45 protein-coding genes and 2 riboswitches are annotated in these 53,483 nt (G+C 38.8%); of the genes, 24 read left to right on the top strand and 21 right to left on the bottom strand.

Annotated elements, in window-relative coordinates; all coding sequences use genetic code 11:
• Positions 1-376 precede the first annotated feature (376 nt).
• Positions 377-592 (top strand): chlorophyll a/b-binding protein, encoded by a 216-nt coding sequence (locus FNW02_RS29905; protein WP_191761081.1) that lies wholly within the window; start codon positions 377-379, stop codon positions 590-592.
• Between the two features lie 263 nt (positions 593-855).
• Here the strand turns inward: FNW02_RS29905 and FNW02_RS29900 are convergent, their stop codons facing one another.
• The 8 genes from FNW02_RS29900 to FNW02_RS29865 all read right to left on the bottom strand — a co-directional run bounded on the left by FNW02_RS29900 (position 856) and on the right by FNW02_RS29865 (position 6,260).
• A complete protein-coding gene (locus FNW02_RS29900; RefSeq protein ID WP_191761080.1) occupies positions 856-1,434 on the bottom strand; it encodes a formylmethanofuran dehydrogenase subunit E family protein in 579 nt (192 codons plus the stop codon).
• A gap of 122 nt (positions 1,435-1,556) precedes the next feature.
• Entirely contained in the window at positions 1,557-1,865 is a 309-nt protein-coding gene (locus FNW02_RS29895; RefSeq protein WP_191761079.1) for a metal-sensing transcriptional repressor, read from the bottom strand.
• 125 nt (positions 1,866-1,990) lie between these two features.
• A complete protein-coding gene (locus FNW02_RS29890) occupies positions 1,991-2,755 on the bottom strand; it encodes an ATP-binding cassette domain-containing protein (RefSeq protein ID WP_191761086.1) in 765 nt (254 codons plus the stop codon).
• Entirely contained in the window at positions 2,742-2,822 is an 81-nt protein-coding gene (locus FNW02_RS29885; RefSeq protein ID WP_431356827.1) for an energy-coupling factor ABC transporter permease, read from the bottom strand. Before FNW02_RS29885 ends, FNW02_RS29890 begins: the two co-directional genes overlap by 14 nt.
• A 175-nt stretch (positions 2,823-2,997) precedes the next feature.
• Positions 2,998-4,011 carry a cytochrome d ubiquinol oxidase subunit II gene (gene cydB, locus FNW02_RS29880; protein ID WP_191761078.1) on the bottom strand — a complete coding sequence of 338 codons (1,014 nt, stop codon included), beginning with the start codon at positions 4,009-4,011 and terminating at the stop codon, positions 2,998-3,000.
• Positions 4,012-4,145: 134 nt separating this feature from the next.
• Positions 4,146-5,588: a cytochrome ubiquinol oxidase subunit I gene (locus FNW02_RS29875; protein ID WP_191761077.1), complete on the bottom strand. Its 1,443-nt coding sequence runs from the start codon at positions 5,586-5,588 to the stop codon at positions 4,146-4,148.
• 28 nt (positions 5,589-5,616) lie between these two features.
• A complete protein-coding gene (locus FNW02_RS29870) occupies positions 5,617-5,763 on the bottom strand; it encodes a hypothetical protein (protein ID WP_191761087.1) in 147 nt (48 codons plus the stop codon).
• Positions 5,760-6,260: a DUF2231 domain-containing protein gene (locus FNW02_RS29865; RefSeq protein WP_191761076.1), complete on the bottom strand. Its 501-nt coding sequence runs from the start codon at positions 6,258-6,260 to the stop codon at positions 5,760-5,762. Before FNW02_RS29865 ends, FNW02_RS29870 begins: the two co-directional genes overlap by 4 nt.
• Positions 6,261-6,797: 537 nt before the next feature.
• Here FNW02_RS29865 and FNW02_RS29860 point away from each other — a divergent pair.
• A complete protein-coding gene (locus FNW02_RS29860) occupies positions 6,798-7,217 on the top strand; it encodes a BlaI/MecI/CopY family transcriptional regulator (protein WP_191761075.1) in 420 nt (139 codons plus the stop codon).
• Complete coding sequence (locus FNW02_RS29855; RefSeq protein WP_191761074.1) at positions 7,217-8,062, top strand: M56 family metallopeptidase; 846 nt, start codon at positions 7,217-7,219, stop codon at positions 8,060-8,062. The genes FNW02_RS29860 and FNW02_RS29855 overlap by 1 nt, the downstream gene beginning before the upstream one ends.
• 48 nt (positions 8,063-8,110) lie before the next feature.
• On the opposite strand, the gene FNW02_RS29850 is transcribed toward FNW02_RS29855, so the two are convergent.
• From FNW02_RS29850 to FNW02_RS29810, 9 genes are all read right to left on the bottom strand, one after another.
• Entirely contained in the window at positions 8,111-9,079 is a 969-nt protein-coding gene (locus FNW02_RS29850) for a tetratricopeptide repeat protein (protein WP_191761073.1), read from the bottom strand.
• Between the two features lie 105 nt (positions 9,080-9,184).
• The gene (gene petJ, locus FNW02_RS29845) at positions 9,185-9,520 is read right to left on the bottom strand and encodes a cytochrome c6 PetJ (protein ID WP_191761085.1); all 336 of its coding nucleotides are present in this window, start codon (positions 9,518-9,520) and stop codon (positions 9,185-9,187) included.
• A 136-nt stretch (positions 9,521-9,656) separates the two neighbouring features.
• Complete coding sequence (locus FNW02_RS29840) at positions 9,657-13,814, bottom strand: non-ribosomal peptide synthetase (RefSeq protein WP_191761072.1); 4,158 nt, start codon at positions 13,812-13,814, stop codon at positions 9,657-9,659.
• A gap of 358 nt (positions 13,815-14,172) precedes the next feature.
• Positions 14,173-21,501, bottom strand: coding sequence for a non-ribosomal peptide synthetase (locus FNW02_RS29835; RefSeq protein ID WP_191761071.1), 7,329 nt, complete (start codon positions 21,499-21,501; stop codon positions 14,173-14,175).
• The gene (locus FNW02_RS29830) at positions 21,498-21,791 is read right to left on the bottom strand and encodes an acyl carrier protein (protein ID WP_191761070.1); all 294 of its coding nucleotides are present in this window, start codon (positions 21,789-21,791) and stop codon (positions 21,498-21,500) included. The genes FNW02_RS29835 and FNW02_RS29830 overlap by 4 nt, the downstream gene beginning before the upstream one ends.
• A gap of 90 nt (positions 21,792-21,881) precedes the next feature.
• On the bottom strand, positions 21,882-22,442 hold the full coding sequence (locus FNW02_RS29825; protein WP_225226001.1) for an FcoT family thioesterase: 561 nt from the start codon (positions 22,440-22,442) through the stop codon (positions 21,882-21,884).
• Positions 22,443-22,742: 300 nt separating this feature from the next.
• The gene (gene scoE, locus FNW02_RS29820) at positions 22,743-23,621 is read right to left on the bottom strand and encodes a (3R)-3-[(carboxymethyl)amino]fatty acid oxygenase/decarboxylase (RefSeq protein ID WP_191761069.1); all 879 of its coding nucleotides are present in this window, start codon (positions 23,619-23,621) and stop codon (positions 22,743-22,745) included.
• 199 nt (positions 23,622-23,820) lie between these two features.
• Positions 23,821-25,077: an MFS transporter gene (locus FNW02_RS29815; RefSeq protein ID WP_191761068.1), complete on the bottom strand. Its 1,257-nt coding sequence runs from the start codon at positions 25,075-25,077 to the stop codon at positions 23,821-23,823.
• A 99-nt stretch (positions 25,078-25,176) separates the two neighbouring features.
• Entirely contained in the window at positions 25,177-26,754 is a 1,578-nt protein-coding gene (locus tag FNW02_RS29810) for a long-chain-fatty-acid--CoA ligase (protein ID WP_191761067.1), read from the bottom strand.
• A 953-nt stretch (positions 26,755-27,707) separates the two neighbouring features.
• Here FNW02_RS29810 and FNW02_RS29805 point away from each other — a divergent pair.
• The 17 genes from FNW02_RS29805 (at position 27,708) to FNW02_RS29720 (ending at position 46,693) form a co-directional block, all read left to right on the top strand.
• Positions 27,708-30,224 (top strand): TonB-dependent receptor domain-containing protein, encoded by a 2,517-nt coding sequence (locus FNW02_RS29805; protein WP_191761066.1) that lies wholly within the window; start codon positions 27,708-27,710, stop codon positions 30,222-30,224.
• A gap of 74 nt (positions 30,225-30,298) precedes the next feature.
• Positions 30,299-31,480 carry an MFS transporter gene (locus FNW02_RS29800; protein WP_191761065.1) on the top strand — a complete coding sequence of 394 codons (1,182 nt, stop codon included), beginning with the start codon at positions 30,299-30,301 and terminating at the stop codon, positions 31,478-31,480.
• 282 nt (positions 31,481-31,762) lie between these two features.
• Positions 31,763-31,975 carry a chlorophyll a/b-binding protein gene (locus tag FNW02_RS29795; RefSeq protein WP_191761064.1) on the top strand — a complete coding sequence of 71 codons (213 nt, stop codon included), beginning with the start codon at positions 31,763-31,765 and terminating at the stop codon, positions 31,973-31,975.
• A 62-nt stretch (positions 31,976-32,037) separates the two neighbouring features.
• Complete coding sequence (locus FNW02_RS29790) at positions 32,038-32,277, top strand: hypothetical protein (protein WP_191761063.1); 240 nt, start codon at positions 32,038-32,040, stop codon at positions 32,275-32,277.
• 355 nt (positions 32,278-32,632) lie between these two features.
• A riboswitch (cobalamin riboswitch) is annotated at positions 32,633-32,775 on the top strand.
• 366 nt (positions 32,776-33,141) lie between these two features.
• Complete coding sequence (locus FNW02_RS29780; RefSeq protein WP_191761061.1) at positions 33,142-33,396, top strand: hypothetical protein; 255 nt, start codon at positions 33,142-33,144, stop codon at positions 33,394-33,396.
• Positions 33,397-33,418: 22 nt separating this feature from the next.
• Positions 33,419-34,420 carry a methyltransferase domain-containing protein gene (locus tag FNW02_RS29775; RefSeq protein WP_191761060.1) on the top strand — a complete coding sequence of 334 codons (1,002 nt, stop codon included), beginning with the start codon at positions 33,419-33,421 and terminating at the stop codon, positions 34,418-34,420.
• A gap of 114 nt (positions 34,421-34,534) precedes the next feature.
• Positions 34,535-35,590 carry a cobalamin biosynthesis protein CobW gene (cobW, locus tag FNW02_RS29770; RefSeq protein WP_191761059.1) on the top strand — a complete coding sequence of 352 codons (1,056 nt, stop codon included), beginning with the start codon at positions 34,535-34,537 and terminating at the stop codon, positions 35,588-35,590.
• On the top strand, positions 35,577-36,041 hold the full coding sequence (locus FNW02_RS29765; protein ID WP_191761058.1) for a hypothetical protein: 465 nt from the start codon (positions 35,577-35,579) through the stop codon (positions 36,039-36,041). Before cobW ends, FNW02_RS29765 begins: the two co-directional genes overlap by 14 nt.
• 339 nt (positions 36,042-36,380) lie before the next feature.
• On the top strand, positions 36,381-36,770 hold the full coding sequence (locus FNW02_RS29760; RefSeq protein WP_181927357.1) for a hypothetical protein: 390 nt from the start codon (positions 36,381-36,383) through the stop codon (positions 36,768-36,770).
• Between the two features lie 376 nt (positions 36,771-37,146).
• Positions 37,147-37,572: a QcrA and Rieske domain-containing protein gene (locus FNW02_RS29755; RefSeq protein WP_191761057.1), complete on the top strand. Its 426-nt coding sequence runs from the start codon at positions 37,147-37,149 to the stop codon at positions 37,570-37,572.
• Between the two features lie 231 nt (positions 37,573-37,803).
• Positions 37,804-38,664, top strand: a complete 861-nt coding sequence (locus FNW02_RS29750) for a class I SAM-dependent DNA methyltransferase (RefSeq protein ID WP_191761056.1) — start codon at positions 37,804-37,806, stop codon at positions 38,662-38,664.
• Positions 38,665-38,669: 5 nt separating this feature from the next.
• Positions 38,670-39,125 (top strand): hypothetical protein, encoded by a 456-nt coding sequence (locus FNW02_RS29745; protein ID WP_191761055.1) that lies wholly within the window; start codon positions 38,670-38,672, stop codon positions 39,123-39,125.
• A gap of 561 nt (positions 39,126-39,686) precedes the next feature.
• A riboswitch (cobalamin riboswitch) is annotated at positions 39,687-39,836 on the top strand.
• Between the two features lie 309 nt (positions 39,837-40,145).
• The gene (locus tag FNW02_RS29740; RefSeq protein WP_225226000.1) at positions 40,146-42,260 is read left to right on the top strand and encodes a TonB-dependent receptor plug domain-containing protein; all 2,115 of its coding nucleotides are present in this window, start codon (positions 40,146-40,148) and stop codon (positions 42,258-42,260) included.
• A gap of 35 nt (positions 42,261-42,295) precedes the next feature.
• Positions 42,296-43,168 (top strand): (2Fe-2S) ferredoxin domain-containing protein, encoded by an 873-nt coding sequence (locus tag FNW02_RS29735; RefSeq protein ID WP_191761054.1) that lies wholly within the window; start codon positions 42,296-42,298, stop codon positions 43,166-43,168.
• A gap of 206 nt (positions 43,169-43,374) precedes the next feature.
• Positions 43,375-44,592 (top strand): ABC transporter substrate-binding protein, encoded by a 1,218-nt coding sequence (locus FNW02_RS29730; protein WP_191761053.1) that lies wholly within the window; start codon positions 43,375-43,377, stop codon positions 44,590-44,592.
• A gap of 2 nt (positions 44,593-44,594) precedes the next feature.
• Positions 44,595-45,683, top strand: coding sequence for a FecCD family ABC transporter permease (locus tag FNW02_RS29725; protein ID WP_191761052.1), 1,089 nt, complete (start codon positions 44,595-44,597; stop codon positions 45,681-45,683).
• The gene (locus tag FNW02_RS29720; RefSeq protein WP_191761051.1) at positions 45,680-46,693 is read left to right on the top strand and encodes an ABC transporter ATP-binding protein; all 1,014 of its coding nucleotides are present in this window, start codon (positions 45,680-45,682) and stop codon (positions 46,691-46,693) included. The genes FNW02_RS29725 and FNW02_RS29720 overlap by 4 nt, the downstream gene beginning before the upstream one ends.
• A 381-nt stretch (positions 46,694-47,074) precedes the next feature.
• Here the strand turns inward: FNW02_RS29720 and FNW02_RS29715 are convergent, their stop codons facing one another.
• Entirely contained in the window at positions 47,075-48,538 is a 1,464-nt protein-coding gene (locus tag FNW02_RS29715) for an ISLre2 family transposase (protein ID WP_191761082.1), read from the bottom strand.
• Between the two features lie 623 nt (positions 48,539-49,161).
• On the opposite strand from FNW02_RS29715, the gene FNW02_RS29710 reads away from it, so the two are divergent.
• Both FNW02_RS29710 and FNW02_RS29705 read left to right on the top strand, forming a co-directional pair.
• Positions 49,162-49,311 carry a hypothetical protein gene (locus FNW02_RS29710; RefSeq protein ID WP_191761050.1) on the top strand — a complete coding sequence of 50 codons (150 nt, stop codon included), beginning with the start codon at positions 49,162-49,164 and terminating at the stop codon, positions 49,309-49,311.
• A 438-nt stretch (positions 49,312-49,749) separates the two neighbouring features.
• Complete coding sequence (locus tag FNW02_RS29705) at positions 49,750-51,165, top strand: DUF4062 domain-containing protein (protein WP_191761049.1); 1,416 nt, start codon at positions 49,750-49,752, stop codon at positions 51,163-51,165.
• 23 nt (positions 51,166-51,188) lie between these two features.
• On the opposite strand, the gene FNW02_RS29700 is transcribed toward FNW02_RS29705, so the two are convergent.
• Positions 51,189-51,815: a macro domain-containing protein gene (locus FNW02_RS29700; RefSeq protein ID WP_191761048.1), complete on the bottom strand. Its 627-nt coding sequence runs from the start codon at positions 51,813-51,815 to the stop codon at positions 51,189-51,191.
• A 117-nt stretch (positions 51,816-51,932) separates the two neighbouring features.
• On the opposite strand from FNW02_RS29700, the gene FNW02_RS29695 reads away from it, so the two are divergent.
• Entirely contained in the window at positions 51,933-52,130 is a 198-nt protein-coding gene (locus tag FNW02_RS29695) for a hypothetical protein (RefSeq protein ID WP_191761047.1), read from the top strand.
• Positions 52,131-52,212: 82 nt separating this feature from the next.
• Positions 52,213-52,581 (top strand): hypothetical protein, encoded by a 369-nt coding sequence (locus tag FNW02_RS29690; protein ID WP_191761046.1) that lies wholly within the window; start codon positions 52,213-52,215, stop codon positions 52,579-52,581.
• Between the two features lie 67 nt (positions 52,582-52,648).
• Here the strand turns inward: FNW02_RS29690 and FNW02_RS29685 are convergent, their stop codons facing one another.
• Together FNW02_RS29685 and FNW02_RS29680 are read right to left on the bottom strand one after the other, a co-directional pair.
• Complete coding sequence (locus FNW02_RS29685) at positions 52,649-52,963, bottom strand: hypothetical protein (RefSeq protein ID WP_191761045.1); 315 nt, start codon at positions 52,961-52,963, stop codon at positions 52,649-52,651.
• A gap of 98 nt (positions 52,964-53,061) precedes the next feature.
• On the bottom strand, positions 53,062-53,483 hold a 422-nt coding region (locus tag FNW02_RS29680), incomplete at its 5' end, for a Tn3 family transposase (RefSeq protein WP_191761044.1).

Genomic DNA, 53,483 nt, shown 5'->3' with positions numbered 1-53,483 from the left:
CGATCGCCAACCACATCATTTAGCTGAGTTATTTACTAAACCTCAACCCAAGGTAGTAACTGCGTAGAAATTTTCAGGGGGATAAATTTACTCCCCTGTCACAGACAAACAATAATCTCAAAATATTACCTATAGCGTGCTTTACTCTCCTTCATTTTGCTGCCAAGATGAAGGAGAGTATTTATCTCTTGTGTTATCTAACACAACTAAGTGTTCAACTTTTGACAGAAATTGTTTGTTTTTTTGGCGTAAATTCTTTGGTTTTTTTTGTGTAATTTTTTGTATCGTTGGGAAGACGAGGATTCTGTAAAGTTTTTTTAAGATGGGAGACAAGATAGATAAAGTACAAATACTCTTCTCAAAAAGGCAAGGAATCATGCAAGAAATAAAAGAAGCGAAAGGAAGTCAGGATTTACTCCCAGAAATTAAAGAGCCTTACTATTACGCCGGTACACGTTGGAGATGGGGCTTTCAACCAAGTGCAGAGATTTGGAACGGACGCTTGGCTATGATTGGCTTCTTTGCAACTGCACTGTTTGAAATCTTTAATAGAGATGGGCTTCTTGGAGGACTTTTCTGGGGATTTTTCTAATAAAGAAGTAATGTTGTTCTTTAGTATAGTATTGCAGAGCAACAAAAATCTCCATCTTGTGAGAATTGGGTTTAGACAGGTATGCAGCATAATGCGCTCCATTCATGATATTAACTATCTTGAATGGAGCGTAATATTTTTGGTCATGTGTCCTCATCTGGATATTCCTGCACACTGTTTTGACACTAGATTGTAAGTTTATCAAATGGATTGTCCAGATTGAAAATTTGAACTCACTTTAGGGATATACCTGTGAACTATTCCTAACCCTTTCTGATTGGCATCAAAAAAATATATAATTTTGGCAAATCTTTGGGTGCTTTATAACTTTTTTTATTGTTACTAAAAACACGAAATAAAGAATCACTAGACGTATTCATTACTGCATCGTAGCGCTGGCGTTCGTTTAGATCCTGATTCCACTTATCAAGTAGAGAACGAGCTGCGGCCGGTATTACATAACGCAGTAATTCTCCTGTTTTCTTATTTTTAATTACAACAACCCCAAAGTTATTTGAGTCGCTTTTAGAGGATATAACTCGCAGAGAATTTTGCCCTGGCGTGGCAACTGTGGCAATCATAATGCCATCTGCAACGCAAGGACATGGCGCATTAGCACCATCAAAGTAAGTAACATCCAATTCGCGTGGTTTGGCATCAAGACGCTTCATTGCATCTAATCCTATACGGATTCCTAGAGCAATGTAACTACCAAAACCTCCATGTATGCGCTTTCCTAGAGTGACCCATTCTTCTGGAGTTTCCGCTTTGAGTGGTACAGACGGAACTAAAGAACACAAACAAATTAATAAGCATATAAGTCGCTCAAGTTTGTTAGACATCACTATATTTTGCCAAGATAGCTATTATAAAATCGGAATTAAGTTGAAGAAACAATGTCTAAAGTATTAATCAATTTGATAGCAGGAACTAACGAGTAATACACTGCGTAGCAAAGCTAAATCTAAGTTAAAAAGCGATCTAACACCGTCTTTAATGCTTCAATCTCAGTTTTAATATCTCCCTGTTGGGTAGTTCGAGCAACGGATTCTCTAAGATATTCATGTAAAATAATTCGACCAACTTGCTGAACTGCTCCTCGGACAGCAGCTATTTGAACTAATACATCTGGACAAGGACGACTTGTTTCAACCATATTCTTTACACCTCGAATATGTCCTTCAATACGGGATAATCGCTTCACCAAATCCTGTAGAGATGCTTCACTGTAATTATGCTGAAGATTGGATGAGTTTTCTTGATGAGAATCCATATAACTATTTTTGGTATTTGATGGGTTTGGTATTGATAAGTGACAATTTACTACTAGCTTGAAATCTAAATTACTGCTAAAAAATCTTGTTAGGTAGCAATTTCATGTGACTGATTCAAACAAATTCACACTTTCCAAGATGAAATGACAGGTGCATGTTCCAGCTGACAGTAAGGGCGGCTATAGCATAATGGTGACTCTAAAGCGTGTCCAAATAAAAACTCTGGATTGCTCATTACCTGCTCAGTTTCGCCATCATATACAACTTGACCTTGACTGAGAACAACTGTGCGATCGCACAAATCCAAAGCTAAATCTAAATCGTGAGTTGCAATCAGTTGTGTCAGAGGTAAACTGTGCAGCAGTTCGATTAATTGACGGCGAGAACGGGGATCTAACTGAGCTGAGGGTTCATCAAATACTAAGATCTGTGGATTCATGGCTAAGACACCAGCGATCGCAATCCGTTTCTTTTCACCTCCAGATAAATTACCGGTATAGCGTTGCTCATACCATTGGGGATCAATATCAACTGCTGCCATCGCTTGCAGAACTCGTTGTGTTAATTCCTCACCTTGTACACCCAAATTCATCGGGCCAAAAGCAACATCTTCCCAAACTGTTGGCATGAATAACTGATTATCTGGATTTTGGAACACCAACCCCACAAAATTCCGAATATTTCGCAAATTTTCAACAGTTAAAGTCCACTCTCCAATCGTCACTTGTCCCGACTGAGGCATAAGAATTCCATTGAGATGTAATAGCAACGTGGATTTTCCCGAACCATTGGCTCCAATTAACGCCACTCGCTCAGTTGCTTTGATAGACAAATTAATTTCCCTCAAAGCTTGAGTTCCATCAGGGTAGGTATAGTTAAGATTTTGAATACGTACCGATCAATCCCATGTTAAAGATGTTGGCCTTTAATACTGTCAGTCCACCATCCTGAAACATAACACCCTGTACAATGAACACAGTTACCATATCCCCCGTAGGGTATGACGAACGCCAACTCGCAAAACATTGGCAATAATAGTTAAAGCCGGACTTACCCCAGAATTAGATGGGAAGAAACTACCATCTTGGACTTTGGACAAAGATCAACAATCATTTCTCAAATTGGTATTACCTATTCTCCATAATGTGTACCTGCCACTTTCCCTCGAAACACAATGTAATTGTAGATGTTGTAGAACAACATAATGGGAATCAGAAATCCAATGAAGATAATCATGAACACTAATGCACTAGGTGCTGCGGCTGCCTGATAAATGGTGATGCCTGGGGGGATGATATAGGGGAAAACAACTAATCCTAATCCCACAAAAGTAAGTAGGAAAAGCAGCACTGTCCAAACGAGGGGAGTAGTTTCTGCTTTGCGGTTCAGGCTTTGAATCAACAACCAAATCAGCAGCACACCTAGCACGGGAATCACTGAAAATAGATACACTTCTGGCTGGTGAAATAACTTTGCCCTAGCATTTTCATACACAACAGGGGTGGCGATTGTGATTAAGATTGCACCTAACAGCGTTGTCCAAGCAGCGAGTTTTGCTGTGCGGTAATGGGATGTTTGCAGTTCTCCCTCAGTTTTTAAGATGAGATAGGTGGAACCAATCAATACATAACCCTGAATCAATGTCAAGGAAACTAAGAGCGATCGCCAATCAAGCCAATCCCACATGCTGCCGATAAAGTGACCCGCTTCATCCACCTTAATGCCTTCCAAAATGCTGCCCAAGGCAAATCCTTGAAACAGCGCCGCCATGAAACTACCGACTCCAAACGCCACATTCCAAAAGACTTTGTTTGTAGAATGTTCTCGAAACTCAAAGGCCACAGCCCGAAAAATCAAGCCAAAGATCATGCCAAAAATGGGAATGTAGAGAGCATTCAGAATGGTGCCATAAGCGAGAGGAAATGCCCCAAACAACGCACCCCCCATCAACACCAACCAGGTTTCATTAGCATCCCAAATATTACCCAAACTCGTCATTAAGATGTCGCGTCGGTCGTCATTAGAACTGGTTAGCGATAGGATGCCTACGCCTAGATCAAACCCGTCTAACATTACGTAGAGAAATAAAAACAGAGCCAAAATTACAAACCAGACCTGCGCTAAAAAGTGTTCTAGATTCTCCATACAGTTACCTATTGATAGTGCTGAGTGCTGAGTCCTGAGTGTTCGCGTAGCGTCCCGTAGGGAAGAAAAAGTACTGGCTAAAGCCCCGCTACCGCTCTAAGCGCAGCCATGCCCGCAGGGCTTTACAGCACTCCTCATTGCTCTGCTTCGACAGGACGTTGATCTGGAACAAATTCAGCCGGAGTAGTTTCTACGGCAGGTTGGGTGTCAATGCCTGGAACCGGAAGCTTTAGGTTGGGGCCTTGACGAATGATCCGACTACCAAAGAATAAGGCACAAATAAATAGGGCTGTATAAATTACAGCAAAAATTAGCAGAGATGTTAAGACCTCACTAGCAGGTAGGTGTGAAACTCCATCTGCGGTGCGAATTTGCCCGTAAACCACCCAGGGTTGCCGCCCAACACAACGCACAATCCAGCCTGATTCGACGGCGATGTAGCCCAGTGGAGCCGCCAAAATCCAGATTCGCAGTAGCCATTTCTGCCCGGCGATCGCTTCTGGTGAAAGTTTGCCCCGCAACCACTGAATCACACTGATGCTTATCAATCCAGCCAAGAAGAAGCCAATGCCGCTCATAATACGGAAAGCATAATAAATCAAACCCACCATGCGAGGGCGATCTTCAGGTTTCCAATGTTTCAGTCCAAGAACAGGTTTAGAAAGGTTCTGTTTGAATTCCAAAATGTAGCCTAAGCCGTTGGGAATTGAGAGTTCCCAGTCATTTTGCTCGGTCTGGTTATTGGGTAATGCCACCACACTCCAGGGAGCCGGTTGACCGGCAGGAGAGGTTTCCCACTTGGCTTCCATTGCAGCTAGCTTGGTAGGCTGATAATCAGCTACTTGCTCGGCGCTGAGGTGTCCGATATAGATTTGTAATGGGGTGACAGCGATCGCTGTTGCTAAGACAATTTTGAGCGATCGCGCAAAGAAAGCCTGATGACGGTTGTTGAGAATATACCAAGCGCTAATTCCCCCAATCACAAACAAAGAGGTTTCCAGCGTCGCCAAAAACATGTGCGAGACGCTGTTGAGCATGAAGGGATTTAAGATTGCCTGAAAGTAATCATCGACAACAAACTTTCCGTTCACCATTTCTCCGCCTGCCGGGGTCTGCAACCAAGAGTTTGCCGCTAAAATCCAGAAGGTAGATAGGTTTGCGCCAAAGGCAACCATAATCGTGGCAAAATAGTGAATCACTGGGTTTACCCGTTCCCAGCCAAACAGCATAATCCCCAAAAATCCGGCTTCTAACATGAATGCCATCGAAGCCTCAAAGCCTAAAATGCTGCCAAAAAAGTCGCCTACCGCTTCGGAGAAGGGTGCCCAGTTCGTGCCAAATTGAAACTCCATCGGTAAGCCGGATGCTACACCAATGCCGAAATTCAACACATATAGCTTTGCCCAGAAACGAGCATGGTGGTAGTAATCAGGATTGCGTGTTTTTAGCCACATTCCTTCAACGATAACTAGATAAATCCCCATCCCAGTGGTGAGAACAGGCCATAGCATATGAAAAATCGCCGTCAGTGCAAACTGCATCCGCGAGAGGGCAACAGTGTCCGATAGAAAATCCATGAACTAACCTCTGAATTTGTTTAAATCTTTACTTGCACAGCATCTTGGGGTCATATGGTTCTGTTGGGTCATCGCCTGATTTACCGTGGACTTGGTAGAGTTTCTCGGCTTCAGTGTAATAGGGTTCAAAATCTTGGTATTTCACTTGTAATTGTTCAATTAGTTGGGCATTCATCGCAAAATACCTGCCTTCACAGCTTCTACAACTGGTACTGTGTGCAGTCCATACACCCACACTAATTCATCTCCCAAATACACTTGGAAGAACACTAAACAAGTTAAAAGTAGTCCCACTCCCAGATAGGGAACTGGTACTTTTTCTGGGTCACGTAATCGAATGACGTAGCGCCAACCTGTAATCGCAGCGATGATTCCTGAAAGCGACCAGCCAATCAGGGTATGTAAATTTAGGACTGGTTCAACTGCGTTGTAAGGTTCGGCTAAACCCGCTTCAATATGACCAAAGATGATAGCAATAAAAATTGCGATCGTGGCGAAAAACATATTCCACCAACTCACTTCAAAAAGACGGGCGTTATGGCTAAAATAACCAACTACATCACAGAAGAAGGCAAACAATACCATCGCAATTACGAAGTGGACAACAATCGGATGGATTGTATCTGGATAAGGTAAGTTGTGGTCGTTCAAAGGTGGAAGATATTCAAACATGGTCTGCTCCCGTGCAAATATCCTGCACTTAGCTAAACTTAACAAATATATTCTTCCAATAATGTCTTCAATAATGATTTATCTGGATATTATTTAACTTTTTTCTAGATTTTTTAGTTTGACAAAATGTCAGAGAAAAGAATGACAGTCTGTCTTTTGACATTTGTAAAAATCTCATCATAAAATAGATAGACTGCTTGATAATGCTTCTAAGTAATCTGGGTTAAAGATAACTGCTTGCTCAGAAGAGATTGAATATTTGGTAAATTTTATTGATTGAGTTGAAATACGCATATTCCTTAATTAATGAACAATTGGAGGTTTAATCAAGATTGTAATGAGCTTCAAGTCCTGGAAAAAATTAAGCCAACTGAAGCTAAAAATCCCCTCCGACCTTAATTCAGTCGGTGTGAAATGTCAAAAGACAAGTTGTCAGATTTAAGTGTGACAATTTGTCAAAGTTAGTTATGAAGTTTTCAAGCGAATTTATCATAAATAAATTCTGGTTAATCTAGTTAAAAGACACTAAAAATCAAGATGAGTTCTCTGCCAAATTACCGCCCCAACAAACTGAAATTAGGCCCATTAGAAGCAGAGATTTTAAACATTATTTACTCTCTGGATTCTGCCACAGTCAAAGAGATACATGAACGCATCATTGCTGATCCAGAACGCGAGTTAACTTATTCCTCAGTAGCAACAATACTGGATCGTCTTAGCAATAAGGGTTGGCTAGAATGTGTTAAACAGCACCGCCACTATATCTGGCGACCTTTGATTTCCTATTCTGAAGCACAAGCGTTAGAGGCTTATGAACAGTTACAGAAATTTCTCGAATTGGGCAAGCCGGAGATTGTAGCTGCTTTTGCGGACAGTCTTGATGAAGCTAGTGTGGCACAGTTTGAGGCGATCGCCCAAAAAATCCAAGCAGTTCGTGAACTCAGGGAGAAGAAGTAATGCATCTGTTGATGGTAGTGATGGCGTTAATGCTAGCTTGGTACTTGAGAAGTCAGTGGTCATTTCCTATAGGAAGTTGGACGGAACGTTTTCCCCGCGCCTTGTTGTTATTTCTCCTACCGCCATTACTTCTGTTAACCACAACATTTGCAGTGTTTTGCATGGGGCCTCATGGACATATTATGGTTTGGGGGTGGGAAGGTTGGGTTAGCTACGGACTTGCTATTAGTTTCTTAGGATTTGCAGGTGTCTTATGGCTAAAGTTGGCATGGGAGGGAAACCGGATGCTAGAACAAATTCGCACCTATCCCATAGTTTATGTCTACGGTACACCAGCACGCTTACTAAATGCGCCTCTTGTTTATTGTGCTTTGGTTGGTTTTTGGGAACCTGAGTTAATTATCAGTCAGGGATTATTAGATACCTTAGATGTCCCCCATCTCAAAGCTGTACTAGCCCATGAAGATGGACATCGCCACTACCGCGATACCTGTTGGTTTTTCTTTTTGGGGTGGCTACGTCAGTTAACCTCTTGGCTACCGCACACAGAATCTTTATGGCAAGAGTTGTTACTTTTAAGAGAAATACGTGCCGATCATTGGGCAGCTAAACAAGTTGATAGTCTGTTATTGGCAGAGGCTTTACTCTTGGTTGTCAATACTCCAATTTTACTAGAGGTAAATTTTTGTGCAGCTTTTGCCCAGCATATTCCAACTAATCATGTCACACAGAGAATAGATGCCCTTTTGCAGCAACCAGATTCTATGGGACAGCCAAAACTATGGCCTTGGGTGTGGTTAATTTTGGTGCTTGTGCCATTACTGGTGATTCCATTTCATCATTAGAGGAATTAGGTGAGTATTTGAGTTATTATTGACAATAATTAGACAGTTTCAAGAACTAACTCCATATTCCTTAGTCTTTGCGGTTCTGGGTATTAGAGCAATTTCTGATAATGATGAGAGTTGTTGTTGTAAATTTTTCAGTAATAAGAAAGCTTTTTCATAGGTTATAGTTTCACCCTGTTGGGCAAAGTATTCAACCGCTTTTTGTAAGTCTGCAATCGCTGCTGGTTCGTGACCAAGTTGATGGTAGGCTATACCCCGATTCAGATAAACCTGAGCATTGGTTGAGTTCAGTTTGAGTGATTCAGTAAAATCCCTAATGGCACAAGAGTTATTGCCACTTATACCACAAGCACAACCCCGATTATAGTAAGCTCTGTAGTCATTTGGATTGAGTTGAATTGCTTCTGAGAAGTCGAGCATAGCTGTTTTTAAGTCCAACAACTCAAAACGAGCTAGTCCTCGGTCATTGTAAATATCCCCTTTTAGTAAACTGGATGTTTGGGGAATATTAGTGAGTGCTAAATTGTAATCTGATATTGCTTGTGGGTAATTATCCAAGGCGGCATGAGCTAGCCCTCGGTTGTAGTAAGCTCTGAAATCATTAGGTTTGAGTGCGATAACTTGATTATCGTCAGCGATCGCTGCTTGATAGTCCCCTTGTCTGTAGTATGCTAGTCCTCGGTTGAGGTGTGCTTCCACATTGTTGGGTGTAAACTTTAGAGCCTGATTGCAATCGGCGATCGCATTCTGATAATCTTCTAATTGCAGATAAGCAAGACAACGATTGCTATAAGCTACAGCAAAATCCTTTTTGAGCTTAATCGCCTTTGTAAAATCTTGAATAGCTTCAGGGTAACTGCCGTGCCGCATTTTTTCGATCCCTAGCTTGAATAAGTCGCCTTCTGGGATTTTCGCGTCCGATGTAGATAATGAATATGCGGGTGAAGTGAGAAAAAGACAGACGAGTACAACGGCAATACCAAAATTGAGGATGAATCGGTAAAAGCGAGTCATAATAATATCTCACTTTATTAGCGGAGTAAAATGAGTAGATAAGGCACATACCCTACCTACTATTTTTTAACTAGAGAACAACAGTCTTATTCTCGTATTCTGACTTTATTTCCAATCCTTGTCTGCTTGTCCCAGCACATATGCTGCAACATCTTCAATTTGATTTGGTTTTAAACGACCTTTGAAAGCAGGCATAGCGTTTTTACCATTTGTAACTTGGGCGATAATCGCTTCTGCTGAGTACATCCCAAATTTTTCTAAAGCATCTTTTTTCAAAGTTTTGTTGGCTTGAACCAAGTTTTTACCACCTGCATGACAAGAGGCACAATTGGCACTAAATACTTTGGCTCCACTGGCTGCGTCTGCTGCTAAAGCTGGACTATTGAAGACAAAAGTGAAAATCGCTACACCCAGTAACAGCACTGAAATAATTTTTTTCATCCCATGTTCTCTCTGCAAAAGTTTATTCGGCATAATATCCCCAATAATTTTCGTTTCTCATGGCTCGCATCGTCAAATGACAGGCTGTCAAACTTTATGACTACCACGCAAGCGTTTGAATTCTTCTGGTATGTAATTAAATGTACTCTTGTAATTGCTGGGCGAGTGTTGTATTGCAGGGGGGAAGCATGATGGTAAAATGGTTGCCATCTAAGATTTTTGTGTGAGTTGTGTTGATAGTATATTGACTCCAGTTGGTACGGGGTAATTTAGGTGTGAGTTGTTGTGCAGCCCACCAGATGAAGATTTGAGCTTGGATTTGAGGTGGTTGGTGGTTTTTCAAGAGTTTTTGGTGAATTTCGGTTAGTTCTAGTTGTTTTTGCAATATTTCAATTGATACTTCTGATAATTCTTTTGAAAGTAAATTTTGTGATTGTCCCCAATTCATCATTAATTGCAGACGTTCAACACAAGTTAAACTTATGAGTTGCTCTCGTAGTTGCTGCTGTTGAACAGTATCTAGCGTCATCAAAGCATCAACAAAAGTACCACCAAACACTAATGCTAATTCATATAAAGGATCGGGTGTAAAAGTTGGTGTACTATCTGGAAATAAGAACGCATCTACAAGTCCAAGAAAATCAACTTTACATCCTTGCTGTTCTAATTCTTTGGTAACACTAACAGCAATGACTCCACCCATAGACCAACCCATGAGATGATAAGAACCATGAGGTTGATGTTGGCGAATGATTTTGACGTATTCCCCAGCCATATTTTCAATGCTATTATGCTCATCCAGTGAGTTGTTGAGAGCGCGGGACTGGAGAGCGTATACAGGTCTATCTGTTCCTAAACAGGTGGCAAGATGTTGATACACCATTACTTGTCCCCCTGTGGGATGAATACAGAATAATGGTGGTTGAGTTCCCTGTGGTTGAATGGGGACTAAAGATATAGGTGTTGAGGAAGCGTGATAATTTTGGATGAGAAAATTTCCTAATTCGGCTACCGTTGGATAGTGAAAAAGTGTACTGAGAGGTATATTGGTCTGAAATTTATGATTAATTTTGGAGATTAATTGTAGTGCTAAAAATGAGTGTCCACCTAATGCAAAGAAGTTGTCATAGATGCTGATTTGCTGAAGTTTAAATAATTCTGTCCAAGTTGTAATTAATAGTTCTTCTACTTGGTTACGAGGCGGGGTAAAAGTTTGTGTTAATTCTGGTTGCGTACCTTCAAGAATAGGTAGCGCCTGACGATCCACTTTACCATTTGCTGTGAGCGGGAAAGATGCTAGCAACACAAAAGTAGAGGGGATCATGTATGCTGGTAATTTGGTTTGGAGAAAAGAACGTGTTTCTTGAGTGGTGATGTTTGACTCTGGTTGTGGAACAATGTAAGCAATTAGTTGTTGTGTTTTTGGGACTGTTGTGACTACAACTTCTTTAACAGTGGGATGCTGTTTTAATGTTGCTTCAATTTCACCAAGTTCAATGCGATAACCATTGATTTTCACTTGAAAATCTTCTCTTCCTAAAAATTCTATATTCCCGTCGGGTAAATAACGTCCCAAGTCACCTGTTTTATATAATTTTTCTTTGGTAACTGGATCAGTAATGAAACTAGCGTTTGTCTTTTCTTCGTCTTGCCAATAACCTTTTGCTAAACTGATTCCCCCAATATATAGCTCTCCTGTCACCCAAACAGGACATTTTTTCAGAGATGTATTTAACACATAAATATATTGATTTTTAAGTGGTTTGCCGTAGGGAATACTTTTCCAGTTGGGGTCAACTTGGGTAATTGGATAATAAATTGACCAGATGGAGGCTTCCGTTGCTCCTCCTAAACTAATGATTTCGGCTTGTGGAGATAATGTTTGGATTTGAGTTGGTAAATTCAGGGGTATCCAATCACCACTCAATAAAACTAATCTGAGAGTATTAAATATAACTTGAGGATGATTTAAATTATACTCAATTAACATCTGCATGAAAGCGGGAACTGAGTTCCAAATTGTGATTTGGTGTTTGGTAATTAATTCACTCCAATGAGATGGATCTTTACTGTTTGCAGCATCAGGAATGACTATTGTTCCTCCTGCTGCTAAGATGCCGAAGATGTCGTAAACTGAGAGGTCAAAGCTGAGAGCAGAAATAGCTAAGATGCGATCGCTGGAATTAATCCGAAAGCGTTCGTTAATGTCTAAAATCGTGTTGACTGCACTTTCATGCGTAATCATCACACCTTTAGGTGTTCCTGTAGAACCAGAGGTGTAGATGATATAGGCTAAGTCTGTGGGTTTTGGGATTTGCTGGAATGGCTGGTGAGATGGTGAAGTTTGTAATGAATCTATACACAAAATTGGGATGTTCTCTGGATATTCCAGACTATGAACAAGGCAAGTTTCAGTCAGTACCAGTTTAACTCTTGCTTGTTGTAAACAATACCATATACGTTCTTTTGGTAATCCTGGATCGATGGGGACATAGATCCCACCAGCAGCAAGGATAGCTAAAGCAGCGACAACCTGTTTCCAGCCTTTTTCCATAATGATAGCGATCGCCACCTGAGAATGATCGCCTAGTTGTCGTGCTAATTCAGTGACGCGATCGTTTAACTCTTGATAGGTGAGAATGCGATTGCTGCTAATGACGGCTTGTTGTTGTGGACGTTGAGATACTTGTTTAAAAAACAAAGTGTGGAGTAAAGCTGTTTGCGGGATTGGTGTATGAGGATGATAAATTTGGGCTGGTGGTAGTAATTCTATGGGTTCTGTCCACAATTCATTTTCTTGGGCTAAACGCTCCAGCAAATTGCAGTAAACTGTAAACATTTCATCCAACATCCCCATAGGAAAGAGTGCTTCTACCGCATCCCAGTTAAAAATTAAGCTTCCATTGTGTTCTGCAACTTGATGTTCTAAGGAAACTTGCGGGGTTTGGCTAATACCATACACCACCTCTCCCAAAAAGTTATATTCTAAATCTCCCTGAGCAAAAGTACCTAAACCTAAAACACTACTAAATACTATAGGCATAGCTGCGGTCAATTCTGTTTGCTTTTGATTAAGCAATTTCCGCAATACTTCTACTCCACTAATATAAATATGGTCTAAATCTTGGAGTAATTGTTGTTGTATTTTTAAAGCTAGATTTGTAAATGTATTGGGTGATGAATTGTCTATTGCTAAGAGATTTGTATTGGTAAAATCTCCAATAATTTGATTTATCTGAGGATGGAGAGGTAGACGTTCAAGTACAGTTAAATTGAGAGTAAAGTGAGGATTTTTACTCCACAAAGTTAAAACTTCTGCAAAAGCGGTTAGCAAGATGATAGAAGGAGTTAAACCAGCTTTTTGACCTCGCTGTTTTAATTTTTGCCATATATGGGGTTCTAGTTTTCCAGCATAGCGTTTGAATGTATACTCTTTTAATTCACTAGGAAATAAAGCTAGGGGTAGTTCCGGTGCTGGTGGTAGAGTATCTAAACGATTGAACCAGTAAGTTTGCGATCGCTTGACTAATTCTGAGTCTTGGAGAGAATGTTTGGCGATGACGTAATCTCGAAATGATAATTCTAATGGTGGTAATGATAATTCGATATTTTGATAAAGTTGATTCCATTCGTGAAATAAAATCCGAAGACTCGCAGCATCTATCAGTAATAAATCCATGCTGAGATGCAGCCGAATTCGTTGTTGATTTAAATAACTGGCTCGAATATCAAACCAAGGCCATTGGTGTGAAGGTAAGTTTTGCTGAGATAATTTTTCGCGGATTGCTATTAATTCAGTTTCGATTTTTGAGGTTTCTGATTCTCGTAAATCTAAGATGGTAATTTGATAATCGGGAACTTGATCTAAGATTTGTTGCTCTCCTGTGGGTAATACTATCGCCCGTAGCATGTCATGACGTTGAATGAGTTTTTGCCAAGCTGCTGCAAGGCGTGATATTTCTAATTTATTAGTTTCAAATTCTATGTAAACATGGTTGCTGACATGGCTTAATTCAAATACTTGATTGCGTCCTAACCAATGTGCTTGTTGGATGTCGGTGAGTGTAAATGGTTGGTGACGTTGCTGAAGATTTGGTTTGATGATTGGTAAGGAAGTTGTTTTTATATTGCTGAGATTTAGTAGTTTGATAATTTCTGGTTTATGTTCTTTGAGGGAATCGCGTAGTTCTGGTGTTAATGTTCCTTTTGGTGCTTCTATGTTTAATAGGTCATTTTCTAACCAGAGTTTGATTCCTCGTTTTTCGAGTTCAATTAAAAGTTGGTTTTTGTTCATAATGTTTTTCTTCATTTTTGATTAACGAACACCAATGGCACGGATAATAATATTCACTTGATGATGCAAAAACCCTTTTTTATTCTCTTAACTTTGCGTTCTTTGCGCTCTTTGTGGTTCGTTTATAGCATTTCCTAGTCTGCTGATGTACAAATCTCTGCGTACCTCTGTGCTTTACTTTGCGTCCCTTTGCGTTTCAAAAATTTGTACCTCATTTACAGCAATTTTCAGGTAAATGAACCACACTATTTTTATCTCACACAAAGGCGCAAAGGAAGAAATAAGACCGTGGTCTAAATAGATGAAAACAGCTATAACTGGGAATCGCTATAAATATCAGTATACATAAATACTACATTTAAACTTGGATTATTTCTTTATCGTCGTCTTGTCCTGTAGATAAAGGTTTTTGTGTAATTTTAACGATAATTAATTGCTCATCAATAGCTAATGCTAGTTGTTGAATATTTGTGGTTTCCACTAATAATTGACGCATGGGAATGTTGACTTGGAGTTGAGTTTGTAAGTGATTCTTCAACTGCACCAGTTTGAGAGAGTCTATCCCTAATTCAAAAAAGTTATGCTGTATTCCCACTGCTTCAATTTGCAGCAGTTGTTGGACAAATTCAGCGATTGTTTTTTCGGTTTCAGTTTGCGGAGGTACTAAACTTGCTGATTTGGCTGTTGCGAGATTGGGGCTTGGTAAAGCTTTTTTATCTATTTTTCCGTTGGGGGTTAGGGGTAAGGTGTCAATGAGAATATATTCAGCCGGTATCATGTATTGTGGAAGTTGTTGCTGTAGATATTCTCGGAATTGGGTAGAATTCGATTTGGCAGTTTGAGGATTTTTAACTAATGACCATTGCTGAGAATCATTTGGATTTATTTTCCCACCAACAAAGCTATAAAGGAGAACTTGATTTGCTTCTAGTTTAAATAAATCTTGAATTGGTGGAAATTCTAAATAACCAAGGGGACAAAGACCAATTTCTTGGGTTGGTGCGCTGTTCATGAGTAATTGTCCGATGTGTCCTGCTTCTAAAAGACAGAAGTCTCTAGCGAGTTCTCCATACATCGGTGCGATCGCACTCAGTTTCCCAATCAAATATATCGCAAAAGCGGATTGTTGAAAAAGTACTTGATTCTCAAGGTAAACGCTGCTATCTATTTCGTTGGTGCTGTGGAGTAAGATTAAATTGTGGTCACTGGGATGATAATAATATATTCCTGCTGGGAGTGTTTCGATGCTGTTGGGTTTGATGAATAAGTAAGTTTGTACGGGATAAAGACTCCCAGCAGAAGGATAGCGATATTTGGGGAGGGGATAATCACCCAGTTGCATTTGCTGGAGACAGTTGAGAAATTTGCTAAATTGTTCTAGGGATATCTGTTGCGGTAGAAATTGTCTGTAACTTTGGCGTTCTAGATAAGCTGTTTGTTCAAGTTCAGATTTGGGTAAGTGAATAGTAATTGGCGATGATTCTGATTTGCGGATTCCTGGTTGCTGGAGTTTAAATTCGATGCGTTCTCCAACACCGCTTAATACTCCTGCTTGTTGAGATGGTTGGTACGCTTCTCCTAGATTGGGAGTTGATGTGATGTGGCGATCGCGTAGCGGCTGCTTCGCAGCATCGCTGACAATATAAGCAACTAATTGTTGTGTTTGTTCTACTGTGGTGACTACTGCTTGTTTGACAGTGGGGTGCTGTTTTAATATGGCTTCAATTTCACCAAGTTCAATGCGATAACCGTTGATTTTCACTTGAAAATCTTCTCTTCCCAAAAACTCTATATTTCCATCGGGTAAATAGCGTCCCAAGTCACCTGTTTTATATAATTTTTCTTTGGTAACTGGATGAGTAATAAAGCTAGCGTTTGTCTTTTCTGCGTCTTTCCAGTAACCTTTTGCTAAACCGATACCACCAATATATAGTTGTCCCGTCACCCAAACAGGAGTTTGCTGCAAATTATGATTGAATACATATACTTGTTGATTATCGAGTGGTTTGCCGTAGGGAATACTTTTCCAGTTAGGATCTACTTGGGTAATTGGATAGTAAATTGACCAAATGGAAGCTTCTGTTGCTCCTCCCAAACTCACTACTTGGATATTTGACCACAATGTTTGGATTTGATTTGGTAAATTTAGAGGTAGCCAATCTCCACTCAACAAAGCTAAACGCAGAGATAAAGGTTGTTCTGGTTGCTTGGTAAGATATTCTACCAACATTTGCATCAAAGCTGGAACTGAGTTCCACAGGGTAATTTGCTGAGATACTATTAACTCTAACCAGTGTGCGGGATCTTTGGTTTTATCTGCTGAGGGAATAACTATTGTTCCTCCCGCCGCCAATATGCCGAAGATGTCGTAAACTGAGAGGTCGAAGTTTAATGCTGATAAAGCTAAGATGCGATCGCTCGATCTAACCCCAAAGCGTCGATTGATATCTAAGATTGTATTTACTGCACCCCGATGATCGATCGCTACGCCTTTGGGTAAACCTGTCGAACCAGAAGTGTAGATAATGTAAGCTAAATCATCGGGAGTTTGGACTAGTTTTATATCTTTCCCATCTCCTCTAAGTTGACTTTCCACACATACTTGTTGAACATCTGATGGTAAAGATAGGTGAAGATGAGGTTGAGTGACAATTAATTGAACTTGTCCTTGGGTGAGTAAATACCATTGTCGTTCTGCTGGTAATTCAGGATCGATGGGGAGATAAGCCGCACCGGAAATTAAAATTCCTAGTACAGCGACAACTTGCTCCCAACCTTTTTCCATGACAACGGCGATCGCATTGTTGCTGGTTGCTCCCAATTCTCGCAGTTGAGATGCCAATTGCAGAGCGTGTTGGTATAATTCCTGATAAGTTAGGGTACGCTCTGGGGTAATGACTGCTGGAGAATCAGCTTGGATCTGCACTTGCTTGATAAACAAACTGTGCAAAGTTTCCTCAGAAATAGGTGCGGTGGGATAATTTGCAATTGTAGGTTGTTGTAATTCTCGCTGAATCTTGCTCCAAATAGCATCTGAGGTAATTAGTTGTTGAAGCAAATCGCAGTAAGCAGCAAACATCTCATCCAGCAAACCTGGGGGGAAAAGTTCTTCCACCGCATCCCAGTTAAATATTAAAGTTCCGTTTTGCTCTCTCAGTTGATTATCTAACCAAACTTGCGGGGTTTGACTGATACTGTAAACGAGTTCGCCTAACTGACTTAATATTGATGTATCCTGACCAAGTGATTCTAAACCCAGGGTACTAGTAAATACCACCGGCATAAATTGGTAACTTTGGCGTTGACGGCTAAGTTCTCGCTGTACTTGCAAACCACTGACATAACCGTTATCTAAATCTTGCCACAGTTGTTGCTGTAATTGTTGAGCGTGGTTGCTAAAGCTTTGAGGAACTGAGCGATCGACTTCCAAAAGTGTCAAAGATGTAAAGTCTCCCACAATCTCATTGACTTGGGGATGTAAAGGTAAACGCTTAAACAGTGTGAGATTAATAGTAAACTTAGGATTTTTGCTCCATTGACTGAGGACTTCTGCAAAAGCAGCTAGCAAAACTCCAGAAGGAGTTAAGTTAAATTGGTGAGCGCGATTTTGTAATTTGCGCCATTGTTCTGGAGACAGTTGAGAACTGCGACGTTGAAACCGAGGATTGGTAATGGAATTTGGATTTTTTGCTAAAGGTAATTCTGGTGCTGGTGGTAAGGTATCTAGTCGTTTAAACCAATATTCTTGAGAACGTTGATATTGGGATGTATTTTTTAAAGTTGATTCCCCAAGCACATAATCGCGGAAGGAAAGTTCTAAGGGTGGTAATACAAACTCAGAATTATTATATAGATGTAACCACTCCCGCATCAGCATAAACACACTCCAAGCATCAGCAATCAAAGCATCAAAACTCAGGTGGAGTCTGGTACACTGTTCATCTATAGGTGTAGCTCGAATCCTAAATAAAGGCCATTGATCCGCAGGTAAGACTTCATGGGACATCTGTTCGCGCATCACCTCTAAATCTTGCAAATCCAAAACTTCTATTTCATAAGCCGATACTGTTGGGAGAATTTGCTGTTGACCATCTGGTAAAATAACAGCACGCAGCATATCGTGACGCAAAATGAGTTTTTGCCAAGCTTGACTCAACCTTGTTAAATCTAGGCGATCGCAATCTAATTCTAAATAACCATGAGCAGCAATATTACCCAATTCAAAAGCTGCATTGCGTCCTAACCAATAAGCTTGTTGAATGTCGGTGAGGGGAAAAGGTTGATATAGCTGTTGTGGATTTGGGACAATTGTTGGTAAATTAACTGAAGATTCTGTCTTTGTAAAAGATGTCAGTGCTTCACTCAATCCAGCCACAGTGGGAGATGCTAACAAAGAGCGTAACGGTAACTCGATATTTAAGGTTTGTTGTAATCGAGCAATTACTTGAGTCGCAAGTAGGGAATGTCCCCCCAATTCAAAAAAGTTATCGTGAATCCCTACTTGTTTGAGTCCCAAAACAGCAGCGATAATATTAGCGATCGCTTCTTCCGTTGATGTGCGCGGTGGAACAAAATCTATTTGTCGATTCTGTTCGATATCTGGAATTGGTAAAGCACGCCGATCTACTTTACCGTTGGGGGTTAAAGGTAAAGTTTCCAGAATGGCGATCGCACTTGGAATCATATAATCAGGTAACTTCTGTTTGAGAAAGTTACGCAATTCACTAGTTGTTAATGATTGTTGTCCAGAAACAATATATGCAACTATAGATTTATTGTCAGTTTGCAGTTCTCGAAGCATCACCACTGCTGCTTGTACTTGCGGATGACTACTCAAAACAGCTTCAATTTCTCCTAGTTCAATTCGGAAACCCCGAATCTTCACTTGATCGTCAATTCGACCAAGTAATTCAATATTCCCGTCAGGAAGATAACACGCTAAATCTCCCGTTTTGTACAAAATAAAGTTGTGGGGAGAATAGGGGATAAATTTCTCTTTAGTTAAATCAGGACGATTTAAATAACCTTGAGCTAAACCAGCACCACCAATATATAATTCACCAGCAACCCCAATGGGAACTAATTGCAGATATCGATCTAGAATATAAACTTGCGTGTTCGCAAATGGACGACCAATAGGAACCAACCCACTTCCTAATTTCCCAATCCCCAATTCAAAATACGTGCTATCAATACACGCTTCCGTTACCCCATAGGAATTAATCAAACGTGTCTGTTCGCCACAAAAACGCTGAAATTCTTGATATTCTTGCACATACAAACTATCTGAACCAACTACCAACAATTTCATAAAGTGGAGATTTTGCTGAGTTTTCTGCAAATACTCAACCAAGTTTCTCAACACAGCTGGAACAAACTCAGCACTATCAATTTTCTCCACAAGCATCAGTTTATACAGCTTGTCTGGTTCCAACAGCCACTCACGCGGACATAAAACCAACTTAGCACCACTACAAAGAGCGCGAATTACATCCCCTGAAAACACATCAAAAGCAAAACTCGCCATTTGTAAATGACTGGTCAAAGACTGGAGTTGATAAGCTTTTTCCCAAGCATAAAACGCATTTACTAAACTACGATGAGCGATCGCTACTCCCTTAGATTTACCTGTAGAACCTGATGTGTAAATCACGTAGGCTAAATCTTGAGGCGTAGTATTAATTACTATATTCTCTTCACTTTCCTGGGAAATATCTTCCCAATCTCGATCTAAACAAACTACAGTTAAATCCTCTATTGCTAAACTCGCTACTAATTTTTGTTGCGTCAGCAATATCGATACTTGAGAATCACGCAGCATGAAGCTCAAACGTTCTTCGGGATACGCAGGATCTAAAGGTAGATAAGCTCCACCTGCTTTCAGAACTGCCAATAATGCAATAATCATTTCTAGGGAACGTTCCACACAAATTCCCACAAGCTGATTTTTACCTATTCCCAAGGAACGCAGGTAGTGTGCTAGTTGATTGGCTTTGCTGTTTAATTGTTGATAGGTTAGTTGCTGTTCTTGAAATACCACCGCAACAGCATTTGGTTGCTGCTTCACACAGTTCTCAAACAACTCATGAATGACTCTATCTTGAGGATAATCAACTTGGTTGTTGTTCCACTTCCACAACAAATCATTTGCTTCAGCTTCCGTGAGTAGAGGTAAGGAAGCAATTTCTTGTTGGGAATTAGCAATAATCCCTGTGAGTAAAGTTTGAAAATGACTTGCTATCCTGCTAATTGTCGTAGCATCAAATAAATCGGTGTTGTATCTTAAAATACCAATTAATGATTCAGTCGTTTCCATCATGTCGAACACTAAATCATTCTGTCCTTCCTGCTGGGGAATCACAAAAGGTTCTAAAGTTAACCCACCCCAATTTTCTCTGGTTTTAGTTTTATCAGATATAGACAATTCATAATCTTGAGCAATTTCACTGAGTTTTAACAAATTAAAGGAAACGCGAAAAAGACCAGGAAGGCTCGGATCGCGGTTGAGTTGCGATCGCTCAATTAATAAAGTAGAGGGATAATCTTGATGAGCGATCGCATCCAATACAGTTTGGCGTACTTGAGTTAAAAGCTGAGAAAATGTCGGATTACCAGCCAGATTTACCCGCAAAGCCAGCATATTCACGAAAAAACCCACAGTTTCGGCAAATTCCGGCTGACTTCTCCCCTCAATAGGCGCACCCACAATTATATCTTCCTGACCTGACAAGCGGTAAAGTAGCACTTGAAAAGCTGTTAACAAAGTCATATAAAGGGTTGCGCCTTGAGCTTTCGCCATTTCTCGCAGCTGAGAAGTCAACTCTTGATTCAACTCAAAAGTATGGGAAGCTCCCCGATAGCTTTGAATTGGTGGTCGCGGTCGGTCTGTTGGTAATTTTAATATAGGTAACTCACCCGCTAATTTTTCGCGCCAGTAATTCCATAGTTCATCACCCACAGAACTTGCTAAAGTATTTCTCTGCCACTGTACAAAGTCTTGATATTGGTACTTAATAGCAGGTAAAAATATGACTCGACCTGTATTTTCCGCTTCGTAGAGCAAACGCAACTCATCAAGAATAATTCCCAGGGAAAAACCATCAATAATAATATGATGTATTGTTAGTAATATTACATAATTATCTTCAGAATAAGTAAATAAATTTACCCGCAATAAAGGCCCTTTTTCCAAATCAAAGGGACGCTGATATGCTGCTATTACTTGGCTTGTCAACTCATCTTCATTCCCATCTGAAGCGTCAATATTTTCAAAATCAACTTCTTGGTATTCATGAACCTGTTGAAAAGGTTCGCCATCTTTTTGTGCAAATGTTGTGCGGAGAGTTGGATGACGATTTACTAACTTCTGAAACGCTTGTTGTAAAGCCGGAATATTTAAATGGGAGCAGATGCGAGCTGTAAAAGCAACATTATAAGCTGCACTTGTGGGTGCAAGTTTATACAAAAACCATAGACCTTGCTGACCATGAGTTAGGGGATAGGATTTAGAGATGTGAAAACCTTGGCGCAGCAAATCGATAATTTCTGTTTTATGCTGCTTAATTTGATTTAAAACTGTGGAAGTTAATACTTCTTTACGACCACGATAACGCAGTTTACTATCTTCATCAATCCACAATTCTATATTCTGTTGTGAGAGTTGTGTGAGAAACTCAACTAAATTCATAATTCTCCTTCCAACCACTCATCATCATTTTTTATTTTTGAGTCAGCATTTTCGCTCAAATCATTGACTAATATTGCTAAAGTTGCAACATTAGTATCCTCTAGAAATTTTACTGCTGGAATATCTAATTCCAAGTCTTTTCTAAACTTATTTCTGAGTTTTACAGCAATTAATGAATCCAGTCCTAAATAATTTAAAGACATTTCAACATCCAATTCAGATGTGTCTATACCAATCACTTTAGATATTTCGTATTGAATATAAGTTGTGAAAAATGCGATTTTAGACATGCTACTTAAGCAAAATAAAGTCCTTATTTGCGTTCTCTTCTCTGCGCCTCTGCGTCTTGAGCGTGAAAAAATGGATTAATTCGAGTTAAATTATTGCGGAGAATTTACAATAACTAATTTCACATTACCACTGCAATTACCATCTTTCTCATCCCAATAATGACATTTGGTAACTATATACATCATCCCAGATTTGATCCGAATATTAGTAAATTCAATCTCACCCCAAAATTTAGAAGACTGCATAGCACGTCGAAAGGAACTTTCAAAATTCACAATATAGACATCCGGTAGCTGTTTATTCCAATAATCTGCCATAGTCCACGACTGAAATGATGCCATCAGTCTTTCTTTTACGGATTTAGCTATGACATAATACATCATTTGGTTGTAGCAAATATTGAACTCCACTGAATTAAAATGACCCGTATCATCGATATAACATGATTCTGGAATCGAGAATTCACATCGTCCGATTACACGTCCCCCATGCTGAGGATCGCCCTCTTTAGTTATTTCAGCAGATTTAAGATACTGACAATTAGCTTTATAAGGCTTGAGTACTTGTGCCAGTAAGATATTATCATTATTGATGTGGATACTATTTTGTTTGACGCTTTGTTGACTTGAATCCTGAAACTTCAACATCATGCTTTCTCCTGATGAAATGACCAAATAATTATGAGCAGGTTACAAACCTCTAGATTTATCTATAATAGGATGTTTAAAAAGTCCTCTTGTCAATATCACAAGTTTTAGATCCCTCTAAATCTCCCTTAAAAAGAGAGACTTTGATTCTGATTTCCCCCTTTTTAAGGGGGGTTAAGGGGGAGCTAAAAGTGCAAAAATCACAACGAAACACTTTTGAAATAACCTCTAATATCTATCCAAAATCTAAAATCCAAAATCGAATGACTGAGATGTTTTAAACGCAGTGCGAATACAATTGCTCTATAACTGATAAAATGGATAGCTATCGTGCAAGGTCAATCGAAATGTAATCGCTGGTTCTGAATTTGCAGCATAGTGAGCGCAATGGACTAAAGATCGATTATCCCAAATCCGCACATCCCCTAATTCAAATTCATGGTGTTCGATTAATGGATATTTAAAACTTTTGTCTAACTGACCGGAATGAGTCAAAAACCTTTGGAGAACATTTATATCTCGCGGCTTTCCCTCTGAATCATCTATACGATAAGTAAACCCCTCGGTAATGTAGAGGATAGTTTCTCCTGTAACGGGATGAGTAAAGGTCATTGGATGCTTTGCGGGAGGAGTGACTCGTTCAATCTCGTCTAATATTTCCGAAATCGGACGATAAACATCTTCAGGACGAATTTTAAAAAAACGTCTTACACTGTGATAACAACTTGACTCATTGGCGATCGCTTTCAGGTCATCTGGTAAACTTTGATATACTTTGGACATATTAATAAAGTAAGTGCCACGCTCCTTACTAGGAAGGATCTGAGGATATACCATTGAAAATGCAAATGGCCTCGGCATAAACGCATAATCAGCGTGCCAAAATTTCCCAGTCTTAGGAACTCCAACTTGCTGACCATTCTCAGAAACATTGGAAGAAACAAAAATATCTGCCCTTTCTGGATGGTGATACATTGGCTGATAGTATTTTTCTACCTCCCCAAGGCGATACCCAAAATCGCAATACTCATGAGGTAATAAATCTTGATCCTTGATTACAACAATTTTGTATTCATATATCAGTTGCTTAAGATCCTGAATATCTCCATCTGAAGCAGTTTTATGATTAAAATCATAAACAACAACTCCCATTCGCTGATTGTCTTGATATTGAACTTTCATAGTTTTATCACTCGCTTCACGGGAAAATTAATAAATCAAACCAGATTTTTATAGGCTTAAGTTTGTAGTGTTCGCGCAGCGTCTCGTTCGCTCTTAGCGTCTCGTAGAGAAGAGAGGACTTTAGTCCTCAAAATAAGGACTTCAGCCCTTACTACAAGCAAAAATTTTTATTTTTTTGTGACACTTGCGTAAGTCCTGGTTAACTAATCTTACGTACTGATGGATTTGCTGCCAAACAAAGACTTGTAATTAGCATGATGCTACCCGCAACAGTAAACATAATTGTCAGATTTAAATTGACTAAGAAACCAGCTAAAGCAAAGGAAACAGGAGCAACACCAAAAGCAGAAAACATTCCCAAACTCATAACTCTTCCTAACATTTCAGGTTGAGTTTGTTTCTGAATCCAAGTAATTCCTACCACAGTAAAAATACAACTGCAAAATCCTAGCACTGCAATTGTTATACTAGCTAGTGCTATATTGCCAATAAAGCCAAGTAAAAATAAACCAAAGCCTTGAACACTCGCAATAGTTAACAATAAAACTCCGATGTTGGGAAGATTTTTGACAAATTGAGGTGTGAGTGTCCCAATTAACCCACCACCACCCCAAGCTGATTGCAATATTCCTAAAGCTACTGCACCACCTGGGAAGCGACTATGAGCTAATGAAGTCATGCCAACTTGTAATGGCCCAATAAATAGAAAATTTAGGATTACCATTACCAGCAAAAAGATTCTGAGAGGCTGATTGTGCCATGCGTAGTAAAATCCCTCACGCATACCAGCAATCAAATTCATAGTTTTTTTAGTTGACGTAGAATTTTGATTTAATTCCCCATTCAATGCTGTTGCTTTTGCTGTTGTTCCCTTCATCAGCAAAAGCATGATAGTTGTGATGGCAAAAGTTATCCCATCAATGACAAATGCTACTTCAATCCCAGCAGTTGCAATCAGCAAACCACCCAAAGCCGGCCCAATTAGCAAAATCAGTTGGGAAGTTCCTTGGCTCAAGGTATTACTTGCTATTAACTGTTCTTTTGAAACCAGACTGGGGATAATTGATTTAGATGCAGGTATAAAAAAGCCATCAAATATGCCGAAGCCCGCAGCAAAAAAGTAAATATGCCATAGTTGAGTCATTTTAAGTGCAACGATGGTTGCAAATAAAATGACTAGTAACCCACGTAAAGCATTGGAAACCAACATCACTAATCGTGGTGAAAAGCGATCGCTCACCACACCACCAAACAACATCAAAACAGCACGGGGAATCGCTGCACTCATTAACACAGTACCTAACGTGATCCCAGAGTTAGTTAACTGTATTGTTAACCAAGGCAATGCAACGATATAAAATTGATCGCCCAGAAGCGAAACAGTCTCACCGATGTACAGAAGTAAGAAGTTGCGTACAGTTAGCGGTTTCCAAAGCGGAACTTTAGAATTTTTCATTTGTCATTTCTCATTTCTTCCTCTACTCTGCGCTCCTTTGCGTAAACCTCAGCGTGACTCTGCGTTTAAAAATAAACCCAAATATTTGGGATGCTCCCTTTAATTCACACGGCGTTCATACCCTTCCCAATATTTCTCCCGAATCTTGGCCTTTTGCAATTTACCACTAGGCGTTCTGGGCAAAGATTCAGTAAATTCAACGCTTCTAGGTAACTTAAAATCAGCAATTTTACCCCGAACAAAATTAATAATATCTAATGCGGTTGCTTTCATTCCTGTTTTTAAAACCACGATCGCTTTGATTACTTCGCCAAAATCTTCATCTGGAACACCAATTACTGCTACCTCCCTGATGGCTGGATGTTCGTATAAAATATTTTCGATTTCTGCTGGATAGACATTTTCACCACCATAAAGAATCATGTCTTTAAAGCGATCGCAAATGTAAATGTAACCTTCTTCGTCAAAGTAACCAGCATCACCAGTATGAATCCAGCCATCTACTAAGGTTTTTGCTGTAGCTTCAGGTAATTTCCAATAACCAATCATATTTGCAGGAGATTTGATACAAACTTCACCCACTTGAGCGCAAGATAGTTCTTTACCTTCACTGTTGATGATGGCTATCGATACACCAGGAAAGGGTTTACCCGCAGCTTTGAGGATGTTTTTATTTGTAGATGTATGAGCTTGTGCAGGTAAAGAGACAGCACAATTACCAGTTTCCGTCATTCCATATATCTGCACAAAATTACAACCAAATGTAGCGATCGCACTTTTGAGTGATGATTCAGCTATGGGGGAACCGCCATAAATAATGTATTCTAGTGATGAAAAATCTGTTTTTTGGCATAATGGTTCGTTCAACAGAACTTGAATCATTGCTGGAACCATAAATGTCTTAGTGATGCGGTACTTTTCAATCGCTTCGAGAACCTCAACACCGATAAAATTTTCTAAGACAATATTTTCTGCTCCGGCTGCTAAACCACGAATAGCCCACCAGAGACTGCCGATATGGAATAAAGATAAGGTAAGCAAACTTTTGTCAGTTTCGTTCCAATTTATCCAGGTTTCGCCTCGTTGAGCAAATTCTTTGGCGATCGCAAAAAAACTGTAATGTCCTAGTTGGACACCTTTAGGTCTTCCAGTAGTGCCACTAGTATACATTTGTACGGCTACATCATTGGCTGCAACAGCAACATTTGGTGGCTCATCACTATGTTCCTGAGACCAGATATCGTAACTCAGGCAATTGCTGTCAATTTCTTCTAAGGCAATAATGGTTTTAACACCGTCAATCTCATTTCTAATCGATTCTACTAACTGATAAAATTCAGCCCCAACAAAAAGAATTTCAACATTAGCATCTCTGAGAATATAGCTGATTTCAGCAGCAGCTAAACGCCAATTAATCGGTACAAAAACAGCTTTTATTTTGCAACAAGCAAATAAAATTTCATAAATCTTAAGTGAATCTTTAGCTAAAAATGCTACTCGCGCACTCGGTTGAATTCCTTGGGCTAAAAGTGAATTTGCGACCTGATTACTTCTTTTATCTAATTGTATATAGGTAAGTGACTTATCCTTGAATATCAATGCCCTAGCGTCTGGAAATTGACGCGCTTGCACGCGCGGTAAATCTGCCAACGTTGTTATTTCACTGTTATACATCATCGACGTTTCTCAGAAAATTGCTCAGTTTTTTTGTGCAGTCGTAACAAGCTATGTGAATCTATTACTAGCAGCCATATAAAGTAAATATTTTGCTTTTTTTATTCGGATACTCTACTAAGTTCCGCAAATCGGCTGGGAAAAATTCTGCATTTTCAACTTTCTTTTACTGCATTACTTTGTACACTTTTTTCAGCTTTAAAAAGTTTGTATTACCTATTTTTATGGTTAAGTTTCATCAATTAATTTGAAATGCCTTGAAATTTTTATTTTAAAAAGAAGGTACTAGGGCTTAAGCTAATACAGATTTTAGAGTATTGTCAATCTAAAATATGTTTGTCTTAATGAGTATAAAGTAGTACATATTAGTTTTGACTATTTAATTTTTTCTCTTCCAATTAATTAGAAGTTAAAAAATATACTCTCACTAGGTATCAAGTCCAACGCATCTAAAGTATAATAATCCCTTAATAGCAAGGTTTTGTGTGGTTCAAAATCTAGGTTCTTTTTTATCAATATCCTTGTCCAGCAAAAATTTCAGAGATTAAGTGCGTTGTTTATAATCTTTTTTCAAGATTTGATGCGTACAAAAAAACTATAGTAGTAAATGTTACTACTTATTGTTAGCGTATTTATTGATAATTAATCTTATATATTTTTGTTTTACTATAGAATAATTTTGGTATTTGACGATAAGTAGAACTAATCTCAAATGCTTGTTTATTAAGAGTTTTGAAAGTATATTAATCAACGGGTTTCAACCATAAGAATAATTAATCAATAAGTAATTTTCCAGCTAGAACGCAATTTAGAAGTTTGACGGTTTGTCATTTGACACATTTACCATAAAGCCAAACAATTTAGTACATAAACGTTTTAGTCTATTTGCTACTAATAGCTTTAATTTTGTCAACTTTTATTGACAATTTGAGATTACTTTTTGGTGTGAGGATTAAATGAGGAAACTGTATCTACTGGGAAATTTAGGACTAGCTATTATACTTGCCATATTTATAAATCAACAAGCTTTAGCTGTCACAAAAGAAGATCAAATTCCCCAACTTTCAGATATTAAGCTGACTCACACAAGTGTTAAGGAGTGGCTAGCTCAACAAGAGCAGTCTACTATTCTAGTAACAGGGATAAAGTTGAATCAGACAGCTAGTGGGTTGGAAGTTATTTTAGAAACATCTGTATCTGACAAACTGCAAGCCACAACTAAAATAGAAGGTAATACCTTTATTGCAAATATTCCCAATGCACAGATGCGTTTAGCAAGTGGTAATACCTTCCGTCAAGAAAAGCCAGTTGCGGGAATTACGGAAGTATTGGCGGCAAACCAGGATGCAAATAGTATCCAGATTACTGTAGTGGGGACAACACAAGCTCCAAAAGTCGAACTATTTGACAGCGATGAAGGTTTAGTTTTAGGGGTGACACCAACAACACCTGAAACTCAACCATCAGCCAATAGCCAAAAACCTAATGAACCAGATCCAGATATTGAATTAGTCGTTACCGCACAAAAACGACCGGAAAATGCACAGAATGTACCCATTAGTGTTACGGTAATACCTCGTCAAGAAATAGAAGATGCTCAAATCGATTCTTTGATTGATATTGCAAATCAAACGCCCAACTTTAACTTTCTTCCCACATCTTCCGGCGGTACAGAGTTTAGTAATTACAGCTTGCGGGGTTTGAACAATCAAAATTTCCTTACCGCTCAGGATAGCGTAGCTTTTTACATTGATGATATTCCAATTGATTATAACGGCTTTCTAGACTTAGCTTTACTCGATCTAGAACAAATAGAAGTGCTAAGAGGCCCTCAAAGTACGCTATACGGTCGAAATAGTTCTGGTGGGGTCGTCAATATCATTTCTAGACAAGCAACGCCAGAACCAGAAACACGAGTTAGTGCAAGTTACGGTAGATATAACAGCCGCGAATTCCAATTCTCTCTCAACGATGCTTTGGTTGACGATAAACTATCACTGAGAATTGCGGGAGCTTACAGAGGACAGGATGGATTTATTAAGAACCTAGCCACAGGTAATGAAATAGGCGAGCGATCGCGGTTAGCTGCACGAGCGCAACTTTTGTGGACACCTACACCAGATTGGACAGTATCTTTTAATAGCTATAACAGCTTTACAGATGATGGTAATCCAACCTACAACAAGTTAAATCCTCCTGACCCATTCGAGGTTAATTTACAAACCGAAGGATACAGTAAACTAAGTACAAATACTCAAGCTTTAAAAATCGGTTACAACGGTGGAGGCTTCCGAGCCACATCCATCACCGCACGTCGTTTTACCCATCAAGAAAACCTTGTACCGGGAAGTACAGGAGCGATACAAATTATTGATGGTATTGACTCCACATTATGGACGCAAGAATTACGTTTCCAATCTCCAGAAACGGCAGAGCGTTTTCAATGGTTGTTAGGTGCTTACTACGAATCTCGTGACTTTAACGTTGACGATGCTCAAACTGATTTTCCTGGATTTGGCAGATTTAGACGTACTGGAGACGATAATCGTCAAACCTACGCGGTATTTGGACAAGTAGATTATCAGCTGATAGAACCATTAACTGTATTTGCTGGTTTGCGTTACGAATCTAGTGATGCCTCTTCAGATAGTACTTATGAGTCAGTAAACGCTGACGGAACTCTCACCCCACTGCGTCCGGCATTTAACAATGAAAAAGTCAGCAACAGTGAATTGATTCCTCGCTTCGGTTTGAAATATCAATTCAATCCTAGTTTAATGGGATACGTGACTATTGCCAAAGGTTATAGACCGGGTGGATTGAACTACCGCGCCAATAGCGAAGCAGAACTGCGATTTGGAGAAGAAAAAACCTGGAGTTATGAAGTCGGTTTGAAATCTTCTTGGCTGGATAATCGTTTAATTGCTAACCTATCAATCTTTCACAACGATGTAAATGACTATCAAGTTTTGCAATATGATGAGAGTGGGCTTTTTGGCAGAGTTAACAATGTTGACCTCAAAGCCACTGGAGTAGAATTTGAACTGAAAGCAAAACCAGCTAAAGGATTCGATTTAACTGCATCAGTTGGTTATGTAGATAGTATATACAAAAACTACCTAAATTCCGATACAGGTGTAGACTTAAGCAATAATCAAGTTCCCCTTTCCCCACAATTTACCTACAATTTAGCTGCTCAATATCGCAGTCCGGGAGGCTTGTTTGCTCGTGCAGAATTGCGTGGTTATGGTATTACTTATTTTGATGATGCGAACCAAATCAAGCAAGAACCATACGCCTTAGTAAATGCCCGCATTGGTTACGAAGCCGAGAAATATGGCATTTACCTATATGCAAATAACTTGTTTGATACTCGCTATATCACCTCTGGATACTTATTCCCAGTACCGGATGGAACCGCAGGATTTGGCGATCCCGTGACCTATGGCGTGCAAATTAAAGCTAATTTCTAATTTAATTGTTGTAGCGATAGAAAAAATTATCTTTCCTGTCGCTATTTTTGATTTGTTATCCTCCGCACATCGCCATGCTTGCTAAATTAATCCTGCTCGCCGCACTTTATACTACTCAATTCATTCCGACAACCTTTTTTATCCAAACCGTACCTGTTTTTATGCGACAACAAAATATGTCGCTGGATGCTATCGGGTTGTTAAGTTTTCTCATTCTACCCTCAGCGTTAAAATTTCTGTGGTCGCCTTTTATTGACCGCTACCGTTTGCCAAAGTTAGGACATTATCGCGGTTGGATTATCTGTTTTCAAGTTTTGTTAGCATTTGTAACCTTTGGATGTGCATTTATTGATATTAAAGAGAATTTCAATATCTTAGTTTTTTGTATGTTTCTCGCTTTTTTATTCTCCTCCAGCCAAGACATTGCAACTGATGCATTAGCAGTAAATTTACTCGAACCGCGAGAAAGAGGATTAGGAAACGCTATTCAAGCTGGGGGAAATGTTTTTGGCGCTATTATTGGTGGGGGTGGAGTGCTGATTCTACTAGATAGAATCGGCTGGCGGTATAGCTTGATAATCATGTCAGTAATAATTTTACTGACTTTAATTCCAGTAATATTGTATAAAGAACAAGTTAGTAATAAATCTCAGAAATCGAACTTTTTCACATCTTATTTTCAACCTTTTATCAACTTTCTCTCGCGTCCCAAAGCATTACTGTGGCTTTTCGTAATATTGCTATATATGGGAGGCGAAATGATGTCAGGTACAATGCTTCGTCCACTTTTTGTTGATAGAGGTTTGTCGCTCTCAGATATTGGCTTAATGTTGGGTATTGTCAGTTACAGTGTCCGTATTGTTAGTGCTTTGATTGCAGGAGTCTGGATTACCCACTTGGGAAGATTACGTTCTCTAGCTCTATTTGGCTTTGCCGCTAGCATGGTGACACTTTTGTATATCATACCTGCAATTGGTATCAGTAGTTTACCCGTGCTGTATGCTGTGAGTATAACAGTCAATGCAGCACAAAGTATGGCATATACTGCATTACTAAGTGCCATGATGGATAAATGCGAACCTGCAACAGCCGCTACTGATTATACATTTCAGGTGTCAGTAGTATACATTGGCGGAATTGCTGCTTCAGTTCTTAGCGGTGCGATCGCCAGCGCTACGGGATATACGTTTATGTTTATCATTAGTGCAGCCTTGAGTTTATTGAGCGTATTACTAATAACCAACTTGCGGGCATAGAAGCAACACATTCACAAGGTATACAGCCCTCTCGCTACATCGGATTGCTTAAAAACCCTGACCAAAGTCCTACTAATCATGTTCTTTAAATTGTCAGAGGCGATTCTCTCACAACGGAGACGCTACGCGATGGTGCTTTGCACCCGCCAGAGGTGATCACACATACGGTAAACCTAACCTGCTGAGTGCGGATAACCACAGTTTTTATTCATGTCAAGTACTTGCAAAAAATATTTACATATTGTTATATTTGGTTACATAAGCAAGTAAAGGAAAAAAGACATGACAAGCAAAGGCTTTACCATGAACGAACTCGGTCAACTCAACAACTTTGCAATTGAACCAAAGGTTTATGTAGATCAAACCCCAAGAGCAGGTTTTACCGAGTACGCCGAGAAACTCAACGGACGTTTGGCGATGATTGGTTTTGTCTCACTCATAGCTGTAGAAGTTGTCACAGGACACGGCTTGATTGGATGGCTGACAAACCTATAACTAAATCTGAATATTTAAGAATTTCACTCAATTAACCGATAGAAAATCACCAGAGGATAGCTATGAAAACTGATTTTGATTTCCCTAAAAAAGATTTAATTGGCCCCGTTGTTTTTCGTCCCGATTTCAACAACTTTGAAACAATTAACGTTAACCAAGCCTGGTCATTATTTTTCAGTGCAGGTCAAGATGATAAAGTACTGGGAGAATCAACTGAATTAGGCAAGTTTTTCACTAACCTTTTAATTGCTGTGGGAGTAACAGGAACCCTTTGGGCAATCTATTTCAGCAATTTGGGATAAAAAATTGGCTTTAGGTTTTAAGTTGAATAAATATATCGGAAGTCTTGGTGGACATAGCCAAGACTTCTTTTAAATTGTAGGAATCAATTATTAGTAACTGTGCATTTAGCGGGACTTAAACATTTTTGAGGGAAAAACAAGCCTCAAACCCATGCAGGGTAAGAGAAATACACCAAATGCTCAAAAATAGCTCAAAACTTAGATATATTAAGAAACTAAGCAAAACGATATTAAAGTCTTTCTGTATATAGATTTGAGGTTCTTTTTTGGTTGTTTTTGTCTCAGTCCCACTAAAAAATGGTAGCTATTACAACCAGTCAGTTTAAGTATGATTAAATTCATAATCATGCTATTATCAGACCAATATCAACTCGGTTCTGTTGGGAGTCAGCCATCAGACGCAAGGGGGAAAGTCCGGTGTAAATCCGGCGCTGTCCCGCAGCTGTAATCAAGGTTCGCCTTGTGAGTCAGAATGCCCGCCGAAGTGAACTTGTAAATTTTGTACATCTGCGAGGCACAGATAAATATTATCATGAAGATTTCTACAACTACTCAGCTTTACGTTCTCATAGCGCCACATATCAATCCGCTACAGATTACGACTTTCTATGAGAGGGTAAGCGATTAATTTCCGGTGCAAGTTGTGTCTTTAGATGCAGCGATCGCTACTCCAGATGAGAGTATCGCTTGCAAATAGTCACAGCAACAAAAAAACGTTGTATTAACTAACAGATAGAAGTTGTTCAAAACAGGTAGTAAATGGCGTGTATGACGTATATATTCCTGTGACACTACTGAACAAATGCTTTTTCAATTACGCATAGAAATTGCTAATTTACTAGACTAATACTTCAGTTAATTATCATGCCGAAATTCTATCTTCACCGAACTGGGAAGATTCCTACTGCTATTCATCCCTTTGTCAAACAAACGGCTCTCCCTCAAGGCAAATACAAGCCCAGTCTACTGCAAGGGAAAATTATTCAAGATGTTCAAAACATTGCAATGTCGATGTATCGGATGATTTATATTGCGATTGCCGACTTTGGGCGGTTAAGATATCGCGCATCTAATTCGGGACGAGCAGCAATGAGCAAACCGTTAGATCGACTCAAATAGGTGTACAGGAGCGTTCAAAAAAATGTCAACTTTACTATATTTTATAATTGGTTTTTTTGTACTTTTAGTGATTGGAGTTGCGTCTTATCTCCTGACTGCCCGCAAGTATCAATCCTCAACCACAGTCGCCAATTCCTACGATCAATGGACACTTGACGGCATTGTAGAGTTTTATTGGGGGGAACACATTCACCTCGGTCACTACGGTTCGCCACCGCGAAGTAAGGATTTTTTGGCTGCTAAATCTGATTTTGTCCATGAAATGGTGAAATGGGGTGGAATAGAAAAATTACCTCCTGGTACTACTGTCTTAGATGTTGGCTGTGGGATTGGGGGTAGCAGCCGGATTTTAGCGCGGGATTATGGGTTTGCTGTCACAGGGATTACCATCAGCCCTCAGCAGGTTAACCGCGCCCAGGAGTTAACACCCGACGGGCTAAACGTCCAGTTTGCGGTCGATGATGCGATGGCATTGTCGTTTCCAGATGCCAGTTTTGATGTAGTCTGGTCAATTGAAGCAGGCCCCCACATGCCAGATAAAGCCGTTTTTGCTAGAGAATTAATGCGGGTGCTAAAGCCTGGTGGGGTCTTGGTTGTAGCTGACTGGAATCAGAGGGATGACCGCCAAAAGCCGCTAAATTTTTGGGAGAAACCAGTAATGCGGCAACTGCTCGAGCAGTGGTCTCATCCAGCTTTTTCCAGTATTGAAGGCTTTTCTGAGCTTTTGGCGGGGACAGAATTAGTTGAGGGGGAGGTAATTACGGCAGACTGGACGCAAGAAACCCTTCCTTCTTGGTTCGATTCGATTTGGCAAGGGATAGCTCGACCAGAGGGATTAGTGCGTTTTGGACTGTCTGGTTTTGTCAAGTCTGTGCGCGAAGTACCGACGCTTTTACTGATGCGTTTGGCGTTTGGTGCAGGGTTGTGTCGATTTGGAATGTTCCGCGCTGTGCGGGTAAACTCACGCACAGAATTGATGGACAGAAACTTTGGCAACCAAAATCCCTCAAGCTTGGTTAGGTAGCGATCGCAGTTAGTGATGAATATTTGGATTTTAACACCAACTGACTGCGTGATATCTGCGGTTAGAACTTCTTTCTACACATCGCAAAATTAATCAACAAACGACACACTTTATATGCAAAAAATTCCCGTCACAGTAATTACAGGATTTCTAGGTGCAGGCAAAACGACGTTAATTCGCCATTTACTGCAAAACAATGAAGGACGACGCATTGCGGTTTTGGTGAATGAATTTGGAGAAATCGGAATTGATGGCGAACTTTTGCGTGATTGCCGAGTTTGTGACGATGAAGAAGACTCCAACAGTAATATTGTTGAACTCACCAATGGTTGTCTGTGCTGTACGGTGCAAGAAGAATTCCTCCCAGCAATGCAAGAATTACTGAAGCGACGCGCGAGCCTTGACTGTATGTTAATTGAAACCTCTGGATTAGCACTACCAAAACCATTGGTGCAAGCATTTCGCTGGCCGGAGATTCGCACAGGCGCTACAGTAGACAGCGTAATTACTGTGGTGGACTGTGAAGCGTTGGCAACTAATCAATATGTAGGCGATTTAGCAGCCCTCTTAGCACAGAGACAAGCCGACTCTAGTCTAGAACACGAAACACCCATTGAGGAACTGTTTGAAGATCAACTGGCTTGTGCTGATCTAGTATTGCTTACCAAGAGCGATCGCGTTGACGAACAAACGCAAGTTAGGGTGCAAGATTGGCTAAAGCAGAACTTATCGCCTGGTGTAAAAGTCATTCCTTGCCAGGATGGTAAAATCAGTGGCGATTTGTTACTCGGTTTCAACGCTGCGGTAGAAGACAACTTAGATAGTCGTCCTAGTCATCACGATACTGAAGAAGACCACGAACATGATGAAGGGATTAATGCAGTGCAACTACTGCTAGACCAAGCATTTGATCCGACTGTCTTGGTTAAACGCTTGCAAACATTGGTGCAACAGCAAGAAATTTATCGAATTAAAGGATTTGTAGCAGTTCCTAACAAAGCCATGCGTCTGGTATTACAGGGTGTTGGTAATCGATTTGACTACTTTTACGATCGTCCTTGGAAACCCCAAGAATCCCGTCAAACGCGATTAGTATTGATTGGACAGGAACTCGATCAAGTTCGCATTGAATCATTGGTGTTGGGGGAAGAAGTCAATGCGACCATCTAATAGTGTGTGGCAAGGAAATTTTGGCTACTGGCAAAACAGCTTTATTCATAATAATCTGCTGGTAATTGGTTACACAGGATGGAAAGGATTTCAGTCATTTGGGCGGGGAGTTGTTATTTGTGATGTGGATACTAAAGTGACTCACCCTACAGATACAAGTCTTGATACAGTTCCCTTCACCCTGCAATTTCTCCCCTCTGATTTGATTGGGTTTTACTTGCGTTCGTTTCAGGATTGCGGATTTATATCGCAATCAATCTGCTCATCTATGATTTCATCAATTTTACCCGCGATCGCAACATACAATCCCCATCAAGATATTCTTTTGGTGCTGAAAGCTGATCCTCAATTTGAGGTGAATTTTTTACACCAACTAAAAATTATCCCACCCGATTGCTACGAACAAGTTTGCAAGCGTTGGTCAGAATTTAAACCAAGCCTAATGCCCTAGAAGATATACAGGATATCAACATATATAGTTGCACTTTTTAAAGTTGGAGTATAATCGATTGCTATCTCTCTAGTAAGTAGCTATTAAGTATATAAAACAGGAAAACCTCCTGTTTGGGAAATAAATCAATGTAAGAGATACAAAGTGAAAAATAAAAGATTTTACTTTGATTTTTTGCAACTATTTTTCAAGAATCTGTCAATTTCAGATAGCAATTTATTTTCCGGTGTATATTATGGGTGAATTGCTTTGAGTATCCAGGTTTTTAGAAAACATCAATCCCCTACCAAGCTGAGAGAACATAAACCTTAATTGTCAACCTACTTCTAGGACAATTGCATGAAGAAAGCTTTAATAACTTTAACTACCAAATCCGCAGCTTTGATGTCCCTAGCGTCATTAGTAATGACCAGTAAAGTGACCACAGCTGGTGAACCAGTAAATCCCCAACCAGTAGACCGTCCTGATGCTGCTACTACACCAGTATCAGCATCAGACCAAAAAGCTTGTGTAAGACATCCGAAACTCGGTAAATTTTTCTGCGCTCATGCTGAAGAATTATCTCATTTGCAAAAAGGCGTAGCAGAGATTGATGTTACATCGGATGACAGCGAAAAGGCTCTGCTTGGGGTTACGGATGCAGAAAGTGATGCTGCTGTAGCTATGTTTGGTTGTGATTGTGCTGCATCGATAAATTGTTTACGCCGTCTGCGGAATAGCCTACCCTAGAATCTAATTTCCTGGGTTTTTCATCTTCCCAAAAGCAGGGGATATGGGGAGAGTTATTTCTCTCTCCCCTCATTATTTTACAGTTTTTTGCTCAGAGATTTTAGGGTGTGATAAATTGTTTATTTGAAGAAGAATTCAGAATTTAGAATTCTGAATATATCAGTGGGGATTCAGACCATTCAAAAGTCTTGTTGACCACCAAATTTTCAATTTGGTGGGGGTCTTAAATCCAGTTATTCAGACGCGACGATCGAGTACTCGCTCTAAGCGAAGCATCCCGAAGGGTATACGCTGCGCTATCCGCTTTTTCGGTCAGAATACTCAACTGAATTCTGACTCTTGACTCCTGAATTCTGTTCGATAAAACTTAAAGAATATGAAACGTCGTGATTTTATTACTTGCTTTAGTTTAGGTTGTTTTGTAAGTAACCTACCTGAAAAAGTTGTGGCTTCTCTTCCAGAAACTACAGCAATATCATCAACATCTGGAGATTGGCAAACAGTGGGAACAATTGCCGAATTGGATAAAGCTGGACAACTATTAAATGAAAAATCACCTGTTGGTTCAGTATTGGTAATTGGTACTTCTAAAAGTAAAAATCTAGTGGCTGTGAACCCTATCTGCACTCACATGGGTTGTACAGTGGAGTGGCTTGCAGAAGAAAAAATATTTTTATGCCCTTGTCATGCTTCGGAATTTGATCCTAATGGTAATGTTCAGATGGGGCCAGCTACAAAACCACTATCAAATTACGAAACAAAAATAGACGGTGATTTAGTTATTGTGAAACGTAATTCATAATTCGTAATGGGCTACGTCCGCTGCGCTCTAGGCGCAGCTATGCCGCAGGCTTTACGTAATTCGTAATTAATAATCTCAGGTTTCATTTGAGGCTTTAAGTTTTCACCATAATTAGTAGTATCTAGAAACTTGCAAATAGAAATACGTTAGTTAATAAAACGACAAAATTAACAAACTAACATCGCTTGGAATATTGGACATAAATGTGCAACTGTTTCTACCAATTTATAAATGCAAAAACCAAAACTAATCAATATTCCCAAAGCGACTCGCTACCAAAATGCAGCGATAGATTACTATATGGGGCTTACAGGTTCTTCCTATCTTCATTACGGGTATTGGGAACCACTACCTAAAAGGGGTGAAGAATTAACTCTGACTCGCCTGCGTGTGGCGCAGGAAGCATATACAGCTAAACTTTTGAGTTTTATCCCAGAGGGTGTAAAAACTGTGCTGGATGTCGGCTGTGGTATTGGTGGTAACGCAGCATATTTGTGCGATCGCGGTTTCATTGTTGAGGGATTAGCACCTGACACACTCCAGCAAGAAAAGTTTATTAAGAATACCAACTCTCAAGTACCTTTCTACTTAACGAGATTTGAAGATTTTCACACCTCAAACTCCTACGATCTAGTTCTGTTCAGCGAAAGCAGCCAATATATTGCTGCTCTCGATTTAGCTCAAGGTGCGGCTCGTTTATTGGATAGTGGTGGCTACCTGCTGCTTGCAGATATGATGCGTTTTGATGCCGAATACCGAGAAGGTATTTTTTCTAATTGTCATGTCGCCGACGAACTCCAAGCGGCGTTAGAACAGTCTGGATTCAAGTTAATCAAGGCTGAAGACATTTCAACCCATATTGCGCCAACGATTGACTTGTGTGTTGATAATTTCCGTACTTTTGGGCTGACTACAGTTAAATATATTGCTGATGTTGTAGCGATCGCTGTCCCTCTATTATACTCATTCGGTCGTTGGGCATTTAAGCGCTGGCTAGAAAAGTTAGTTGTCGAGGGATTAGCAGCACGTGCAATTTTTGAGAGCTATTTATGTTATGAAATTCAACTCTGGCAGTTATCAAAAGGAGTTTAATCGAAATGACCCCAGAAATAAACATCCAAGATTGGCAACAAGCTTTTATCGCTACCAATATATTAGCAATTGGTTACAACGCTTGGATCGGTTATTTAGGAGGAGAACGTGGTGTCGTAATTTGCAGTACCAATTCTCCGCATTTAGGTATGGCTGGCGAAACATTTAAAGCACATTTTATCCCGCGTAAAAATCTTGCAGCTTTCTTAAATGCTTGGTTAGCAGCACCTGATACCGTACTGTTACAAAAACACTTCATGAATGCTCATATTCTCGAAGCTGTAGATAAGTATAATCCTTTAGAAGATGTTGTATTTTTGTTGGAGTACGGTCATCAAGCTGGGTTTTTCTATTTAACTAAATTACCAATCACACCACCCCAATGTTACCAAACTGTATGCAAAGAATGGACAGAATTCCAACCTCAGCACACCCTCTCAATAGGAGCAAAAACAAAATGAGACTCATCCAAAATCAAAAATTAGCTTTCTGCAAATTGAGATGTATAGAGCTTTAATAGCACAATTCAATACTCAAAAATCCCAGTCTTAAAAACTTCAAAATTACTTATCCCAATAGTGGGTAAAAAGATTTTATCTATTTACCAAATTTTAATGTGTTTGTAATTAATGAATGTTTTGGAGTTAGTGTAAAAAATCATTAATAAAATCTCATTATTACTGCTGGATATAATAACACTAGAGGTAGGGATTTTGTTCGTCAAGTTTCTCAGTTGGTATATACATACTTAGACCAACCAAAATTAACTCAGTTACCTCAAGGAATGTAGATTAAAGCAAATGCAAAACTTCTGTTTTATAGCCTCCACAAAAGTACGTTAGGAATGTAATACACCTGACGAAATTAAATCTACAATGTCCGCAAAGTCCCCTTTACTAACAGTTAGGGGATTTATTTTATGCGTGTTATCTGTAGCACAAGTATAATTCAATATTCAGTAAGTGATATAGAGAATCAAAATTGTTATCGACTGAATTTACATATACACAATAACTATGGTAATGTGACACATAACTGTCGGTTCTGATGGTGAGCAGCCATCAGGCGTAAGGGGGAAAGTTCGGTGTAAATCCGGCGCTGTCCCGCAGCTGTAATGAGACGAATATAGCATGTCTCTTAGTCAGAATGCCCGCCGACTCACTCTAGACACAAAACATTTATCTGCGAGGCACAGATGATACATTTGATTAAAGAATTTCATGGGTATAGATACTGTTTTAAGACAGTACCCTCTGCAAGTTTTACTAATTCGCTTCGCTGTTAGTAACGACACTCGATTTTGGGTTGTCCTATAGGAATTTGGGTATCCATAAGGAATACCACAAGGTCTTTTTTGCTATCCAAATAGTATCCACCATGATTTAGGTCTAGTAATGCATTGCAGCAAGCTAGTTTAAGCCTAAATCTTAAAAACTCATAGCACAAATAAATACCTGTCTTTACTGAAAACGAGGAGTTTCATGTCCACTTCCCGTATAGTTACTTGTTGTGAATTTTTCTCAAAAATCTTCGTTTTTACCACAATCTATGGGATGGTATCTGGAGAATGCGTAGCAATCGCTAATCAAATTCCACAAATATCTGAGTTTCCCAAGCACCAAGGTTATGCAAGAGACTTACAACCAGTTGCACAAGTAACACCTGAAAATACTCCAGCATCCACAGAAGAACCAGATATTGAATTAACAGTCATCGACAAGCTATTGAATGAACCCGTTTACTCACCCTTTCGCCGCGAGGGAACAGTGAAAGATTCCACTCGTCCGGTTTATGTAATTACAGGTGAAGAGATAGAAGCGCAGGGTGCAAAAACTGTTAGAGAAGCACTAAAATTCCTTCCAGGTATCTTGCCAGATGGTACAGTTGGCACAGAAGTGAATGCCTTAAGCGGTCAATTTATCCGAGGTTCTAACTCTGCACAAGTCTTGATTTTGCTTGATGGTAGACCAATTAACGAACTTGGTTCTGGTGGTTTTGACCTTTCAGAATTTACTACCAATATCGTTGAAAGAATCGAAGTATTACCAGGTGGTGGTTCTACCCTTTATGGTTCCGATGCTATCGGTGGGGTGATAAACATTATCACTCGTCGTCCTACAGAAAAAGTGACGACGCAAGCAGGTGTTAATTTTGGCGCGTATGGGTTAAATCAGCAGACTATCAATAGCAGCGGAAAAATAGGAGATATTGGTTGGGTTGTAGGTTATAACCGTACCCAAGCTGAAAATAATTATCATTTTTCCATCCCAGAAGCTAACTTTGAGGGAACCAGGGAAAATAATGATGTTCTCTACAACAACTTTAACGTCAAGTTAGAGGCGAATTTAGGCAAGCGCGATACCCTAACCCTCTCAACGCTGTACTTAGGTAAAGACCAAGGAGTACCAGGAGGAGTCCCTATTCCTGAACCATTATTTGGTCAAGGTTATTTTAACTCGTTGACGGAGCGCGATCGCAAATATACAGACCAAGTTCTCACCGATTTAACCTGGAACTCAAAATTAGGAAGTGGAAATGATTCGTTGCTAACAGCCAGAGTTTATGCAGATTTCCTCAACACTCGTTTTGATAGTCGCAATTCATCCCAAGCACGATATGATAACAGGCAAGCTTCTTATGGATTGCAAGCACAACACAGTTGGAAATTTACTAATAATCAAACCCTAGTTTATGGCTTTGATTACCGCAATGTCTCAGCTACTAATAGTACATTTGACTTTTCTGTTGATACAAAAACAGTCACTTACGACGATAGTATTAGTCAAGGAGCGCTATTTGCTAGATATGAAATTAATTTCACTCCTAGTTTCACTGCTAACTTAGGTTTACGCCAGGATTTTAGTAGCTTGACAAATGGCTCTTTTACATCACCAAGTGTAGGAGCAAAATTTGCACTTACAGACTCTACCACTCTCAGAGCTAATTATATCAAGAATTTCCGTGTGCCGAATCTTTTCAGCTTATATGCGAATGGTAGTACTTATGTTGGTAATCCTAATCTTCGTCCAGAAAAAGGTGATAGTTATGATATTGGAATTGACCAAAAGTTAGGTAACTTTGGTTTATTGCGCTTGACCTATTTCAACAACACAATATCAGATTTAATCGCCTATAACTTTGCTGTTCCGGTAGCTACTTATGAAAATATTGGTCAGGTTCGTACTACGGGAATCGAAGCAGTTTTAAATTTGCAGCTAGCGAAGAATATCTATGCTTTTGTTAGTTATACAGCAAATGACCCACGGATTTTGAAAAGTACAAATTCTGTTGAAGTTGATAAAGAATTACGATTCGCAGGTGCAGATAGTTTAAATGCAGGACTTTCTTATGAAACTTCTCAAGGTTTATATGCTGGAATACTGATGCATTCTTTGGGTGCATATCCCACAAACAATACTAATACAGAATTTTTGTCTGGTTATACTACTTTTGATTTCAAAATGCGGGTTTCTCTCAGTGATAACTTAATATTAACAGGCAGTCTGGATAATATCTTTAACCAGAGATACCAATTATTTCCTGGTTATCCTGATGAAGGGAGGGTTTTTCAAGTTGGGTTGAGTTCTACGTTTTGAAGTCAAGAGTTTTTTTACGCAGAGAGGAGTTTTGAATGACTGAATTTAATTGTTGGGTAACTCCAGTAAATAAGGTTGTGATTGAGGCTTTATCTACTGAGGGGTCTATTGAATATGAATATTTTGATTCTAGTACCGATGTTTTGTCGTCGCTACTTTACACTTTATTTCAGCAAAATTGGCAGCAAGTAGGGGTAGGGCATATTGTCCAAGGAGGTGTATTAGAATTAGAATTTAATGCTCCACCTAAAATTTGTATCCTCTATGATGGATATCTCACAGTAGTTACAGAAGGCTGGCATTTGCACCTATGTATTGAGGCTAATTTAGGTGGTCCTCATTGTAAGACTCCTTTAGAATTGAGGCAACAACGTCAAGTAAATCGTGCTGCATTTTATCGACGGTTTAATGCAGAAGGTATCCCTAGAAGTTGGGGAATAGATTTTTGGAATGGTGCAGATGAAAACCTCATGACTGTTTTCTTGCCAAATCCGTATGTAGAAGGTGAGAATTTATTACCAGAAGGTAAGCCGAATTTATCAAAGTTAGCTTTTTATGAGGAACTACGAGATATTTATGTATTGGGAAACCAGCCTATACCGTTTACTAAAAACCCCCTCAAACATTCTTATATCTCAGTTTGCACTTCTACTCGCTGTCTTCCTTCACGCAAATGGCAACCCACATTTGATGCTTTAAAATCAGCAGTTGAAAATGCAGATTTAGACATAGAAGTGAGAACATCTGGCTGTTTAGAAGTTTGCCAACTAGGGCCAGTTGTATTTTATTCTGATGATAGGACTTGGTACACTCGCGTTCAACCAAATGTAGCTGAAACTATTGTCAATGAACATTTGTTAAAAGGTAATAAAGTTATTGAATATTGCTATCCACCAGAGTCTGTGTAATTTATCCTTTTTAAAATCTCACGTAAAGATATAAAGTAGTCCTCTTGGTATTCCTCTCTGGGCGACGAACACTTTCTTCTCCTGACGAAGACGCTGCGCGTAGCTTGCTTGTATTGTAGGGGTACAAGCCAGGAAAACCCGCCCACGGAAATGTCCTCCTCCGTGTCTCTGCGTGATAAAAATCATATTTATTTATCTCAAACACAATGAAATTGGTAAAACTGACTCACTCAAAACCCATTATTTTCTTATGTAACTTCTTCTTAATTGCCACTTTAATTATTGCTTGCCATAGTACAGCAATTAACACATCTACAAATACCAATAATAACGGCTGTATTCAAAAATATGACCCCAATACTGATTATTTTCCTAATAACATTCAGATTACTCATGCAACGGGTTTAACAGTAGAGTATTATAAACACTACAAAATCGTCACTATCAAAAATCCTTGGCAAAATGCTAACACAAAGTTTCAATATGTTTTAGTCCAATGTGGAACTCCCACGCCAAAAGGATTTAATCAAGCGCAGGTAATTACAGTTCCCATTAATTCTATAGTTTCTCTATCTACTACTCATTTACCCCACCTAGCAAAATTAGGTGTAGTTGATAAATTGATTGGTATTAGTAATACTAAACAAGTCAATACTCCTGATGTCGTCGAGAAAATTAAAGCCGGAAAGATAGCACAAGTAGGGAATAATTCTAATGTGGATATAGAAAAATTATTAGAATTAAATCCTGACTTGGTGACAACTTTTGGTACTGGAAATTCTCAAACTGATAGTTATGCCAAACTTACGGAGGCGGGTTTGAAAGTGGGGATAAATTCTGAATATATGGAAGATACGCCATTGGGAAGAAGCGAATGGTTAAAATTTACGGCTCTGTTTTTTAATAAAGACGAGCAAGCACAAAAAATATTTAGTGAAATTGCCAATAAATATGAACGAGTAGCTCAAAAAGCTAAATCTGTAAAAAATCGTCCAACTGTATTTGTTGGGTTCAATTTTAAAGGAACTTGGTATATGCCTGGGGGTAAAAGTTACTTAGCCAAATATCTAGCTGACGCAGGAGCAAACTATCTCTGGAGTGATGATAAATCCTCTGGTAGTTTACCTTTATCTTTTGAAGTTGTTTTGGAACGTGCATCCAATGCTGATTACTGGTTGAATTTTAGTCAATCTTGGAAGAATTTAAAGGATTTAGTAGCTGAAGATAATCGCTATGCTGATTTTAAGGCTGTGAAAACAGGCAATCTTTACAATAATAATACTCGTGTTAATGAAAGTGGAGGTAATGATTACTGGGAAAGCGGAATTAGTAACCCAGATATGGTTTTATCTGATTTGATTAAAATACTGCATCCAGAGATATTACCCAATCATAAACTATTTTATTACCACAAACTTAATTAATAATGTTAAGCAAAAAATATAAATTTAAACTTCCCCTATTAACCCAAAAAGCTCCGGTTTACAAAACCATTATTTTTCTAATTATACTTGTAAGTTTAATCTTAGCTTTTTTATTAGACTTAGCTTTGGGTTCAGTTGATATTCCTCTTAATGAAGTAGTCAAAATTTTGCTCGGACAAGAAGCAGAAAAATTGACATGGACTCATATTATTTTCAAGTTTCGCCTACCTAAAGCTTTAACTGCAACTTTAGCAGGTGCAGCTTTAGGTGTGAGTGGTTTACAAATGCAAACCCTATTTAAAAATCCCTTAGCAGGGCCTTTTGTATTGGGAATTAGCTCTGGTGCAAGTTTAGGTGTAGCGTTAGTTGTGCTGACAGCAAGTGCTACGACACCAACACTATTAGCAGATTTGGGGATAATTAGTGATTTTGGTTTAGTCATAGCCGCAAGTCTAGGCGCAGCATCAGTTTTAGGGATGATGTTAGTTGTTTCTCGCCGAGTGCAAGATACGATGATGTTACTAATTTTAGGTTTATTGTTTGGCTATGCTACTAGTGCAATTGTTAGTATTTTGTTGCAGTTTAGCTCAAAAGAACGCATTCAAAGTTATATTATGTGGACTTTTGGTAGCTTTGCTGGGGTGACTTGGAAACAGTTAGTTGTTTTAATTCCTGTGATACTTTTGAGTTTATTCTTAGCAGTGCTACAATCAAAATCTTTGAATGCACTTTTACTTGGTGAATCTTATGCACGTAGTTTAGGTTTAACTGTGCAGAAAACTAGATTTTCAATTATTACGAGTGCGTCTATATTAGCTGGAGCAATTACCGCTTTTTGTGGCCCAATCGCATTTTTAGGTGTAGCAATTCCCCATCTGTGTCGTAGTCTGTTCAATACTTCCGACCATCGAATATTAATTCCTAGTGTAACAATGATGGGTGCAATCCTAGCATTGTTGGCAGATTTGTTTTCCCAACTTGCGGTAAGTCAGATGGTTTTACCTTTAAATGCTGTTACCGCTTTGATAGGAACTCCTGTTGTCACTTGGGTAATTCTGCGGCGTAATTCCCAAAAATCTTTTTCGTCATGAATGATGCAATTTTAACAACTCACAACTTGAGTATTGGTTATAAAACATCCCGAAAAACTGTTCGATGTGTTGCATCTGATATTTCTGTATCTCTGCAATCTGGGGAACTGGTTTGCTTACTCGGCCCCAATGGTGCGGGTAAGTCTACATTACTGCGATCGCTCGCCGGAATGCAACCCCCAATAGATGGTGAAGTGCGACTCTTAGGCGAAAATATTTACAAGTTAGCACCACAAGAATTAGCCAAATGTCTGAGTTTGGTACTCACTGAGAAAGTTGATGTGGGAATGCTATCAGCTTACACCTTGGTGACTCTGGGGCGATATCCTTACACTGATTGGTGGGGAAATTTGACACCCGAAGATGAAGCTATAGTAACTTGGGCAATAAAATCTGTAGGAGCAGTACATTTAGCACAACGCCAAGTTAGCGAATTAAGTGATGGTGAACGCCAAAAAATCATGATTGCGCGGGCTTTGGCTCAGTCGCCTATTGTGATGTTACTTGATGAGCCAACAGCATTTTTAGATTTACCGCGACGGGTGGAAATTATGCAGTTGTTGCGTCAGTTAGCACGGGAAACGAATCAAGCGATTCTTCTTTCTACTCACGATTTAGATTTAGCTTTGCGTCTTGCTGATAAGGTTTGGCTATTATCAACTAATGGGATTTTACACGTTGGCGCACCGGAAGATTTGGTGTTAAGTGGTGCATTTGCTGATAGCTTCCGTAGTGAAGGTGTGGAGTTTGATATGTTTTCTGGTGAATTTCATTTACATACATCCCACAAGGGAGACATTAACTTAATAGGTGAGGGCATAGCCTCCGTGTGGACTACTCGTGCTTTAAAACGTGTAGGATTTCAAGTTTATCAAAGTAAAAATGACTTACCAATTTCAATAGAAGTAATATCAAATTCAAAACAATTTCTGTGGAAAATTACCAACAATCATAATACATATACTTGTAATTCATTGTCCGAAATAATTAAATTAGTAAATTTATTATAGCGATCGCTGCTATAATTTAAGTGTACATCGATAACATAAATGAAGAAGTAATTTAACTCCTTCATTTATGTTCATCTGATTTGATAAATTAATGTACTCAAATCAATAGGGGAGCAACGCGATTTTGTGAGGTCGGATCAAAAATCAGCGTTCACGCAGTGTGCCGCAGGTATCGCTAAAACTTACATTTGTGTATGAAGTAATTTTATTTGCAATTAATATACGTAATTGCACGATAAATCATCTTGATGAGATATCTCAAAAAGATTGGTAGTAAGTTATTTGGCGATTATTTTCAAATATATCTGCAATAATTATTTAAGACTTGGTATCAATTATGGCAGTAAATAATTTAAATGCTGAATTGAAGTATAAAATTTATCAGCAACTTTGGGGTTTGATAAACGAATTAAAGATAGAATCAGAAAAATTATCCCAACTTTTAGCTATCCATTGACAACGGAGGTGCAACATAATTTCTGCGTTATCTTGAAGCCAAAACTTACTATTACCTTTCATACGTAAATTAACAACTTGACGAATTAAACTTTCAACAGCACCACTACCAAGAGGAAGTTTTTTAGCTCCAACTTCATTATATTTTAAAAGCCTGCGTCGGTAAGCTTTTAAAATATAATTTCGCTCTCGTAACAAATTTTTAAGGCGCTCTCCGGTTGCCCCCTGAATAAATTCGTCCATCTTTCTGATTAAAGAGAGTGTTTGACCTTTTTTTAAAGTTTTTCGCGCCTTTTGAAACCATTGTTGACGCTCATTATTTGTGTTAAATGCAGCATCAGCAAAATCTTGTAAATGTGATGCGGCATGATAAAAATCTAATAATTGATAAGTGTCAGGTGGGCATTTTAACTTTTTTAGTAAAGGTGGAATATGTATCCAAATCCAATCTGCACCGTCTGCAATTAGCAACACTTGTTTCGCCTGACTAATCCCTAAATTAACCAAGTACATCTCTAATATCTGTAAAAATCCTTGATATCCTGAATACGTTCCATCATTGGTAATAGGAATCTCTCCATTGATGATTTTTTTACCCTCCTCATTTACTACATAAATTGTTAATAGCTTTGGCTCAATCCATTCTCCTGTAAAGCCTAAACGATTAGTCTTTACCTTACGCCTTCCCTTATTGTTAATCCGAATCCGGGTACGACCGCCATCCACAGCAATGACAACACGTTGCTCTTTGAGAACATTACTTGTAGCTAAACTGCCCAAAGCTAAACTTGTTAATTTAGATTGGCGTAAATTTATGCCAATTTTACCAAAGTAATATGTTAGCCGTTCTATACGTTTTAAGCTGATATTTATGCCCCAATCAATTAATGTTGTCCGTGCAGCCTCAAACGAGCCAGCAATTGCACCATATCGGGCAATAGTCGATAAAACTCTAGGGGTTAAACCCTCAGACATTCCCAAATATCTTAAAAATGGGCAAAATCCTTCATGTAAAGATTTTTGATTTTTCTTTGGTTGAGTCTGACGTTCAACTACATACGGTAATTTTAAAGTTACTGCGACATTACCAACTGTTAATATTTGCCGTTCTTTGCAACCATGTTTTTTTGTGCTTGTTTGCCACCACCCCTGTGTCTCCTGTTCTGCTTTATCTAAAAAATCTTGAGATTGTGACAGATTATGGAGTAATAAAGCTGTACATTCCCCTGCTAAAACTAAGGCAATTTCTCTAATTTTTTTCTCACGTTCTCTGAAAACGTGTCCATCCCATTCTGAGATATTCGTTAGTTCTAAAAGTTTCGTGACTTTTTCTTGAAAGTGTTCTAACGATTTGCTTAAATCAAAAGTAGAATATATATGATTTTTCATAAGCGCGTAGGCATTCCCCGTTTTGATGTCAGATATCAAAACCTTTACTCCAAAGGGAATCCTACCTTTTTTTAGGCAGAAATAATAAATCATATTTATATCTGAAAATAAAAATAAAGTTCTAACAGTGTTAATACGGTCTTACTTGTTGTAAATATTTATATTGTACTGAAGCTAGTTTTTAGCGATCGCACCTTTTTTGCCCAACCTCACAAAATCGCGTTGCTCCCATTATTCTTCTGGTGGGAAGAAGCTCGCGCTTAAAAATTATATTTTACGGCTTATGTGAGTTGGAGTCTGGAAAGGCGTAAATACGTCAACATAGCTAAACATCTTGGCTAAACCACAGCCTGAAACCCTTGCTATCGGTAGGGCATTTTTAATTCACATAAGGCGTATTTTGTAATTTTGTCTAAATGCGATCGCGGCTGCGGCTAGCGTTAAAGAAGAATCCAGAAGTCAGAATTGCTTTACTGGGACGGGTAGGATAGTATACTGCCGCCGTCTGCATGAGGCACACCAAAATCTGAAAAATTGACTTCTTAGAACCTTTCTTAACTTTGCCTTTTCTCTTACACGCTTTGGAGTTTTTGAAGCTTCGACTAGCTAGGAAAGGATAATAAATGACTCGCCCTGATGAGTTGGTTTCTATACTTGACCGCATTCTCGACGGCTGTGGAGATGAGGGGGATGTTGGGATATTGCGTCAATTCCTCAAAGAAAGCAGTGGTCAAAATGTTGTGCAGTTGGGGAAGTACAACATCAATATTTGATTCATAAAATTAGGTTTTTGATTGCCCCAAAGGTATGAAATTACGTTACCTTGTGTAACTTAAAGGATAAAGTGACCGTTTTTAAAGCCAAAAATGGCCGCAGAACAGAACCTAAAGTGGAAGGGTATTTGAAAAGATTGAATGCGATCGCTTGTAAAGTATGGCGAAAGTAGGGCGACGCAAAAATAAGCATTCCAGGTTTTTAGGGCGGCCACTTTATCCTTTAATTCCGGCCATCTTTTCCTTTAAGTGACAATTTATCTGCGATCGCCACAGTTGACGAGAGAGTCTAAACAAGTACTGGATATTTACACTAAAATTAGACTAATTGAGCTAAATAAGGAAGACTTGACGGGCAAGCTATAACCGTTAAAACTAAACTAGAGAATAAACCAAATTAATCCGTAAATAAGCAATTTTCCTACTAGCGAAGTATCTATGAGAACAGTAGAACTAATAAAAATTTTTCTAGCTTCTCCAGGCGATGTACAGACGGAAAGAAATTATGTTAAAGAAGTCGTCGCAACAATTAATCGTACTGTAGCTCAAGATAAAAATGTAAGACTAGAAGTAAAATGTTCTGAAAATGCATATCCTGGATACGGTAAAGACGGTCAGGCAATTATCAACGAGCAGATAGGCAAAATGGATGAATATGATTTATTTATCCTAATTATGAAAGACCGCTTTGGAAGTCCTACTAAGCGTCATGCATCTGGAACAGTTGAGGAGTTTACACTAGCTAGAAAAGCTCACAAGGAAAGAGGTAAGCCTGATATATGGTTTTATTCTGGCTCAATGAAGCAAGATGTAAAGAAGAAGGAAGATAAACAGCAGCAGGCGAAAGTAAAGGGATTTAGAACTAGGTATATAAATAATAGGTACGGTTTATTCAGAGACTATAAAAACCCTTCTAATTTTAAAAGTCAGTTACACGAGCAACTTACTCTATGGTTGAATGATTATAGTAATAAAAAAACTAGGAAGAGTACTACTTCAAAAACTAAGACTGTTTCACCCAATAAAAAAGAGCCTATAGATAAAACAAAGGTAGCGAATAATTGTAATCAAGCAAGTTTAATTTCCAGGAAGCCAATAAAAGAAATAAAATCTGCCACTAACAAAAGTAAAACCACTGCTAAACCAAAAACTAATAATAGCAAAAGCATAAGTAATTCTGGTGCTTGGGTTTTACTTGATGACAATTTGTTTGAAACTAAATCAGTTTTTCAGGATGTTAATAGAAAGCTGATTCTTAACATACCGATTATAAATTCAGAACAGGAAACTAATCTACGATACCTACAAACCAACCATCGCTACGGTAACAGGCTTGTTTCTTATAGCTACCAAAATGATGCATCTATGGTACAAGTGGAGAGTATTGAAACTGATTCTATCAAAGGCAAAACTTCCTGCATAGTTACATTGAAACCAATACAACAATCTAACAATTATAATATAGCTAGTTATAACAACTACAGTACAGAGCAAATTGCCGAGCTACAAATACGTTTTTTACTATTAAATGAAATTCAGGATAATCAAAATCAAGCCAATAATCCTATGCTGAATTATATGCTTACAGGAAGTAGCTATTCAACAAAGCTGGAAAAATTTATTTTTAGCGATATATGGAAGAAGTGGAAGAATAAGCCAAAAATGTTTTTAATCAATGCGCGACTGGCAGCAGTACATCTTTTGAAAAGCAAAAATATAGTTGAGCATATATTAAAATTTAACATCAGTCTTAATCAAAATGTTGTATCAATTGATTTTAGTGGAAAGATGCAGAATATTTACGCAAATCAAGAGCCAAAAACATTAAAGGTAAAAGGTAAATGTACTTTATAATTGGAAAGGTTATGGTTAGTATTCTAAAAGCAAGCTGATTCTAAAAAGTCCTCTAACTTATATAAATCTATAGAATCTAAATCTTTAGGATATATCATTACTGTTAATTTTTTGTTTATAAACTTTTCTTTAGATGCTATAACGAAAGCTTCTATAATTAACTTAGCTAATGCCATCCTTGGTAAACCAGTACGAGCCAAGTCGGAGCCGATGATTGGAATGGTTACATTTTCGCTATGACCTTTGAGGCGGATTTCTTTCCAAAGATTGTTAAGAGATTGCAGAATATATTCAGAAGAAGATTGCACAGTTATATCATTATTCATATAACCATAGGCAGTTAAAAAATAACGTTTATCGTGTGTACCAAGCGTTATAGCTGTACCAATGGGATATCGACCAGTTTTACCTCGGTTTTTGTTAGTTTCTTCTTTACATAGATTACTTAACGGTTCAAGTGCTGTTTCAATATCCGCGTCTAGTCTTGCAATATCATTTGCATAAACTTTGGTTAAAAACTGTCCTTGAACACTTGAAGGTTTAATTATCTCTCCTAATTCAGTATCAAAAACATCATTAGTGCCTATTACAATATGACCTTTCTCATCAAAAATATCTCCTACTTGGGGTAGATATAGCGTAGCTGACACCAGGGGCAAACTAAACAGTTTAGTTTTTATAAGCAAATATGGTATTAAGCCGAGAAGTGCAACGCCAAAAGGATAAACTGAGTATGAGAAAGCATTACAGCACATTGAGGCATTTATTTGGGAGCTATAGCAAAAGTGACTGATAAATCATTGCCGAAACCTGTATTTGGCGTACCTGCAAATATAAAACCTATATTTCAAGTGCCGATTGGTCTTTGCTTTGATGCGAAAGAAGGAATTAATTGGAATCAATTAGGCGAGACAGCGACTAAATCACAATTTGAAACTGGCAACAAAAGCAACCCAAATAGTTGAGTTTTAAGGAAATAAAAACTCAAAATTGTTAACAAGTCTATTTCTAAAGGTGTTAAAAACTTTATCATAGAGAAAGACAAACATGGTAAATCTAGAACTTAGTGATGAACAATTAAACGTAATTTCAAAAGCTTGCGAACTTCTATCTCGAATCTACATAGGAAAACTTGAAGAAGTAGCTTTGTTATTTTCTGACTTGCCAGATGAGCAATATCAAGAATTAGTTGATAGCTTAAAATCACTCAACTCTATTATCAAAGTTACATCAAAACAATCAAACTCTGGAATCAGAGATAAAAATATCCCAGAAGTAGCTCGTTACGCTTACGATATTCATCAAGTAATCCGCCATTATTTAGCTTGGAAACACTTTCCTCAAGGTGGCTCTGCTGTTCATTTTGATTCGCCTAATGCTTACGGAAGTCTGTCGCTACCGATAATTAGTGAATAATTTTTTCAAATCAAAATTGTAGGAACAATATTGAGATTAAAGTTGGGAATGATGAATAAGTTGACAGTTAAGTTTGTGGATAAATTGGCCTAGATTGAATTTCAATTACATCCCAAGCGGTAATTTTGGGGATGCCCACGATATCACGCTCAACAACAAACTCGTACCCAATCCAGTCTTTTGTCATCTCCCCTTGAGCGTAACAAAACATCTCAGCTTCTATTAAAAGAATTTGAGAGTCCTCATCTTCCTCTTTAATCTCATGGCTCAAAATAGTTATGGAATTGCATACACTTCCATCATCAAAAATAGTCCCTGCAAGACTATTCAACCAATCGGTAACAATAGCCAAAAACTCCTGAGCTATCTCACTTTCACTCACATTTTACCTCTTAACTATGAAGCTAATTTCTCAAGCATAAAACCGATTAAAAAGCATTGGTTAAAATTAATTCTGCTCAATAGAGCCAACTTTAGACTTCATGCAGCCACAGTCTCAATCGATAACCGTTCAGTCATATCCAACTTGAAAGTACCATAGGGGTTAACATGACCCCAAATTAGCGGCGAAAGGGCCCGCAAGTCCTCCGACTTCATCAGAGACTTCCATTCTGGTTGTGATAACACCTGCTGAATCATTAAAGTATTAATATATACTAATGAGATTTGCAATAGATGTAACGACAAAACAGCTAACTCCTGGTCTTCTAAACTATTAGTCGCAATTTCTCCGCCCTTGCCATAGAAAATAAAACTGTTAGCACTATTCCAGTTTTCTACAACATTAAGACCTTCATGAATCTCACGGCGCAACTCTATTGAATGTAAATATTGGCTCAAAAATATTGTTTTAACAGCCTTACCCAATTCACATAAAGCTTGATAGGTAGGGTGCATTAAAT

Source organism: Komarekiella delphini-convector SJRDD-AB1, from assembly GCF_014831675.1.
In the GTDB taxonomy this organism is placed as follows: domain Bacteria; phylum Cyanobacteriota; class Cyanobacteriia; order Cyanobacteriales; family Nostocaceae; genus Komarekiella.
This window is presented reverse-complemented; position numbering and strand designations above follow the sequence as displayed.

Coding starts and splice junctions, on each gene's coding strand:
- FNW02_RS29730 (WP_191761053.1), top strand. CDS start 43,375: ATGAAATTGGTAAAACTGACTCACTCAAAACCCATTATTTTCTTATGT.
- FNW02_RS29795 (WP_191761064.1), top strand. CDS start 31,763: ATGACAAGCAAAGGCTTTACCATGAACGAACTCGGTCAACTCAACAAC.
- FNW02_RS29830 (WP_191761070.1), bottom strand. CDS start 21,791: ATGTCTAAAATCGCATTTTTCACAACTTATATTCAATACGAAATATCT.
- FNW02_RS29710 (WP_191761050.1), top strand. CDS start 49,162: ATGACTCGCCCTGATGAGTTGGTTTCTATACTTGACCGCATTCTCGAC.
- FNW02_RS29745 (WP_191761055.1), top strand. CDS start 38,670: ATGACCCCAGAAATAAACATCCAAGATTGGCAACAAGCTTTTATCGCT.
- FNW02_RS29805 (WP_191761066.1), top strand. CDS start 27,708: ATGAGGAAACTGTATCTACTGGGAAATTTAGGACTAGCTATTATACTT.
- FNW02_RS29800 (WP_191761065.1), top strand. CDS start 30,299: ATGCTTGCTAAATTAATCCTGCTCGCCGCACTTTATACTACTCAATTC.
- FNW02_RS29720 (WP_191761051.1), top strand. CDS start 45,680: ATGAATGATGCAATTTTAACAACTCACAACTTGAGTATTGGTTATAAA.
- FNW02_RS29705 (WP_191761049.1), top strand. CDS start 49,750: ATGAGAACAGTAGAACTAATAAAAATTTTTCTAGCTTCTCCAGGCGAT.
- FNW02_RS29735 (WP_191761054.1), top strand. CDS start 42,296: ATGACTGAATTTAATTGTTGGGTAACTCCAGTAAATAAGGTTGTGATT.
- FNW02_RS29905 (WP_191761081.1), top strand. CDS start 377: ATGCAAGAAATAAAAGAAGCGAAAGGAAGTCAGGATTTACTCCCAGAA.
- FNW02_RS29775 (WP_191761060.1), top strand. CDS start 33,419: ATGTCAACTTTACTATATTTTATAATTGGTTTTTTTGTACTTTTAGTG.
- FNW02_RS29780 (WP_191761061.1), top strand. CDS start 33,142: ATGCCGAAATTCTATCTTCACCGAACTGGGAAGATTCCTACTGCTATT.
- FNW02_RS29875 (WP_191761077.1), bottom strand. CDS start 5,588: ATGGATTTTCTATCGGACACTGTTGCCCTCTCGCGGATGCAGTTTGCA.
- FNW02_RS29765 (WP_191761058.1), top strand. CDS start 35,577: ATGCGACCATCTAATAGTGTGTGGCAAGGAAATTTTGGCTACTGGCAA.
- FNW02_RS29885 (WP_431356827.1), bottom strand. CDS start 2,822: ATGTTTCAGGATGGTGGACTGACAGTATTAAAGGCCAACATCTTTAAC.
- FNW02_RS29725 (WP_191761052.1), top strand. CDS start 44,595: ATGTTAAGCAAAAAATATAAATTTAAACTTCCCCTATTAACCCAAAAA.
- FNW02_RS29870 (WP_191761087.1), bottom strand. CDS start 5,763: ATGAATGCCCAACTAATTGAACAATTACAAGTGAAATACCAAGATTTT.
- FNW02_RS29855 (WP_191761074.1), top strand. CDS start 7,217: ATGCATCTGTTGATGGTAGTGATGGCGTTAATGCTAGCTTGGTACTTG.
- FNW02_RS29690 (WP_191761046.1), top strand. CDS start 52,213: ATGGTAAATCTAGAACTTAGTGATGAACAATTAAACGTAATTTCAAAA.
- cobW (WP_191761059.1), top strand. CDS start 34,535: ATGCAAAAAATTCCCGTCACAGTAATTACAGGATTTCTAGGTGCAGGC.
- FNW02_RS29755 (WP_191761057.1), top strand. CDS start 37,147: ATGAAACGTCGTGATTTTATTACTTGCTTTAGTTTAGGTTGTTTTGTA.
- FNW02_RS29740 (WP_225226000.1), top strand. CDS start 40,146: ATGTCCACTTCCCGTATAGTTACTTGTTGTGAATTTTTCTCAAAAATC.
- FNW02_RS29895 (WP_191761079.1), bottom strand. CDS start 1,865: ATGGATTCTCATCAAGAAAACTCATCCAATCTTCAGCATAATTACAGT.
- FNW02_RS29750 (WP_191761056.1), top strand. CDS start 37,804: ATGCAAAAACCAAAACTAATCAATATTCCCAAAGCGACTCGCTACCAA.
- FNW02_RS29810 (WP_191761067.1), bottom strand. CDS start 26,754: ATGATGTATAACAGTGAAATAACAACGTTGGCAGATTTACCGCGCGTG.
- FNW02_RS29840 (WP_191761072.1), bottom strand. CDS start 13,814: ATGAACAAAAACCAACTTTTAATTGAACTCGAAAAACGAGGAATCAAA.
- scoE (WP_191761069.1), bottom strand. CDS start 23,621: ATGAAAGTTCAATATCAAGACAATCAGCGAATGGGAGTTGTTGTTTAT.
- FNW02_RS29900 (WP_191761080.1), bottom strand. CDS start 1,434: ATGTCTAACAAACTTGAGCGACTTATATGCTTATTAATTTGTTTGTGT.
- FNW02_RS29865 (WP_191761076.1), bottom strand. CDS start 6,260: ATGTTTGAATATCTTCCACCTTTGAACGACCACAACTTACCTTATCCA.
- FNW02_RS29715 (WP_191761082.1), bottom strand. CDS start 48,538: ATGAAAAATCATATATATTCTACTTTTGATTTAAGCAAATCGTTAGAA.
- FNW02_RS29760 (WP_181927357.1), top strand. CDS start 36,381: ATGAAGAAAGCTTTAATAACTTTAACTACCAAATCCGCAGCTTTGATG.
- FNW02_RS29860 (WP_191761075.1), top strand. CDS start 6,798: ATGAGTTCTCTGCCAAATTACCGCCCCAACAAACTGAAATTAGGCCCA.
- FNW02_RS29815 (WP_191761068.1), bottom strand. CDS start 25,077: ATGAAAAATTCTAAAGTTCCGCTTTGGAAACCGCTAACTGTACGCAAC.
- cydB (WP_191761078.1), bottom strand. CDS start 4,011: ATGGAGAATCTAGAACACTTTTTAGCGCAGGTCTGGTTTGTAATTTTG.
- FNW02_RS29850 (WP_191761073.1), bottom strand. CDS start 9,079: ATGACTCGCTTTTACCGATTCATCCTCAATTTTGGTATTGCCGTTGTA.
- FNW02_RS29790 (WP_191761063.1), top strand. CDS start 32,038: ATGAAAACTGATTTTGATTTCCCTAAAAAAGATTTAATTGGCCCCGTT.
- petJ (WP_191761085.1), bottom strand. CDS start 9,520: ATGAAAAAAATTATTTCAGTGCTGTTACTGGGTGTAGCGATTTTCACT.
- FNW02_RS29825 (WP_225226001.1), bottom strand. CDS start 22,442: ATGATGTTGAAGTTTCAGGATTCAAGTCAACAAAGCGTCAAACAAAAT.
- FNW02_RS29835 (WP_191761071.1), bottom strand. CDS start 21,501: ATGAATTTAGTTGAGTTTCTCACACAACTCTCACAACAGAATATAGAA.